We start from the raw sequence: 57,274 nt of genomic DNA, 5'->3' as shown, positions 1-57,274 counted from the left end.
CCATGGTTCAGGCCCGGCTGGGCATGACCAGGGGGTTTGCTTTCGACGTACAGGCTGTCTGCGCGGGATTCGTTTTCGCGCTCAGCAACGCAAATGCGTTGATCCTGTCCGGCCAAGCCAAACGCGTGCTGGTCATTGGTGCCGAAACCTTTTCCCGGATTATGGACTGGACCGACCGCTCGACCTGCGTTTTGTTCGGGGATGGCGCCGGCGCATTGGTACTCGAAGCGCAGGACGGCGAAGGCACCGCTGCGGATCGCGGCATACTCGCAACCGATCTGAACTCGGATGGGCGCTTCAAGGACCTGCTTTATGTCGATGGGGGTGTTTCGACCCAATCCACCGGGCATCTGCGGATGCAGGGCAATCAGGTCTTCCGACATGCCGTTGAAAAGCTTACCAAAACCGCTGAGACAGCCCTGAGCCGCGCCGGGCTGAGATGCGCTGACGTCGACTGGATTGTTCCTCATCAGGCCAATATTCGCATCATTCAGGGCACGGCCAAAAAGATGGGCCTGCCGATGGAAAACGTGGTTGTGACCGTTCAGGATCACGGCAACACCTCGGCTGCATCCATCCCATTGGCATTGTCGGTTGGCAAACAACGCGGGCAGATCAAACCCGGCGACCTGATCGTGACCGAAGCGATTGGCGGCGGTCTGGCTTGGGGCGCGGTGGTTCTGCGCTGGTAACCGGCGCAATCCAGCTTACACAGCTGCTTGCAATTCATTGATATTGACAGCGAATTTGCCATACCCATATGCTTTGACAGCAACAGGGGAAATGACATGGGCGACAATACACTGACTCGAATGGATCTGAGCGAGGCCGTCTTTCGCGAAGTCGGGCTTTCACGTAACGAAAGTGCGCAGCTGGTCGAAAGCGTTCTGAACCACATGTCCGACGCTCTGGTGCGCGGTGAGCAGGTGAAGATTTCGTCCTTCGGTACATTCAGTGTTCGCGACAAGACCGCGCGAGTCGGTCGCAACCCCAAAACCGGCGAAGAAGTTCCGATACAGCCCCGCCGCGTACTGACCTTTCGCCCGTCGCATCTTATGAAAGATCGCGTCGCCGTCGGGAATCGCAAGTAACCCAGGGTCACGCGGATATGAGCAAGTCTCCCGACGCGTTTCGCACGATCAGTGAAGTAGCGGATTGGCTTGGGGTTCAGGCCCATGTTTTGCGATTCTGGGAAAGCAGGTTCGCTCAGGTCAAACCGGTCAAACGCGCGGGCGGGCGCCGGTATTATCGCCCCAATGACATGCGTCTTCTGGGGGGCATCAAGAAACTGCTTCATGAAGACGGGACCACAATCAAGGGCGTGCAGCGAATCCTGCGCGAGCAAGGCGTCGCACATGTCGCAGCACTGTCTCCGCCTCTGGACGAACCGGGCCCTGCCCTGATTGAACCCGTTCAAGGTACTGTGGTGCCGTTCGAACCCAAACCAGCTGCAGCCACCGAACAAATCCCTATGGATCTGGACGGACCGGCCAAGCAGCCGGTGAATGAAGGTGTGCAGGCCGAAGCACTTCCCGCGGCTGTGTCAGAACAAGAACCAGAGTCTGACCTGAACACAACGCCCCTGATGGGCGGAATTGCTTCGCTGGCGTGGAAGTGCGCCGACTTTGACGACGAACTTCTGCGCCGGATTGCACCAATTGCAAAAGACCTGCGCCGTTGGCTGGATCGTGTTGAAACACAGGCGACGGGTTAGGAAAAAAGGCAGTGTTTTCCTCTTGCCCCTGCCGGGAAAATCTTTATGAACGGCCCAACGTCGGGCTATGGCGCAGCCTGGTAGCGCGTCCGTCTGGGGGACGGAAGGTCGCAGGTTCGAGTCCTGCTAGCCCGACCAAATCACACCGACGTTTATGGCACAAAGGCCAGATCCCGCTCTGGCACATGAGGGGATCGAGATGACAGGTGTTTGCGCGAACCAGCAAATCGAAGCGATGATCGCGCGCGGAGAGATTGCCGCCAACCCCGATGTTCTGCCAGCGCAAATTCAACCGGCCAGCCTTGATTTGCGTTTAGGAACAGTTGCTTACCGAGTGCGTGCCTCGTTCCTCGCGGGCGAAGGACAGACCGTTACGGATCGCTTGGCCGAGTTTGAAATGCACCGCATCGACATCTCGGACGGCGCTGTTCTGGAAAAGGGCTGCGTCTATCTGGTGCCTCTGATGGAATCGCTTGCCCTGCCCCGCGACATGACCGCCGTCGCCAATGCCAAAAGCTCGACCGGACGGCTTGACCTTCTGACCCGTACCATCACCGATGGTGGCACCGAGTTCGATCGCGTGCCTGCAGGCTACAAAGGCCCGCTGTACGCCGAGATCTGTCCACGTTCGTTTTCGGTTCTGGTCCGACCCGGTATGCGTCTAAACCAGATTCGTTTCCGTCAGGGTCAGGCCGTCTTGTCTGACGCCGAACTGACCGCCCTGCACGCCGAATCGCCGTTGGTGGACGGGCCTGCTGTGATTCATGATGGTCTTGGCTTTTCGGTCGATCTGCAACTGCCCGACACCGATCTGGTCGGCTATCGCGCCAAGCCCCATACCGGGGTAATCGATCTGGACCGAATTGGCGAATACGACCCCCAGGACTATTGGGAGGAAGTGCGCACCAAGGACGGTCGCATCATACTTGACCCCGGCGCATTCTATATCCTTGTCAGCCGCGAGGCGGTCCATATCCCGCCGATGTATGCCGCCGAAATGGCACCTTATCTGGCGATGGTTGGTGAATTCCGAGTGCATTATGCCGGGTTCTTCGATCCCGGCTTTGGCCATGCAGCCGCCGGGGGTGCCGGGTCACGTGGTGTGCTCGAGGTGCGATGCCACGAAGCGCCTTTCGTGCTGGAACACGGACAGGTGGTCGGGCGTCTTGTCTATGAGAAAATGGCTGAGATGCCCACGCAGCTATATGGTGCCGGGATTGCATCGAACTATCAGGGGCAAGGCCTGAAACTGTCCAAGCACTTCAAAGCGGCCGTCTGATCCTCAGAATTTCTTTCAACGGTGCATGCGTCGGATAACCCGCGTTTACTGCCGCAGGATCCGCGCCTGACCTGTAGCGACCTGTCCGGGTTATTATTCCTCAAACAGTTCCGACTGGTCCTCGTCCACTTCGTCCTCGCGCCCCTCGCCCAGCGGGATCGTCCCCGGTGGAGGCCGGTTTTCCAACAATCCCGCAGCCCTCAATTCCTTGAGACCCGGCAGATCGCGGGCGTTCTCCAGCCCAAAATGATCCAGAAATTCGGACGTCACCACAAATGTCACCGGACGACCCGGTGTCATGCGGCGACGGCCCAACCTGATCCACTCCATCTCTAGCAATTGATCAATCGTCCCGCGAGAGACTGATACGCCGCGAATTTCCTCAATCTCGGCGCGGGTGCAGGGCTGGTGATAGGCCACGATCGCCAATGTCTCAATCGCGGCGCGGCTGAGTTTGCGAGTCTCAACCGTTTCCTTCTGCATCAGAAAGCCCAGATCAGGGGCCGTACGGATCGCCCATGCCTCACCAACGCGTACCACGCGCACGCCGCGCCCCTCGTAACGCCTTTGAAGCAGTTCAACGGCTTGCGCGGCGTCGCTTCCATGCGGCATCCGCGCCTCAAGGTCGGCAATCGTCACCGGATCGGCGCTGGCAAACAAAACGGCCTCGACCATACGCTCCTGTTCCGCCAAGGGTGGCGCCTCGAACAGGGTGCCGGTTTCTTCTGGGGCGTCAGTCACGTGTCTGGGTCCTCTTGCGCAATTGGATCGGCGCGAATGTCTCGCTCTGCTTGATCTCCATATGTCCTTCTTTCACCAGTTCCAGCGAGGCCGCAAAAGTCGCAGCCGTCGCCGATCTGCGGCGCACCGGGTCAATATCCCAACCATCGGGCAGATAGGTTTCCATATCGGTCCACGTCCCCGCAAAACCGATCAGCGGGCGCATCCGCTCCAGTGCCTGCTCCATCGTGAACACCGCATCGCGGTCCATCACAAAGGGGCGGAATTCGTCACGGGTGCGGATACGGGCATAACCCTGCATCAGGTCCAGCAGCGTGGCAGAATAAGTCACGGTGCGAATGCGGGTGACGTCCTCGCCCTGCCCGCGTTTGAAAAAATCACGCCCCAGTTGGTCGCGGGCCATCAACCGTGCAGCGACGTCACGCATCGCCTGCAGGCGTTCAAGTTGAAACGCCAGATGCGCGGCCAGCTCTTCACCCGATGGCCCGTCGTCATCGGGGTCTGGCGGTAGCAGTAGACGGGACTTGAGAAAGGCCAGCCACGCCGCCATGACCAGATAATCGGCGGCCAGTTCAATGCGCAGCGCACGTGCCTTTTCAACAAAGGCCAGATATTGCTGCGCCAGCGCAAGAACCGAGATCTTGCGCAGATCCACTTTTTGCGTGCGTGAAAGGGTCAACAAAACATCCAACGGGCCTTCGAACCCGTCGACATCAACAATCAGCGCTTCGGCCGCAAGACGATCCGCGACCGAGACAGGGTCTTCGCTAAAAAGATTATCGTTCATATACCTGCCCGCCCATTAGGGCAGATAGTTCCGCTTCGGCGGCTTGGATGTCAAGTTCCCGCGGGCGTTTGCGCGTCGCCAGCGCCCGTTCTGCGCGGGCTTGTGCCACATCCGACATTTCTCCGGCAGTTTCCATTACAGCGGCACGTTCAGAAAAACTGCCATTGCAATGCAGGACTACATCGCAGCCCGCCTGCAAAGATTGGCGAGTGAGGTCCGTCAACGCCCCACTGAGCGCCTTCATCGAGATATCGTCGGTCATGATCAGGCCGCCAAAGCCGATATTGTCTCGGATCAGGCCCATCATGGCCGCAGAAATGGTGGCTGGCCGGGGATCGATCTGATCAAAGACCAGATGCGCCGTCATCCCCATCGGCAGGTCGTTCAAGGCGCGGAACGGCGCGAAATCGCTGTATTCCAACTCTACCAGCGGCAAATCAACGTGCGGAAGGTCATGGTGACTGTCCAGAGTGGCCCGGCCATGGCCGGGAATGTGCTTGAGAACCGGAAGAACGCCCCCGTCCAACAGGCCCTGTGCCACGGCCCTGCCGACCCTGGAAATCTGTTCGGGGTCAAAGGCATAACAGCGGTTTTTCAGAAACGCATGGGTCTCGGGCCGCGCCACATCGACCATGGGGGCACAGTTGCTGTCGATGCCCAGACCAAACAGCTCATCCGCAATCAGGCGGTACCTGAGGTACATGGCGCGTTCCGCTTGATCACCCGCCCTGATCACATGATCCAGCGGCGGCAGCCATTCGCGAGCCAAGGGTGCGCGCAAACGCTGTACGCGCCCACCTTCCTGATCAATGGTAATGGGACAGTTGCGCCCAACGGCCTCGCGGAAATCATCACACAAGGCCCGCACCTGATCGGCGCTTTCAATATTGCGGGAGAACAGGATGAACCCAAACGGGTTCATCTGGTGAAACAGGTCTCTTTCCTCCTGCGTCAGGCGCAGTCCTTCAGCATCTGTGATCGCTGCTCCGAACTTCACCTCACGGCCACCGGGATACAATCAGCGCCTTGCGCGACCAGAGCAGCGCAGAACTGGCGCGAGTCGCTCAGGTCTTCGAACCCCAGAACACGCAGGCGGTAAAAGGTCCGTCCACCACTTGAGGTTTTCTGGATAACTCGTTGTTTTCCCGACAAATAATCACCAAACTGACCATTCAATCGGTCCCACTCGGCCTGTGCCACTTGCGTGCTGTCATAAGCTCCAAGCTGCGCCAGCCGGGTTCCCTTTGCCAGTGTATCCGGATCAACATCCACCCCGACCGCAGCTTTCACCGCTGCATTGATGGCGTCTTCGGAATTCTCGCTGGGCGCGACCTGACTGCGGGTGGACCGTGCCGGACGCGTCACAGGGCGCAACGATCGGCGCACACCCGGCAACTCTGCGAAGCTCGGGTCCGGCAAGGCCGCAGCAAAATCTGCCGGGTCAATGGCGGGTTCTTCATCAGGGGTGGTCAGCGATGCCAGTTGCACACCGTCTTCGAACTCTTGCTGCGTTTCTGCTGCCGCACCCGCCAATTCCGCAACCAGCGCATCTACTGCGTTCTGGCGCAGGCGCGCGGCCTCCTGCGTGGTGATAGGTTCTTCGACAACATGCAGCGCAGGGGTCGGCTTCAGTTCTCCGGCGGGCAGATCTTCGTCTGTCAAGGACACCGGGCGCGGTGCAAGGATCAACCGGTCGGCCGGCGCCGCAGCGCTGCCTTCGGCGGCGACGGCATTCACGGCAAAGCCCTGATGATCGGCGGGTGTTCCACCCGGATTTTCCGGCTGTACACGCATCGGCCCTTCGGCGGCGCGAACAACCGGCACGCCACTGACATCGCGCATGATCAGTTGATAGCCCCAGACCCCGACACCAGCGACCAGCGCCAAGGAAGCAACAGCCCCCAGGAAATTGACTGCCCTGCCCAGACCAAACGAGCCTCGCGGCGCGTCATCTTCCTGCATATCTTCGGGAAAATCATACACATCATCAGAATGCGCTTGATTCGGGTAATGAATCTGCCCGGGGCTTTGATGCCCCGAGTAATCGTAACTCGCCATGTCCGCCTCACTGCCCGTTTCGCGCCTGAAAATAAGGCCCGCGGGTCATTTCTTGCCTACCTCATACCGGCGGTTCGGGCGATATTTTTTACCGCATCTCCTGCGCCGGAGTAACGCCAAGAATACCCAAGCCCGCTGAAATCACAACAGAAACGGCCCGGGCCAAAGCGATTTTTGACTGGCTTGTGGCAACATCGCCATCCTGGATGAAACGCAATTGCGTCTCGTCATTGCCCTTGTTCCACAACGCGTGAAAGTCGCCTGCAAGTTCATAAAGGTAAAAGGCGACCCTGTGCGGTTCATTGGTCCGGGCGGCAATCTCGACCAGCCGTGGCCATTCTGCCAGCTTCTTGGCAACAACCAGTTCCGAGGCATGATCGATCTTGCTCAGGTCAGCGTCCGCAAGGATCGCATCATCAGCCGTAATTCCAGCCTCGGCCGCACGGCGCAGCACGCTCATGACACGGGCATGTGCATACTGAACGTAGAACACGGGGTTCTCGCGGCTTTGTTCCAGCACCTTGTCAAAATCGAAATCCAACGGCGCGTCGTTCTTGCGGGTCAGCATAACAAACCGCGTCACATCCGGGCCCACCTGATCGACCACATCGCGCAGCGTGACAAAGTTCCCTGCCCGCTTGGACATCTTGAACGGCTCACCATTCTTCCACAGCTTCACCAGCTGTGTCAGCTTGATATCAAGCGGCACCTTACCGTCGGACAGTGCCGAAACAGCCGCCTTCATCCGTTTGACATAGCCGCCATGGTCGGCGCCAAACACGTCGATCAGTGCGTCAAAACCACGGGTCACCTTGTCATAGTGATAAGCAATATCCGGGGCAAAATAAGTCCAGCTGCCATCCGATTTCTTGACAGGGCGGTCGACGTCGTCGCCATGTTCGGTCGATTTGAACAGCGTCTGTTCGCGTGGCTCCCAATCCTCGGGCTTTTTGCCCTTCGGCGGCTCGAGCACGCCTTCATAGATCAGGCCCTTGTCAGTCAGCGATTGCAATGCGGCCTCAATCCGACCAGTGCCATAGAGAGATTTTTCCGAGAAGAACACATCCATCTCGACGCCCAGCGCTTTCAGGTCAGCGCGGATCAGATCCATCATCGCGTCGGTCGAGAACTCACGCACCTCTTCCAGCCAGTCACTTTCCGGCTTGTCGATCAGGCTGTCGCCGTATTTCTCTTTCAACGCCTCACCGATCGGGATCAGGTAGTCGCCAGGATAAAGACCTTCGGCAATCTCGGGGCTCAGACCATTGGCCTCGCGATAGCGTTCGTAAGCCGAGCGCGCCAGCACATCCACCTGCGCACCGCCGTCGTTGATGTAATACTCACGGGTCACGTCATGGCCCGAATAGGCCAGCAGGCTTGCCAGAGCGTCACCGAATACCGCACCCCGTGTATGACCCACGTGCAGCGGACCGGTTGGGTTGGCCGAAACATATTCAACGTTGACCTTTTGCCCATGGCCCATAGTCGAGCGGCCATAATCGGTGCCCTTCTCCAGCACAGCCGCCAGCACGCCTTGCCAGACCGACGGTGCCAGCCGCAAATTGAGAAAGCCCGGACCTGCCACATCGGCGCTGGTGATGCGGTCATCTGCCACCAGCTTCCCTGCCAATGCCTCGGCAATGTCACGCGGTTTCATCCTGGCCGGTTTTGCCAGCACCATCGCCGCATTGGTCGCCATGTCGCCATGCGCCGCATCACGCGGCGGTTCGACCGCCACGTTGTCAAAACTCAGCCCCTCGGGCAACGCGCCTTCGGACTGCATCTGTGCCAGCGCGTCCAGTACAAGGCCGCGGATCTCGGAAAACAGGTTCATTTCGGATGTCCTTTTGCTTGCCCGGCGGTTTACCATGCATCACGGCAAGGTCAATGGACGCCTATTGTTTGGACATGGTTTGCGCCCAATGTCTGCCAATGGCGCCCAGATATCCTCTGTCTGAGATTTCAAGTACCCTGCGCACTGTCCGTCGTACGGCTTCTGATCATCGCTTCCCGCCTGCGCAAGGTACCAATCAACCCGCAATAAAGGTCGCAAACATGGACCATTACCCGTTTCATTGCGGCGCAATCAGCCCGTCAGCCGGGCGTGATCCTGCAAAGCGAAGCGGTCGGTCATTCCTGCAATATAGTCCGATACGATCCGGGCCAGAGCAGTCTCGTCCGCCGCAGCTTCAATATCCTCGTGCCAGCGTGCCGGCATCTGTTTCGGATCGTTCAGGTAGATCGGGAACAGGTCTTCGACAACCGTTGCAACCTCGGCCCGCACCTTCATGACGCTGGGTGCGCGATACATCCGGGTGAACAGGAACGCCCTGATTTGTTTCAGATCCGCCCAAGTCCCGGTCGAGAATTGGATGACAGGATGCCCAAGATGGCGAATCTCTTCGACCGACTGCGCGCCCGAGGCCGCGATCAAGTCGCGCGACGTTGTGATGACGTCCGCCACCATGACCCCAAAAACCCGCCGCAGTGCTTCATGACGCCGCCGATACGGATCAAGACCGGGGTATTTCGCATCCACATCCGCATAACACGCCCCCACGATCGGAAGGTGGCGCAGATCATCATCTTCAAACAACCCCGCACGCAACCCATCCAGAAGGTCGTGATTGTTGTAAGCAATGTCATCAGACAAGGCCGCCACCTGCGCCTCGGCACTTGCATGGGTATGAAGTTCAAGGTCAAAGCCCTGGTTGCATTCCGCCAGGGCCCAGGGCAATTCGCCAACAACCGGGCCGTTATGCTTGGCGATACCCTCCAGGCACTCCCAGGTCAGATTGCATCCGTCAAACCCGGCATAATGCCGCTCCAACTTGGTTACGATCCGAATGGCCTGAGCGTTGTGATCAAACCCCCCGTAAGGCGCCATCAGCGCGTGGAGGGCGTCCTCACCCGTATGACCAAAGGGGGTATGACCCAGGTCGTGCGCCAGGGCTACAGCTTCGGTGAGTTCAGGATTCAGGCCCAACGCCCCTGAAATGGTTCGCGCGACCTGAGCGACTTCGATGGAATGGGTCAGCCGTGTTCGATAGCTGTCACCTTCGTGCTCGACAAAGACTTGCGTCTTGTGCTTGAGCCGTCGAAACGCACTGGCATGAATGATCCGGTCGCGATCGCGCTGAAAGCTTGACCGGAAGCTGCTTTCTTCCTCTGGAACCAGCCGCCCCCTTGCGCGGTCTGGGTCCGAAGCAAAACCTGCTCTGTCCAAAGGCCTTGTCCTTGTCGCCTGTCTTTTGGTTTCATATATTGTAGGACGCTTGGGAAATAAACCTTTGGAGACCGGCATGAATCTGCCCCCATCAGTCACCGAACGCGCCTACGACCGCCTTGCCGAAATCGGTGCCGCGGAACAGGGGCAAGCCCTGCGTGTCGCAGTGGAGGGCGGTGGATGTTCCGGTTTTCAATATGAAATCGCTCTGGACACGCCAAAGGCCGATGATCTCATCCTTGAAGGCAAGGGGCAGAAAGTCATCGTCGACCCTGTCTCTCTGCCCTTTCTTGAAAACGCTGTGATCGATTTCACTCAGGAGCTTATCGGTGCACGGTTTGTGATCGACAATCCCAACGCCACCTCGTCCTGTGGCTGCGGCACGTCGTTTTCAATGTAACCGGTGGGGGCTTTGCCCCCACACCCCCAGGATATTTTCAGCCAGATGAAGCAGGGATCCACTCTCTGACCATAACGACCAAAGAGCTTCACCTGGCGCGGTCATCGGCGTCCCCGCCTGTACCGCCCTTTCAAGTATCGAGAAAATGGTTAAGGATCCGTTTCTTCATCTGGCTAAAAATATCCCGGAGCGCGAGGCAGAGCCTCGCTAGTCCGATCTCCGACTTGCCGCTGGGCCCGTTCTGAGCGATAGGTTGCCACAAGGCTTCGGAGGATCGCGCATGAAAATCGCCACATACAACATCAATGGCATCAAGGCGCGAACCGAGGCGCTGCCCCGCTGGCTGGACGATGCCCAACCCGACGTTGTTCTTCTTCAGGAAATCAAATCCGTCGACGAAAACTTCCCCCGCGAGATGTTTGAAGATCGCGGGTACAACGTGGAAACACACGGGCAAAAAAGCTTCAATGGTGTCGCGATCCTGTCGAAGCTTCCGCTGGAGGATGTATCACGCGGCCTTCCCGGAGATGACAATGATGAACAGGCACGCTGGATCGAGGCGACCGTCGTGGGCAAAAAGGCCCTGCGACTCTGTGGGCTGTATCTGCCCAACGGGAATCCGGCACCCGGACCGAAATACGATTACAAGCTGGCCTGGATGGAACGGCTTTTCGACCGCGCGCAGGCCCTGATGAAGTCAGAGGAGCCGGCCCTGATGGCCGGAGACTATAACATCATCCCACAGGCCGAGGATGCCAAACGCCCCGATGCCTGGCGGGAAGACGCGTTGTTCCGCCCGGAAAGCCGGGCCGCCTTTCGAAAGATCCTGAACCTTGGCTTTACCGAGGCCTTCCGTGCGACAACGCAGGGTCCCGACCACTATTCTTTCTGGGATTACCAGGCTGGCGCTTGGAACCGGAATGACGGAATTCGGATTGATCATTTCCTGCTAACGCCACAAGCGGCCGACCTCATGCGGAATTGCCAGATTGATGCCGCTGTTCGGGGGCACGAAAAGCCATCCGATCACGTTCCTGTCTGGATTGACCTGGATCTTTGAGGCCCTAGGCAGCCGTGACGTCGTGACTGTAGATCCACTCATAGCGTTGTGACAACCGGGCACCAACGACCCGCAGCACACATTGCGCAGCCATACGGGCTGGACCGCGCAGATGAAAGTTCCGCGCATTTGACCCGGCCGCCGCGACAACGCGCTGCGCCCTTGGCTTGCGGGTTGTTTCATAGGCCGCCAGTGCGTTGGTGATACCCGATCGTTCGTCAAACGCGCGCGCCAGCACCCAGGCGTCCTCGAGCGCCAGACATGCCCCTTGCGCCATGAATGGCAACGTCGGATGGGCCGCGTCCCCCAGCAGTGCCAACCGACCATTCTGCCAGTTTTGCGCGACGGGCCGCAGAAACAATGCCCACAGATGCACTTCCGTGACTTTCGACAGAATGTCGCGCACGGGGCCGCCGAAATCCGCGAAGCGCTTGCGCAGCTCTTCAGGGTCGCCCGTCTGACGCCATCCTTCTTCCCGCCAGTCCGAGCGCTCTTCGACCGCAACAATGTTCATCATGCTTTCGTCACGCAACGGATAGGTCACCACATGCCGCCCCGGCCCCATCGTCAGGGATGCGGAAACCGGATCATGACCGGGCTGCCAGGGGATGGTGGCGCGCCAGGCCACCTGATGCGTGAACTCCGGCACCTCTGCCCCGTTCAAAGCCGGGCGGAGCATACTGCGGCCGCCATCGGCCGCAATGGCGCATTCAGCGCGAATTCGCTCGCCTGACGCCAAGACCACCTCTGCCTCGTTGGGATGCTTTTGCACATGCAAAACTCTGGCGCCCAACCGGATATCCACGCCTGCCGCACAAGCCGCGTCATGAAGAAGGTTCAGAAGGTCGGCACGGTGATAGTAATAGGTCGGACCAGCTGAGGGGCCCGGCAGTTGACTGACCACGCGCCCTTTTCGGTAATCGCGCAAGACCGTTCCATGGGACTTCTGCCCGACGGAAAGACCCGTGACACCAAGGGCATGAAGAACGCGCATCCCGTTCTCACTGATCTGCAAACCAGCACCGACTTCGGTCAGGGCCGGGGCTTGCTCCAGAAGCGTGACATGCGCCCCACGGTGTTGCAGCGCCAGTGCCGAGGCCAGCCCGCCGATTCCGCCGCCGATTACACAGAATTTCAATCCGTCTATCTTCATGACACCCGCATAACGCAAAAACGCCGGAGCCACAGGCCCCGGCGCTTGGATTTCTTACACATACCCGGCGATTAATCGTCGCGGTGGACCTTCTCGCGACGCTCGTGGCGCTCTTGCGCTTCAAGTGTCATGGTTGCAATCGGTCGCGCGTCCAAACGTTTCAGCGAGATCGGATCGCCCGTCATTTCGCAATACCCGTATTCGCCATCATCAATCCGGCGCAGGGCTGAGTCGATCTTGGCGACCAGCTTTCGCTGACGATCACGGGTCCGAAGTTCCAGCGCACGGTCTGTTTCTTCGCTGGCGCGGTCCGCGACGTCCGGAATGTTACGGGTGTTGTCTTGCAGCCCTTCGATGGTGTCGCGGCTACCAGCCAGTAACTCTGTCTTCCAATCCAGCAGCTTGCGGCGAAAATACTCAAGCTGACGATCATTCATGAAAGGCTCATCTTCGGCCGGACGGTAATCTTCCGGCAGAAAAACTTCCTGCTTCATATTTGCTCCCTCGGTATGGCCAGTAACGTCGTTCGAGGCTGTTTCAGCTGACATTTGGCTCTCCCTTCTGCGCAGCGTTTAGCCGACGGGCGGTGGAATGTCACTACACAAACGTTGCGCAACAGTGCACCCCCGCGGATTTGTCTAACTATGAGACAAACATCAACAAAACCTTGTATTTCTATGAAATTTGACAGGCTTTTTTGGGGCGAGAGGTACAACGTCCGGGAAAGGTCTACATCGGAATCAAGCAAAAGGGCTTGGAGTTGCAGCACAATTCCCGCCGGGCGACGCAGGGACGCGGGTTGTAAAAAACCTTGCCGCTCTGTAACCCGGAAACCACAAGCTGCCCGTCCAACGCAATATACGCACGAGAGGCCCATGACCGCACGTTTCCAAGGTACAGCCGAATATGTCGCCACCGACGATCTGACCATTGCCGTGAACGCCGCTGTCACGCTTGAGCGCCCCCTGTTAGTGAAGGGCGAACCCGGTACCGGCAAGACCGAGTTGGCCAGACAGGTAGCCGGTGCGCTGGGGCTGAAAATGATCGAGTGGAATGTGAAATCCACCACCCGCGCGCAGCAGGGTCTTTACGAATATGATGCCGTCAGCCGCCTGCGTGACAGCCAACTGGGCGAAGAGCGTGTCCATGATGTGTCGAACTATATCCGCAAGGGCAAGTTGTGGCAGGCCTTCGACGCCAACGAAAAGGTTGTTCTGCTGATCGACGAAATCGACAAAGCGGATATCGAGTTCCCCAATGACCTGTTGCAGGAACTCGATAAGATGGAGTTCCATGTCTATGAAACGGGCGAGACGGTCAGGGCCAAGCACCGCCCTATCGTCATCATAACCTCGAACAACGAAAAAGAGCTGCCCGACGCCTTCCTGCGCCGCTGTTTCTTCCACTATATCCGCTTTCCGGATGAGGCGACGATGCGCCGGATCGTTGATGTGCATCACCCCGGCATCAAGGACGCACTTCTGACTGCCGCACTGACGCAATTCTATGAAATCCGCGAGACGCAAGGGCTCAAGAAAAAGCCCTCGACCTCAGAGGTGCTGGACTGGCTGAAGCTGTTGCTGGCCGAAGACCTGACGGCGGAAGACCTCAGGCGTGACGGGGCCAGCGCGCTGCCGAAGCTGCATGGCGCTTTGCTGAAAAATGAACAGGATGTGCATTTGTTCGAACGTCTTGCATTCATGGCACGTGGCAAACGCTAGCCTGCGTGTGAACAATCTGTGATCACGGCTTGCCATTGGGTATCCCGGGTGTCAGCATCGAAATACCTGACGCAACCGCGTTGCAAAGAAGCAGTATTGGGGTCATCACTTGGCGAACGCTCTGACAATCCGGACCCTGCGGGCCGAGGACAAAGATCAGTGGGCCGAAATGTGGCGGGATTATCTGGCGTTTTATGAAACCACCCTGCCTGAAAACGTGTATGAAACAACCTTTTCCAGATTGGTCGGCGACGACCCGCAGGATTTTTCCTGTTTTGTCGCGGAACAGGATGGTGTTTTGGTCGGACTGACGCATTACCTGTTTCATCGCCACGCCTGGAAAGTGGAAAAGGTCTGTTATCTGCAAGACCTGTTCGCCCGACCTGAAACCCGAGGAACGGGCGTCGGTCGCGCCTTGATTCAGGCGGTTTATGAAGAGGCGGATCGCCAGGGCGCCCCATCCGTTTACTGGCTGACGCAAGAATTCAACACCACGGCACGCCACCTTTATGATCGCATCGGCACCCTGACACCGTTCATCAAGTACGCCCGCCCATGATGCGTTTGGGCGCCCTTTTTCTGGCGCTGGTTGTCGCTGGCTGCACATCTGTCGAGACAATCGAACTCGGGAACGATGTCCCATATGTCGAAGTGGCGTTGCCGCCGGCCAAGTCTTTTGCGGCACCGCGTCCCTCTCCACCGGCACGGTCCAATACGAACATCGCGTCGGATTTCCTGTCCCTGCATTTCGAACTCGAAAGCGGGGCCGCCCTGCCCGTTTTCACCCGGTTCGAAACGCCGATCACCGTTCGCCTGACCGGATCGCCGACACAAAGTATGCAGCAGGATTTGACCCGGCTGCTGAACCGCCTGAAGCGCGAGGCGGGTATCAACATCCGACAAATCAACGACGGGCAGACCAATATCACGATCGAAGCGGTCAGCCAGAAGGACATTCTGCAAATTCTGCCAAACGCGGCCTGTTTCGTGGTGCCAAACGCGTCCAGCCTGGCTGAGTATCAGCGCGACCGCCGCAAACCCAAAAGCAGTTGGGTTGAGCTGCGCCAGCGCGAAAGATTGGGGATTTTTATCCCCTACGACGTCAGCCCGCAGGAAATGCGCGATTGTCTGCACGAAGAACTGGCACAGGCCCTCGGTCCTCTGAACGACCTCTATCATCTGCCGGATTCGGTGTTCAACGACGACAATATTCATACGGTCTTGACCGGGTTCGACATGCTGATCCTGCGCGCGGCTTATGCGCCCGAACTGCACACCGGCATGACCCGCGATCAGGTCGCTGCCGTTATCCCCGGAATTCTCAGCCGTCTGAATCCACGCGGCGACCGACTAGCTGCGCAACCCCCCACAAATACCCCCCGAGAGTGGATCAACGCGATCCAGAAATCACTGGGACCGGGGCCGGGTTCCCCCCGACAGATGCGCGCCGCGCAAAAGGCAGCCCGCATCGGGCAGCAACAGGGATGGACGGATCACCGCCGCGCCTATCCCCACTACCTGATGGGCCGGATGGAGCAGTTTCGTGATCCGGCAGAAGCCCAGCGGCAGTTCAAGATCGCGCAACAATTTCTTCGCGCGACGCCCGGAACCGAGGTTCATCAGGCTTATGTCTCAACCCAGACCGCAGCCTTTGCGCTTGCGCAGGATCGCGGGCCCGAGGTCCTGCCCGAACTGGATCAGGCCATCGACGTGATGACCCGCGCGGAAAACGCTTCGCTGCTGGCAACCTTGCTGCTGTTGAAATCCGAGGCCTTGAAACAGGCCGGTCAATTGCAGCAGGCACGTGCCGTCAGGCTGGACAGCCTTGGATGGGCGCGATACGGGTTCGGTTCGGATTTGGTGGCTCAATCTCTGGCTCAAAACAGTGGCCGACGCCCCGCTGACAGCACGAAAGACGGATGAAACGCATATGTTGCTAGTACTGGGAATGGCGATACTGGGTGCAATCCTGGGCGCTTTGACCGCAAAAAAACGCAATGGAAACGGCGCCGACATGGCGCAGTATGCCGCCGGATATGGGATCGCTTTTGCGCTTGTGGGGCTGGTGATCTCGCTGGTTCTGCTTCGCATGGTGGCGTGACGCGATGTTCCTGCCCTTTTTCGAAAACCTCCGCAAAGCGGGCATCCCGGTATCGCTCCGGGAGTATCTGACTTTTCTGGAAGGCATGAAAAAGGGTCTGGTCACCTATGATATTGAAGCGTTCTACTACCTTGCCCGCGTGTCGATGGTGAAGGACGAGCGCAATATCGACAAGTTCGACCGCGCCTTTGCCGCCAGCTTTGAGGGCTTGGGCGAGATCAGTTTCGATCAGGTGTTGGAAGCTGTCGATATCCCCGCCGATTGGCTCGCCAAGATGGCCGAGAAACACCTGTCGGACGAGGAGAAAGCCGAAATCGAAGCGCTAGGCGGTTTCGACAAGCTGATGGAAACACTGCGCGAACGACTCAAGGAACAACAAGGCCGCCACCAGGGCGGCAACAAGTGGATCGGCACCGCCGGAACCTCTCCGTTCGGGGCCTATGGGTACAACCCTGAAGGCGTCCGTATTGGTCAGAAAGAAAGCCGCCACCAGCGTGCGGTCAAGGTCTGGGACAAGCGGGAATTCAGGAACCTGGACGACACGGTTGAACTGGGCACCCGCAACATCAAGGTCGCCCTGAAACGCCTGCGCCGCTGGGCGCGGGAGGGAGCAGCCGAAGAGCTGGATCTGGACGGCACCATCCGCGCCACGGCCGAGCATGGCTATCTGGATGTCAAAACCCGGCCGGAGCGTCACAACGCGGTGAAGGTGCTGTTGTTTCTGGACGTCGGCGGCTCGATGGACCCGCACATCAAGGTGGTTGAAGAGCTGTTTTCCGCTGCAAGAACCGAGTTCAAGCATCTGGAATATTACTACTTTCACAATTGCCTGTATGAAGGGGTCTGGCGCGACAATCGCCGCCGCTGGAACCAACAGACCCCGACCCACGAAGTGCTGCGCACCTATGGATCCGACTACAAGTGCATCTTTGTCGGCGACGCCTCGATGAGCCCCTATGAAATCGCCTATCCCGGCGGTGCCAATGAACATTGGAACCAGGAAGCCGGGCAAGTCTGGCTGCAACGCGCGCGCGAACAGTGGGCGTCAAACCTGTGGATCAACCCGGTGCCCGAGAAATACTGGGAATATACCCATTCCATCAGCATGATCCGCGACATCTTTGAAGATCGCATGGTGCCCATGACACTGGCTGGTCTGGAAAAGGGAATGCGCGAGCTGACGCGGTGAAACACACCATCAGGTATTCCTGCTGATTAATACCTTGACCTCAAGCAGGGTTGAGCTTTCACAGTAACCCGGTTGCCGTTTGAAAACCTGAGGAGCTGACTGTGCATCTGCTGACAATCCTGGATCACCCAAAGCCGAACTCCTTTACGGCCGCCGCTGTCGCGAAACTCTGCGAAGGCGCAAAGGCGGCTGGCCATACCACCGAGGTTGCGGATTTGCATGCAGAAGGGTTCGATCCACGCTGGTCAATGGCGGATATAGAAGGCGAAGCAGGCACGGGCGCACCGCAAGACATACTTGCGGAACAAACACGGATTGCGCGCGCCGATGCAATCTGCCTGGCCTTTCCATTGTTCTGGTGGGGAATGCCTTCGATGATGAAAGGCTGGGTCGACCGCGTGTGGATGTGGGACTGGGCCTACGATCAGTTGGACGACCCGGAAAAGTCCCTCCAGAGGTCGCGAACAGGATTACTGTTGGTGCCAGCCGGTGCGCGTTCTGACGAAATGGAAGCCAAAGGATACACCGACGCGCTTGAGACACTCTGGACCAAAGGCACGTTCGGGTATTTCGGGTTTTCACCCCGGAAACTCGAGCTGTTGCATGGCGCGACCGGATCAGCCCCGCGGCGACAGGCGCTTTTGGAACGTTGCTATGAAATTGGACGTACGCTTCCGCAACCTGAAAGCGATCCATGAACACGGTCGCGCTCTGCAGCCTCACTTTGAAATGCGGCTGGATTGTGAGAAGCTTCTATTTTCCATTTGCTCTTGGGGTGTTGAAAACCCATATCTAGCCCATGCTGCGTCTGACCCCTATCCTGCTGGCCATTGCCTATGGAATTGTGATGTACCGGATTTCCGTCTGGCGCACCCATCGGGAACTGGACGCAAAGTCGACCGAACTTGTTGACCCGGCCCTCAAGCGCATGACCGACCGGCTGGCTGCCGCGCTCGAGATCGAGCGGGTTCCGGTTTATATCTATGAGATCGACCCGGTGAACGGGCTGGCCGCACCGGACGGGCGGATATTCATCACGCGGGGATTTTACCGCAAGTTCCGCAACGGCGAGGTTTCGGCTGAGGAAATGGCCAGTGTAATCGCGCATGAGTTGGGCCATGTAGCACTAGGTCACGCGCGGCGGCGGATGATCGATTTTTCGGGGCAGAATGCGATGCGCACGGCGCTGATCATGGTCCTGAACCGGTTCATCCCTTTTGTCGGAGCGATGATTGCCAACGCGTTGACCGCACTGATCGCCTCGCGCCTGTCGCGGGGGGATGAGTATGAAGCGGATGAATATGCGGCCGCCTTGCTGACAAAAGCCGGTATCGGAATCGGTCCGCAGAAATCACTGTTTCACAAGCTGGAAGAGTTGACACAGCAACGCGCCGGGGTGGTCCCGGCATGGCTGATGAGCCATCCCAAGACAGATGAACGTGTTGCGGCGCTGGAAAAGCTTGAACAGCGTTGGGCACAGCGGTGATGCCTGTGCTGCGAGAGGCCAGCCTCTCGCGCTCTCCGGGATATTTATGGCCAGATGAAGCTGGACCCCACTCAGGTGGCGAGTGCCTTGCCCAATCGCGGAAGCCGTGCTTTTTTCATGAGCGCGCGGAGCGTCCATTGTTCGGCTGAGAGGCGATTGGCTTCGGCAAGGACCTGAGTGGCAAGTGTACTCATGCCCTCTGGATTGGATTGCCAGAAGCCGTACAGCAGGCTGTCGGGGTCTTGCCGGTCAAGCCCTTCATCAATCAGGGTATTTCTGGGGAAATCCTTGGCATTAACCGTGACAATCAGATCAGCGGAAGCGGCTATTGCTGTGGCCAGCACGTGGACATCCGCGGCGTCCGGCAGCCACAGGCGGTTTTGAAGACCCTCGTTCGCTGGACGTTCGGCATCCGGCCAGGCCGCTTGCACCAGCGCGATCTCGGCGCGCGCCTGCGCTTCACCCGTCGGGCCCAGCTTGCGGGCGGCGCGGGCCCATTCTTCGAGGATGCGGGCGGACCAGATCGGGGTGAAATGCCCCAATCGCGCGGCGCCCAACAGCATCTCGCGCATGACCGTTGGATAGAGGACACAAGTGTCGAGAACAGCCTTCATAGGCGGTAGAACACCGCTTTGAGGTAGCCGCTTTCCGCCAGTTGCGGCAGTTGAGGATGATCCGGCCCGGCAAATCCGGTGTGGATCAGTTGCGCCTGTCGGCCCGCGCGGCCAATCCCGCGGGAGGAGGCATCGCGGAACCGCCCCAGATCGGCGGCATGAGAACACGAGCACAGCCCCAGATAGCCGCCGGATTTGACCAGAGGTGCGGCAAGCCGCGCGATACGCTCATAAGCGCGCAATCCCGCATCCAGTGCTTGTTTTGACGGGGCAAAGGCAGGTGGGTCACAGATGACCACGTCAAACGCCGCACCCTCGTCCCCCAATTGGGTCAACACATCGAACGCGTCGCCCTGCCGTATCTGGAACCTGTCGGCAAGGCCCGAAGCCTCGGCGCCTTTGGTGGCCAGTTCCAGCGCGGCAGCAGACCCATCGACGGACAGGGCTTGTCTGGCACCTGCGGCCAGCATCGCCAGGCCAAAGCCGCCGACATGGCTGAACACGTCCAGCACCTGCGCTCCGGGATGTACCAGCCGTGCGGCAAAGGCATGGTTGGGGCGTTGATCGTAAAACAGGCCGGTTTTCTGACCTCCGGTCAGGTCGGCCATATACGTGGCACCATTCATTGGCACAGGCAGGGGTGCGTCGGGTACGGTGCCGTGCAAAGTCTGGTTCTCATCGTCGAGCCCTTCCAGCCCGCGCGTGCGGCCCGAGGCGTTTTTTAGCACCGTCGTCACGCCCGCGACCTTGATCAGCGCTTCGGTGAGCGTATCCAGATGCATCTCGGCCCAGGCCGCGTTGGGCTGAATGACACAGCTATCGCCAAACCTGTCGATGATCACACCGGGAAAGCCATCGGCCTCGGCATGGGCCAGACGGTAGAAAGGCGCATCAAACAAGCGTTCACGCAGTGCAAGGGCGCGGCTAAGGCGGGTTTCGAACCAAGTATTGTCCAATTGTGCGGTGGTATCACGATCCAGCACCCTGCACATGATTTTTGAGTCAGGGTTGACCGCCACCAGCGCAAGCGCCGCGCGGTTGTCATCCTCGAGAATCGCCAGAGCGCCTGCGGGGATCTTGCGCGTGCGGCGGTCGGTGACAATGTCATTTGCATAGACCCAGGGGAAGCCATGGCGCAGCCCGCGCGCGTTGGCTTTGGGTTTCAGGCGGATACGGGGGCGGTCGGCAGATTGGTTCATGGCGCCCTCTTAGTCGCGAATGTGCCGATGGAAAAGCCCTAGCGGTTCCGAGAGCGCCAGCCACCACGTCGTTTCGGGGTTTGGGCCGCCTGAAGGCCCTCGGACAGAACCTGAGTCATGGGATGGTCCGGGCTGTGCAGCGCGTATGCCGCATGCAACTCGGTCAGCGCCGTGTTCTGGTCACGCTCTTCGGGCAGGCTGAGCGCCCAGTCCAGAAATATGCTGCGGCATTCCGGCAAGGTGATGCCTTCGATGCGATAGGCTTCCTGGATCAGACCTTTGTGGTCATTGGGATCAGTGCTGCGTGCCATTTTCGCCCTCTTGGATCACGCTGCCGATCAGGTCGGCCGCGGTTGTGTAACTCTTCTGTAATGCCCGTTGCAGTGCATCGACCTGTTCAAACCCGGTGGCACGGCACAGGAAATCCACACCTCCTTCACCGATCTGCTCCGCCTCGATGACCTTGCCCGAGAGAAGCCGGGCCGCACATTGCACCGACCAGCATAGGCTGTAGCAGTCTTTCAGGGATTGCGCCTGCGCGACATCCAGCAACCCGGCAGCGACGGCTCCATCGAGGCCCGAGGACACATCGCGTGCCGTAGTCCCTGCCAGCAAGGCACCGGTTTCGGCCATCAGTTCGATATCCATCAGGCGGCCGGGCCCGTTTTTGGCATCCCAGGTCCCGGCGGGTGCCTTGGCTGCGGCCAGACGCGTTCGCATCTCGGCGACTTCGCGCAAGACATTGTCCCGCTCGCGTGGGCGCGACAGAAACCCGGCGCGGAACGCTTCGATATCATTTGCCAAACCGGCATCACCCGCAACGACATGAGCACGGGTCAGGGCCAGATGTTCCCACACCCAGGCCTCATTCTGCTGATAATTGGTAAAGCTGGCCCAACTGGTGGCGACTGGTCCCTGATTGCCGGACGGGCGCAGTCGCATGTCGACCTCATACAGCCGCCCCTGTGACATCGGGGCCGAAAGTGCCGTGATCAGCGCCTGCGTGAACCGCGCATAATAGGTGCGCGTGGCCAAAGGACGCGGACCATCGGACATGTCCTGATCCTGCGGATCATAGATCACAATCATGTCCAGATCGGATTGCGAATTGATCCGTCCTGCGCCCAGCGACCCCATGCCCAACACCGCCGCTCCGCGCCCCGGGGCGGGCCCGTGTTTGCGGGCGAAATTCTCGGCAACATATGGCAGGATGGCGGCAATCACCGATTGTGCAAGTTCTGTATATTGCCGGCCTGCCTGTGCCCCGTCGATCAGACCCCGCAAGTGGTGGACACCGACCCGGAAATGCCATTCCTTGCACCAGCGCCGTGCAAGGTCGAGCCGGGTTTCATAGTCAGGCTCTTCCGCCAGCGCACGGTCCAGTTCGATTTGCAATGCCTTCTGCCCCGGCCAATCGGCAAAGAAACTGCCGCCGATCACCGCGTCGAAAACCGAGGCATTGCGCGACAGATGCGAGGCCAGAGCATGAGATGTGCCAACGATATCGACCAGCAGGTCGATCAGTTGCGGATTGGCCTCGAACAAGGAAAACAGCTGAACCCCGGCGGGAAGGCCAGACAGAAACCCATCCAGTGCCATCAACGCCTCATCCGGTTTGGCGGTCTTGGCAAGACGCGACAGCAACTCGGGCCGCAACCTTTCGAATATCCGCGACCCGCGCTGGGACCTTAAGGCCGGATAGGTCGTCCACCGGGCCAGAACACTCTGGTCAAATTCTACATCCTGCGCCGCCACAGGTGCAGGACCGGGCCCGGGCGCAAAAAATCCTTCGGTCAGTTCGTGCACTTCGGTCAGGCGGTTCTTCACGTCCTGTTTCAGTTCATCACTTTCGATCCCCATCAGACAGGCGATACGTTCAATGCCTTCAGGTGATTTCGGCACCTTATGCGTCTGTGCATCATGAACCATCTGAATGCGGTGTTCGACTTCGCGATGTGCCCGGTAATGATCGGTCAGTTTGTCCGCGACATCCTGCGGCACCCAGCCTTTTGACGCCAACGCCGCCAACCCCGGAACCGTTCCGCGCACCCGTAAATCCGGATCGCGACCACCTGCGATCAGCTGACGGGTCTGAGTGAAGAACTCGATCTCGCGAATACCGCCCTGCCCCAGCTTCATGTCGTGGCCGGGAATCGACAAGGCACCGCCCGTACCTTTGTTTTCGCGAATCCGCAGACGCATATCATGCGCGTCCTGAATGGCGGCAAAATCCAGATGGCGACGCCAGACAAAGGGGCGCAATGTGTCCAGAAACCGCTGCCCCGCAGCCAAGTCTCCGGCACACGGACGGGCCTTGATATACGCCGCGCGCTCCCACGTGCGGCCGAGGCTTTCGTAGTACCGTTCAGCGGCCTCCATCGCCATGCAGACCGGTGTTACGGCAGGATCTGGCCTCAGCCTCAGATCGGTACGGAAAACATAGCCATCGGCAGTCTTGTCGCTGAGCGTCGCGCAGAAGTTCCGCGTTGCCCGCACCATGCCCTGCCGGGCCTCGTAGAAGTCATCGGGGTCAAACCGCGTCTCATCAAACAGCACAATCAAATCGATATCCGAGCTGTAGTTCAGCTCATGCGCGCCCATCTTGCCCATGGCCAGAATGACCATCCCGGCGGCAGTTTCGATATCGTCCTCGGTCATACCCGGCAGTTTGTTGCGCCGGATCAACGTCGCAATCTCGGCCTTGGCCGCAGTATCCGCGGCCAGTGCCCCGAAATCGGTCAGTGCCGCGGTGACTTTTTCAAGCGGCCAGGCACCTGCAATGTCGGCAAGCGCGGTCAACAGCGCCACCCGCCGCTTGGCCTGCCGCAAGCCGGATTTCAGCTGATCCGTCGGCAGCTTACGCGCATCCGCCATGACTTCAGACAGTGCCTGATCCGGGCGCAATAAGGCATCAGGCAGCCATTCCCTTTCACGCTCGATCAAGCCTTTCAGATATGGGCTGGACCCGGCGGTTCCCGCCACCAGCTCTCCCATCTCCTGCGACAGATCAGGTATCAGAGCGCGGGTTTCATCGCCCAGAGACGGATCAAACGCACGCGGAAGGCGGGTAATGGCAAGAGCGTCAGTCATGCGCGCACCCTGCGCATTGCGGCGCGTAATCGTCAATGGGGCATTCTGATCAGGTTACCTGAACCGGCGTATCCTGACTGAAGCTGTTGATCCAAACGTCGTTTCTTCTTTCCCACAAAGATGAAATCAGCATTGCCTCGCGCCGATCTGCGCCCGGGCGCAGGTAGTCGGCACGGTAGGACAACAAGACGATATCCGGGGTCAGAATGCGTAACCGGGCATCACTCAGATCAAACTCGGCCATCGTTGGCGCATCTGCAAATTGCCCGACGTGATCGTCCCGATTGGCAAAACCCGTGGGATAAACGCCCAGAAAATCCGCGCTCAGCAAGGCGCGGTCGGCGCTTGCATCGCCTTCAACCAGCGCCACCCAGACCTGCGTTTCCAGTTCAAGAATGTCCTTTAGTGCAGGGGCAGCTTTGTTGTCCGTCATATCCATACCCAGAACCTGCGAGCCAGATCCTGAAACGTCAACCGGATTGCTTAATGTAAATCTTTTTCACATTACCCCTTGCACCCAACCAAACGATACCCCATCTATGCAATGTGAATAGAGTTTACATCAACCCTGGAGAGCTCAAATGACCGCATTGTCCGACCCCGCCGTCCCCGCGAATCCGGGATGGCTTTATCGAACCGAGGCCTGGCTGGATGACAAAGGCAAAGGGGCCTGGATCGCCGCCATGGTTCTTGGATTTATCTTCTTCTGGCCCGTTGGACTTGCCCTGCTGGCCTATATGATCTGGAGCAAACGCATGTTCAGCAAATCCTGCAACCGCCGCAAATCCTGGCACAGCCACATGAGTGCAATGAAGCCCTCGGGCAACAGCGCCTTTGACGCCTACAAAGCAGATACACTGGCCCGCCTGGAACGCGAACAACAGGATTTCGAAGCATTCCTGCGCCGCCTGCGTGACGCCAAGGACAAGGCCGAATTCGACCAATTCATGGATGAACGCGCCCGCGAGAACCATGACGAAGACGGCAAGGGCGAGCCCGCCTGATTGACCTTGCCCTGCCCCGGTGTTTCGGGACAGGGTGCCCCTACCCCAGTTTTTCGGACCTATCGAATGAACCATCTGCCCAACCCGGACACCCAACCCGATTTCTATCGTTCCGTGACAACCAAACGCTTTGTCGCCTGGCTGTTCGATATCGCCTTCATTTCGCTGCTTTGCACGGTGGCAATCCTCTTTACTGCGTTTCTGGGTCTGTTTTTCCTGGCCCTGATCTACGCCGTTGTCAGTTTCGTCTACCGGGTGGTGACCATCGCCAACGGCTCAGCCACGCTGGGAATGCGCTTTATGGGGATCGAGCTGCGTGACGCGTTCGGAGAACGAATGGACTTGGGCAAGGCGCTTGCCCACACTGCCGGCTATTTTGTCAGCATGGCCTTTCCCGTGGTCCAGATCATCTCGGTCATCATGATGATGACCAGCGCCCGTGGCCAGGGTCTGACCGACAGTTTTCTGGGCACCGTGATGATCAACCAACGGGCCTGACGCAAGGTTGCGTGAAACACTTGGCGGTCTCGGGAACGGTTGCTATCATCCCTCCCGAGGTTGGATGGGGATTTCATGCGACATACGCTGCCAATTGCGCCACAATTCTATGTCACGGCACCGCAGCCCTGCCCTTATCTTGGCGGCAGGATGGAACGTAAACTGTTCACCGCCCTGCAAGGCGAAGGGGCTGAACAGCTGAACAACTCCCTGTCTCAACAAGGATTTCGCCGGTCTCAGAATGTACTCTACCGTCCTTCGTGTACGGATTGCGCAGCCTGCCTGTCGGCCCGGATCGATGTTTCAGCCTTCAGGCCGACCAAAAGCCAGAAGCGCGCAGCAAGGCGGAATGGTTACCTGGAACGCCGCGCAACCTCGCCATGGGCCACGGATGAGCAATACGAGCTGTTCCGCCGTTATCTTGATACCCGTCACGCCGATGGCGGCATGGCTGACATGGATGTTTTCGAATTCGCCGCGATGATCGAGGAAACACCGATCCGCAGCCGCGTTGTGGAATATGCCGATCCTGAAACGGGCGAGTTGATCGCCGTCAGCCTGACCGATGTGCTCGATGACGGGCTAAGTATGGTCTATTCCTTCTACGACCCGGAACAGCCGCAGAACTCACTCGGCACCTACATGATCCTCGACCATATCGACATCGCACGTGAGGCGGGCCTGCCCTATATCTATCTGGGGTACTGGGTCCCCGGCAGCCCCAAGATGGGCTACAAAGCCAAGTTTTCAGGGCTCGAGGCCTATATTCAGGGGGGCTGGCAAAAAATCAGTGATCCGGATGCCTATACCGGCACATCGCATCACCCCTTGTCGGCGCCGCCAATCGCCGAACAGGTCGCCAATATCCAGCTCCCTGACCGGCACCCGACCAAAGGCTGACCGCGCGATGAAACAAAGCCTGCATGCCGTCACCCTTGTGGTGCCGGATTACGACGACGCCATCTTGTTTTATACAAAGACGCTCAGCTTCCAACTTATCAAGGACATAGACCTCGGCAATGGCAAGCGCTGGGTTCTGGTCGCGCCTCCCGGTTCGGATAGCGGCTGTCTTCTTCTGGCAAAGGCTGACGGACCCGAACAAACCGCCGCCATAGGCAACCAGACCGGCGGGCGCGTTGGGTTCTTCCTGCAAACCGATGACTTTTATCGTGACCACGCAGATATGCGCGCCGGGGATGTCCATTTCGAAGAAGACCCACGCCACGAACCCTATGGCATCGTCGCTGTCTGGCGTGATCCCTTCGGCAATCGCTGGGACCTGATCCAGTTCACCTGATCCGCATCTTCATCTGGCTATAAGTATCCCGGGGATGAATTGGCCGCAGGCCAAGAAGGGGCTGGCCCCTTGCCCGAAATAAACAGAAAAGGGGGCCAGCCGGCCCCCTTTGCAATATTCTCTTCCGGATCGGATCAGTTTGGCATCAGGTCCGGAACGATCGTGACAATCGTCGGGAAGAACCACAAGATCGCGATCCCCATCACCTGGATCAGAACAAACGGAACGATCCCGCGATAAATATGACCTGTTGTGACCTCTTTCGGCGCAACCCCTCGAAGGTAGAACAACGCAAACCCGAAAGGTGGCGTCAGGAACGACGTCTGAAGGTTCACCGCCACCATGATCGTGACCCATTTCGGATCGAACGAGCCGCCATAGATCACCGGGCCCACGATGGGGATCACGATGTAGATGATCTCGAGGAAATCCAGCACGAACCCCAGAATGAACAGCACCAGCATCACGATCAGGAAAACCGTGAACTCGTTGTCAAAGCTCTTCAGGAATTGCTGGATATAATGCTCCCCTCCGAATGAAATCACCACGAGGTTCAGCAACTGCGATCCGATCAGGATGGTGAACACCATCGAGGTCACTTTGGCTGTCTCACGCACCACCGGGGTCAAAACACCGCTGGAATAGAGCACCCAGCATCCGTACAGCAGCCCGAACAGGGCGTACAGATAGGCCGCATAAGCAATGATGAAGGCGATCCAGGTTTCCACCGTCACACTGCCTTGATTGATACGCAGGTCAAAGTTGACCCCCATCAGCAGTGCAATGACAACGGCGAAGGTCGACCAGATGACCACTTTGCCCGAACGGCCCTGATCCTGCAGCTTGCGATAGGCCGCCAGCATGATCGCGCCACCCGCGCCCAGCGCAGCCGCCGGTGTCGGATTGGTGACACCTCCCAGGATCGAGCCCAGCACCGCGATGATAAGAACAAGCGGCGGGAAGACCACGCGGATCAGATCGTTTGTGGCACAGCGGGCCGCAGCCTCTTTGCAACCATACATGGCCAGCGCGAACGGCAGGGCGAGCAACACGAAAGTCACGCCAGAGGATGTGGTAGGCGATATCATCAGGATATCGACCAATGCCATCAGCAACAGCCCGATCGCGCCAAGGATCAGCGGCTGCGGTGACCGCGACGGTGCGATACCACGGCCCAGAACCAGGGTCAGCCCCAGCAGAACAAGGGTAACCGCCACACCGGTGCCGATCGGCGCCGCATCGGCAATCCTTTTTTGCTGTTCGGTCGCCAGTTCCTCTTCTGTCAGGCGATGCGCTTCGGTTGCGCCGCCAGCGGCATCAATTGCCTCCTGCTCGGCAACAGCCTGATCCCAGGCAACCTGCCCGTGCAGATCGATCATCGACGCCTTGCACTCTGCCGACACGTTGGTCCTCAGCGACGCACCCTCGCCGATGTCCGAAAAGGCCGAGACAGAGATATTCTGGCTTCCGATCACACCAACATTGCCCAAAAGGATCGCGCCGACGATCAGGGCAACCGGCGCGCCCAGCAACCATGTCAGGCCTTCTGACCGCGTTATGGGTTCCCCGGAGCCACCGGACACAGCCACAGCAGGCGCTTTGTGCGGGTTCAGCAGCGCATAGCCAAAGGCGTAGAGCGCGTAGAGCAGCGCCAGCATGATCCCCGGCAGCAGCGCAGCCTGGAACAATGTTCCGACCGAGACAACCGCAGGCTCACCCAGATAGGTCAGCGCGTCGGTACAACCGGCTTCAACAGCCCGGGTTTCCTGCGCTGTCGAATACAGATCCCCCGCCAATGTGCCCAGCAGGACGATCACGATCGACGGTGGAATGATTTGCCCCAAGGTGCCCGATGCCGCGATCACACCGGTCGCCAGTTCCGGCGAATAGTTGTTGCGCAACATGGTTGGAAGCGCCAGCAGGCCCATCGTCACAACGGTCGCGCCAACGATACCGGTCGAAGCCGCAAGGAACGCCCCCACAACCACAATCGACACGGCCAGACCACCCGGAAGCGGGCCAAAAACGCGCGCCATCGTCGTCAGAAGATCGTTGGCAATCTTTGAACGTTCCAGCGTGATGCCCATCAGAACAAACATGAGCACGGCCAGAAGGGTCTCGATGGATTGACCGGCCAGAACCCGCTCGTTCATGCGGTTCACGATGAACGACACGTTCCGGTCCAGCGCGGTCTCCCAGCCCGAGGCAAAAACCGGTTCGGCGAGCCTTGGCAAATCCGGGTATCGGAACACCGATATGGTGTCCGGCTTGATTCCGGAATTCACAAGGTCCCGATAACTTTGCGATCCAACGTCAATCGCCTGGTGGATCAGCAACCCCGCACTGTCCAGCGCGGCGATGATGCCAAAGGATATAATCCCTGCCCCGCCGATGGCAAAAGCCACCGGAAAGCCGGAAAGAATGCCCCCGAAAAGGCAAAAGAATACGATAATGAGGCCTATCTCGACGCCATCAAGTCCGAATAGCATTGTCTTTGTCTCCGCCCTTAATGCGCGCCTTCATAGGCTTCTTCACCCTCACCAAGGCTGTCCTTGTCGAGGTATTTTCCAACGCTGTCCGGTCCTTCCACGTATTCCAGATATGACCGGTACAAAAACGCGATGGCGTGCAGGAACACCATGGCCGCAAAAGCCACCAGAAGGATCTTGAACAGGAAGTAGGCATTGAACCCGTTAGGGCTGAACCCGATGGTTTCCACGTTCCAGCGCAAGGCACGGGACTTGGCTACCAGACGGTCCAGCGCGTCACTGGCCGAAGGGTTCGGCACGATCAGGTGACGCCACAGGAAGAACCAGCCGTACATCCAGGTCAGCACCGCCATTGGCATCATGAACAGTAACGCACCGCACATATCGACCACGCGCTTGGCGCGGTGGCTGATACCGGCATAGATCAGATCAACGCGCACATGCCCGCCCTGCACAAATGTGTATGTACAGCACAGACAGACGACCATGGCGTTATACAGTTTCAGCTCTTCCGCGAACCAGCTGATATCCATCTGGAACGGTATTCCCAGACCGAAGGACATATCGGGACGGGTAAAGACCCGTTGCATGAATACGATGACAATCTGCTGGATTACCATCAGCAGACCCGCCCAGGCAAAGAACCGCCCGGTGGTGTTTGCAAACCCTTCCAGGCCACGCACGATGGCCCACATAAAGTTTCTGTAATACAACCCGACGGCTGTCAGAACCAGAAAGAAGGTGAACACCACAAAGAAGAATTCGACCGAACCGCCGTAGTAGACAAAGCGCATGATCGACGCCTTGTCAGACCAGTCCAGCCAGAGCTGCGGATGCGTGATCGCATATCCGAAATTATAGAAGGCTTCGGCAATGTTCTGAATGAACCAGACCAGTCCATTCCACAGGGCGCCGAAGAACGAGATACCGTTTTCGTCCTGCATGTTGTCCCCAGGTCGTCTCAGTTGCGCGCAGGCCTATTGTGGCTTGCCCAAGTCCTTTCACGCAACGGGAAAGGTTTCCCCGCAAGGTGCGGGGAAACCGTTTTTCCTTTGATCAGGAAGGATTAGCCGCGAACACGGTCACGCTGTGCGGTGTAGACACCCGACGACAGGTTGTTCCATGCCGACGAAGCCGCCATCGACGGCATTGCGCTGTCGTGGATCTTCTTGAACAGCTCATCGCCCATGTTCTCGTCCAGAACTTCCTGGCTGGCCTTGCCGAACGCATCCCAGACACTGTCAGGGAATTCCAGGACCTTGACACCACCGGCCTGCAGGCGCTGCAGCGCTGCACCGTTGTTGGCCAGGAATTGCGCCAGGTTCCACTGGTGTGCTTCTGCGGCAGCAATCTCGATGATCTTCTGCTGGGCCGGTGTCAGTTCATTGAACACGTCGCGGTTGGTTGCCAGCGACAGACCTGCGCCCGGCTCGTGGAAGCCCGCGGTGTAGTAGGTCTTGGTGATTTCCTGGAAGCCCGCCTTTTCGTCGGCCCAGGGTCCGATCCACTCGGTTCCGTCAATCGCGCCAGACGACAGCGCTTGATACACTTCGGAACCGGGGATGTTCTGAACAGACGCGCCCAGTTTGCCCAGTGCTTTGCCGCCCAGACCGGGCATACGGAACTTCAGACCATTGAAGTCTTCGGGGCTGTTGATTTCTTTCGAGAACCAGCCGCCCGCCTGCGCACCGGTGTTACCGGCCAGGAAAGACTTCAGGCCAAAGATTTCGCCCAGCTCATCATGCAGCTCCATACCGCCGTCATGATAGTACCAGTTCACCAGTTCCTGTGCGGTCATGCCGAAGGGCACGGCCGTAAAGAAGGCGTAACCTGGGTGCTGACCCACAAAGTAATAGTCAGCGGCGTGATACATGTCGGCCTGACCGGACGACACCGCGTCAAACACCTCGAACGCGCCAACCAATTCGCCTGCCGCTTTGATTTCAACATTCAGGCTGCCATCCGACATGGCGTTGATGCTGTCGGCACAACGCTGCGCGCTGTCAAACACGCCAGCCAGACCACGACCCCACGAGGTCACCATGGTCAGTGTGCGCTGTCCCTGTGCATAGGCCGGAGCCGCCAGAGCGGTTGCTGCAGCTGCCGAACCGCCCAGCGCGGATTTTTTCAGAAATGAACGACGATCCATATGAGTGTTCCTCCCCTTCATAGTCACGATCCGGCAGAACCGGACCTGTCGCATTCAGTGCGCGTCAGCCTAATGTGAGCGAAGCGAAAGGGAATACCTACTACTGCGTAGAGAATCGATTTCTTTTGGGGATGCGGTGAAATTTCCGAACGAAAACTCCAACAAAAACGGCCCAAATACCGGAATTTCACAGACCAACGCCAATCTTTTTGCATTTTTGCCGCCGCTTGCGTATCGATTCGTCCATGCAAAGACTTCGACATCTGGTCTCGCTGACCTATGCGCAGAAACTGTCGCTGGTGGCCGCAATCCCGCTGGTTGTGGCCGTGGCCGCAATCGCTGTGCTTGTCGCATATGAGGCACGTGCGACCGCCGAGCGCGAGATCGAAGCCCTGGAGCGCAGCCTGATAGAAGCCAAGAAAGAAGAACTGCGCAACTACGTGACGCAGGCGCGCAATGGTTTTGCCTATATCTATGGCCGCGCTGAACCGGATGACGAGGTATCAAAGAACCTTGTCTCGCAGATACTCTCGGCAATGATCTATGGGCAGGACGGGTTCTTTTTTGTTTACGACTATGATGGCAACAATCTGGTCAGCCCCCGTCAGACACAATTTATCAACCGCAACTGGGAAGGTCTGACCGACAGCGATGGCACGCCCATCGTTGACGAGTTCATTCGCCTCGCCCGTCAGGGGGCCGGGTGGCACAGCTTCATGTGGGAAAAACCCTCGACCGGGGATGAGGCGCAGATGATCGCCTATGTCGTCGGGTTGCAGGACTGGCGCTGGGTCGTGGGTACCGGGGTCTTCATTGACGACATTGTCGCCACGGTCGCCAACGCAAGGGCCGAGGTCGAGGCTCGTGTACAGCGCACCTTCATGTATATCGGCGCCATTGTTGTTGCCGCCGTTCTGATTGTCTTTGCCTCGGGCATGTTGCTGAACATTCGCGAGCGGCGGTTGGCGGATGCCAAGCTGAAGGAACTGACGCAACGTGTCTTCGACGCGCAGGAAGAAGAACGCGGCCGGGTTGCCCGCGAACTGCATGATGGCATCAGCCAGATCCTTGTGGGTGTACGCTATGCGCTGGACAATGCGCGCCGCCGTCTGTTGCGCGGCGATGATGCGGGTGCGCGCGATCCGCTGGACAAAGGCATCGACCATCTTCGCACCGCCATCACCGAGGTGCGCCGCATCAGCCGCGACCTGCGCCCCGGCGTGCTGGACGACCTTGGTCTCGGACCTGCGTTGAAGGCTCTGACCGACGATTTTCGCGAACGAACCGGGATCGAGACCGAATTTTCCACCGTCGTTTTCCGAAACCGGCTGGATCAGGACAGCAAGATCGCGCTTTATCGCATCGCACAAGAGGCGCTGACAAATATCGAACGCCACGCGGATGCCTCTTATGTTACAATTGACCTGCGTGGCCACAAGAAAGGCGCAACCATGCGGATCACCGACAATGGCCGTGGGTTGCGCGCAGAATCCGGGACCCCGACCACAGGCATCGGCCTGCGCAACATGCAGGAACGAATTGAACAACTTGACGGATCGCTGCGTATTCTGTCATCACGCGGACCGCGCGGCGGAACGGTGATCGAGGCCAGTCTGCCGCTGAGCCACCTGTTGCCACCGCAGGAAGACGCAACTCCGAACCGAAAGGCCGGTACATGAGCGCCAAAAACATCCGAGTTCTTATTGTCGACGATCATCCCATGGTGGCCGAGGGCATTCAGTCGATCCTTGAAAGCTACGACGATATCGAAGTGGTTGGAACACTCGGCAGCGGTCAGGCCGCGGTGGATCAGGCGGTTGGCCTCGCCCCGGATGTCATCCTGATGGACCTGAACATGCCTGGCCTCGGCGGACTCAGCGCCACGGAAATCATTCTGGAACGCCTGCCCGATACGCGCATCCTGATCCTGTCGATGCATGACAGCCCCGAATACATTTCGACCGCGCTCAGCCACGGCGCAAAAGGCTATGTTCTCAAAGATGTCCCAACCGAAGAGATCAAGCAGGCCATCGATGCGGTCATGCGGGGTGAGCAGTATCTGTGCACCGGTGCCAGTGGGTCCCTGAAACCCAAAGGCGACAACGCACGCGAGGCGCTGACAGGGCGCGAGCAAACAATTCTGCTGGAACTGGCGCAGGGCAAATCAAACAAAGAGGTTGCGCAAAAGCTGGATATCTCGGTGCGCACGGTTGAAACGCATCGCAAGAACATCAAGCGCAAACTGGGAATTTCCTCGACTGCCGGGCTGACCCGCTACGCGCTGGAACATGGCATGCTGCAAGGCACCGGGGTCGGCTTCTGATCGATGCGCGGTCGCAGCCCAGTGCTGCCTTACCCAACTAGAGGAGGCTTGCCGCAGGCATAGCGATAACAGGCGGGAGCGTTCACGCCCGGGGTCTGATATCCTGACCAAAGAACACAAGTGTTCCGTCTTCATCCAGAATGTGAAACTCACGCTGCAAATAAGGTTGGTCGAACGGAGGCCGAACGCGCCCCTCGGGCAGATCGGCCAACCCAGCCCGCAAATTTTCATAAAAGCCGTCGATATCGTCTACATCAATATAAAACGACTGGTCGTCGCCCAACGCCTTGCCATCCTCTCGCGGTGGGCATTCCAACAACCGAATGGCGACCGGGCCAAGTGACAAAAATGCGTAATTGTCCTGCTTGAAGCTACAGGTAAATCCTAGTCGCTTACAGTAGAAATCAATCTGGTTCTGCAAGGATGAACACAGCACAAATGGGGTAAGTTGCAAAATCTTGGGCATCTGAAGCTCCGAACAGGAAATAGTTTCAGTTTACCCGTGATGATCTGTTAATCCAGCAACTGATCCCTTCGCAAACCCGCACGCTCGTAATGGTGCGGCAACACGCGTCCATAAAGCTGCTGCGTCCGCTCGATCCCGCCGCACATGCCTTCGGCCTCGACAAATGAAAAGATCCCCACATACCGCCGCCGTGTGCCCTTGACCGGGGCGACTCTGTGCAGGGAATAGCGGCCTTTGAATATCTGTAGGTCCCCAGGTTGCAGGTCCAGCCGATGAACGCGCGCCTTGTTTCCGTCCAGAACCGACGCGACCTGATCGAAATTTTCATCCTCGGCTGTGCGCAGATTGGGTGCGTATTCGAATGCACCGCCCTGCTCGCCATTCTGGATCGCCAGTGTCACGGTGTAGTTGTTGGTGTCGAAATGCCAGGGAAAGCCCCGCCCCTCCTCCACGACATTGATGATCACGTCTGCCAATGGATCATCGTAACGAAAGAAGCGGTCCTCAGGCTCATCCAGCGCATCCCGAATGAAAGGAAGAAATCCGCTAAACTCGTAAATCCTGCGCAAAGGACCGGAATGCGCAAAATTGTCGGCAGGAACAAACGCGTTCGAACGGTCATAGAACCGTCTGATCGGATGGGCGGCGTCGAACCGTGGGTCGTCTTTGGTGAAATAGGCATTTGTGCGATTGAAAGACCGGTGTGCATTGGGTGCCACCTCATCTGCCTCCTGCACCAACAGCTCGATCCCTTGCGCGTGTGCGAAACCCGGTAGAACCGCACATCCGTCCTGTTCCAACTCGCGCCGCAAATCCCCGATCAATCGCCTGTAAGCTGGCGAATCCGGGCGATCGATCGGATACTGCCCCAGATCTACCAGGTCCTGTAACATGCTCTGCCTCCCTCGTTTGCGCACACAAGGTCAGCGTGACCCAGACAAAACGCCGGATCATGCCAGTTTCAGACATCGGCCTGCCGCATTCAGACCTTCATAAATGTCCCGCCCTCAGGAGAACGCCCACCCTTTTCCCGGAAATTCCGGGCATGCGGCAATCTGCGCAACAAAATTTCGCAAAATACCGCCATTGAGATAGAAAATTGGTAGATTTGCCTGTTGACGCTCCTCCCCCCCGACCATAATGTCCCCTGCAAGCAAAAAGGAGCCTCTGGCGATGAGAACGCTAGTCGTAATCGTAGGAACCACGCGCATGGGCCGGTAACGGTAAACCATAATCGAACCCATGCGCCTCCGAAAATTCGGGGGCTTTTTTTTGTCAAACGCAAGACACATGTCGCGAACGGAGCAAAGCAGATGACACGTGAGATGACCGGCGCAAAGATGGTGGTTCAGGCCCTCAAGGATCAGGGCGTGGACACGGTATTCGGATACCCCGGTGGCGCCGTCCTACCGATCTATGACGAGATCTTTCTGCAAAACGACATTCGCCACATTCTGGTGCGTCACGAACAGGGTGCAATCCACGCCGCCGAAGGCTATGCGCGGTCGACCGGCAAGCCTGGTGTTGCGCTTGTAACCTCTGGTCCCGGTGCCACAAACGCCGTTACCGGCCTGACCGATGCGTTGCTGGATTCGATCCCGATTGTGGTTCTGACCGGGCAGGTCCCGACCTTCATGATCGGATCGGATGCCTTTCAGGAGGCCGACACCGTTGGCATCACCCGCCCCTGCACCAAACACAACTGGCTGGTAAAGGACACGAATTCGCTGGCCGAGACGCTGCACGAGGCCTTCCATGTGGCCAAGTCGGGCCGTCCCGGCCCGGTTCTGATCGACATTCCCAAGGATGTGCAGTTTGCCACGGGTGAATACAACAGTCCTAAACCTTCGACCTCGCATTACCAGCCAGTGCTGAAAGGCGATCTGGAGGAAATCAACGAGCTTGTTGCAGCAATGGAAAAAGCCAAGAAGCCGGTTTTCTATACGGGCGGTGGCGTCATCAACTCTGGCCCCGCAGCCAGCCAGTTGCTGCGCGAGTTGGTGGATTCCACGGGCTTCCCGATCACCTCAACCCTGATGGGTCTGGGTGCCTATCCGGCGTCGGGCGAAAACTGGTTGGGGATGCTGGGGATGCATGGCCTTTACGAGGCGAACCTTGCGATGCATGGCTGTGACCTGATGATCAACATCGGCGCACGGTTCGACGACCGGATCACCGGGCGCATCGACGCGTTCTCTCCAAAGTCGAAGAAAGCCCATATCGATATTGATCCGTCTTCGATCAACAAGGTCATCCGTGTGGACATCCCGATTGTCGGCGACGTGGCGCATGTACTGGAAGACATTCTGAAGGTGTGGAAGTCACGCGGGCGCAAGACCGATGCGGCAGCCGTCAAGAAATGGCAGGCGCAGATCTCCGAGTGGCGCAAAATCAACTGTCTGTCCTACACCAACAGCGAAAAGTCGATCAAACCGCAATACGCGCTGCAACGTCTTGAAGAGCTCACGAAAAAGCATGATCGCTATATCACGACCGAGGTTGGGCAACATCAGATGTGGGCGGCACAATATCTTGGGTTCGAAGATCCCAACCGCTGGATGACATCGGGCGGGTTGGGCACGATGGGCTACGGCTTCCCCGCCTCCATCGGTGTGCAGATGGCTCATCCTGACGCGCTGGTAATCAACGTCGCCGGTGAAGCCTCTTGGCTCATGAACATGCAGGAAATGGGCACGGCCGTTCAGTACCGCCTGCCCGTCAAGCAGTTCATCCTGAACAACGAGCGTCTGGGCATGGTCCGGCAGTGGCAGGAACTGCTGCATGGCGAGCGCTATTCGCACAGCTGGTCCGAAGCCCTGCCCGATTTCGTGAAACTCGCCGAGGCGTTTGGCGCCAAAGGTATCCTGTGTTCCGACCCCGCCGATCTGGACGACGCGATCATGGAGATGATCAACTACGACGGCCCGGTCATCTTCGACTGTTTGGTCGAGAAGCACGAGAACTGCTTTCCCATGATCCCGTCGGGCAAGGCACATAACGAGATGCTTTTGGGCGAGGCCGAGACGCAGGGCGTGATCGACAGCAAAGGTTCGGTTCTGGTCTGATACCGTCCGAGGATTACCGCCGGGCGACCGTTGCGCCCGGCAAACACAGGATGATGAAAGGGACATAAATGTCTGCCCTACATATCAAAAAAGGCTCCAACCGCCATTCGGCCTATAACCTACGGCCTACTTTTTCGGACGTGCAGGAACGCCACACCATTGCCGTGCTGGTCGAGAACGAACCCGGTGTCCTGGCCCGTGTGATCGGCCTGTTCTCGGGGCGGGGTTACAACATCGAAAGCCTGACCGTGGCCGAGGTGGATCACACAGGACACCTGAGCCGCATCACCATTGTCACCACCGGCACACCGCAGGTGATCGAACAGATCAAGGCGCAGCTGGGGCGGATCGTGACTGTCCATGACGTGCATGACCTGACGGTCGAAGGCCCTTCGGTTGAACGCGAACTGGCCATCATCAAGGTCGTGGGTGAAGGCGACAAACGCGTCGAGGCGCTGCGCCTGGCTGACATCTTCCGTGCCAATGTGGTCGACAGCACCCTGAACTCTTTCATCTTCGAGATCACCGGTGCGCCGGACAAGATCGACGCTTTTGCTGACCTGATGCGCCCGTTGGGCCTGATGGAAATCGCCCGCACCGGCGTGGCGGCCCTGCTGCGCGGCGACTGAACAATATACCCGCCTTGGGGCTTTTCCTGCATCCAAGGCGGGAGCACATCTTTGAGTTGGTGGGCATTTGCAAAATCAACCCACACGTCCTTCTATGCGCTAAATTTGCCATAGGGTAAGCTTTTCCGGGTAAAGATTAGGCATTTTCAGATAAAGCCTATTGCCATTGCGCTTTATGGCATTAGCCTCAACGCGCAACGCGACGTGGGGATACGTTGCTTGGGGTCAACCTGTACGATTTTTCAATGCGCGCCGGGGCTTGGTTCCAGTGCTGCGATGGTTTTTCAGGAAACTTAGCAAGGCGTGGGCATCCATGACCGACGACATTCGCAGCCCGGCTGAACTTCGCGCTATGTTTGGCGCGAATCTGCGGCAACTGGCACGAAGGTATCGGTCGGTCTCGGCACTGTGCCGCAAGCTTGGCGTGAATCGGACGCAGTTCAACAGGTATCTTTCGGGCGAAAGTGTTCCACGGCCGGATGTTTTGGATCGCATCTGCCGGTTTTTCGACGTGGATGCGCGCATCCTCCTGAAGCCCCTGGACGAAATTGAAAAGATCGAGGACCACCCCGCAGCGGCGGCCTTGACTGAGTTTCTGGGATCAGGTGTGGACATGATCGCCAGAACTGCGTTTTCTCCGGGGTTTTATGCCGTGATCGAAAGCGTCTCGGCCTCGCACCGCATGACCTTGCTGCACGCCCGACCACTGGCCCAATGCACATTGATACGCGGATATGTCTCGCGCGCCGCGATGCCCGAAGCAACGCCGCAGGCGCGCGAAATACAAGGGATCGTCGCCTGCACCGGCAGTTCCGTCTATATGCTGACCTCTCAGCGAGCGGGTCAGAACAGCCGCGTTTATATGATTTCACCCGATCCCACGGGAACAGCGGTTCAGTGGCGCGGCACGGTCATAAGCCCGGCCGCCCCTGAGGCACCGGAACCCGTGGTTCTGAAATATCTCGGGCACGATGCAACGGCGATTTTCGCCGCTGCGCGCTTGTCGACCAACAATCCGGCACAGTATCCCTGAGCGGTTTTCTCAGGACGATGTGCCCTCCCCTTCGACTTGGGTGATTTGCCTATACAGGTGCCAACTGGCATGGCCTAACAGTGGCAGAACCACCAAAAGGCCCAGAAACCAGGGCACCATGGCCAGGAACGTCAGAACAGCGATGATTACCCCCCAGGCAAGCATCACCGGAAAATTCCCGGACACATAGGTAAAACTTGCAATCATTGCCGTGACAAAATCCAGTTCGCGATCCAGCAGCAGTGGGATCGACAATACGGTGATCATATAGAGAACGGTTGCGAATACCGCCCCAACCACCGTGCCCACAGCCAGCATTGTCAGGCCATTCGCCGTCAGAAAGACCTCAAGCGAGGATGACACGTTAGTCATCGTGGCCAGCCCAAGGAACAGGGCAAAGATCATGTGCCCCAGGAAAAACCAGAACAGAAACACCACGACGATGATGGCGCAAATCGACGGCAATTGCCGGCGGCTTTGTTGCAGCACGACACCAAAGATTGCACCAAGATCCAGCGGTTCGCCCTGTTCCAGCCGGTGCGACACCTCGTAAAGGCCAACAGCGGCAAACGGGCCGATCAGTGGAAAGCCGATAGCTGCCAGAACCAGCCAGAAGGTTGTACCAGTCTGGATGGTGACCCATGCCATCGCCCATCCCGCAAGCACGTAGAACCCGGCAAAGATCAACCCGAACTGCGGCGCGCGCCGAAAGTCGGCCCAGGCGCGCTTCAACGCTGTGCGCAGCATGGCTGTATCTACCGGACGCATGTCCGGAACGCCAAATGGCTTTTCCATTTAGTCTCCTCCCTGATCGGCGTTATGACATCGCCGGCCTCTTGTTAGGCCAGTCGGTTTCGGTGTGATACGCCGCCCCGACCGACAGTAATTTCTGATCCGATCCTTTTGGTCCAAACAGTTGAAAGCCCATGGGCAGGCCCTGCACACCAAACCCGGCGGGCGCGGCCAGACAAGGCAAGCCAATCAGGCTGACCGGTACCGTGACATGCATCCAGCGATGATATGTATCCATTGCGCGGTCCGCGATCCGGGTGGGGTATGGCGTTTCGATCCCAAACGGCCAAACCTGTGCGGATGGCAGGACCAGGGCATCAAACTGCTCGAACAGTTCCGCCGCGCGCCGGAACCATTCTGACCGAATTACGCTGGCGTGATGCACGTCCATGGCACTCATCGTCAGACCCCGGTCCAGCTCCCACTGGGCTGTGTCTTTCAGATGGTCCCGTCGTTCAGCCAAAGGTTCCAGCCCTGCGGCGACAGTCCAGGACCGCAGGGTGATCCAACTGGTCCATAACCGTTCGGCATCGAAAGGCGGGGCGACATGTTCAACACGCGCGCCCCGCGCTTCGAACACCTTCAACGCATCCCGGCACAGCTCAAGGATTCCGGCTTCAACTGGAAAGGCCCCGCCCCAATCGCCCAGCCAGCCAATGCGCAGCCCGTTCAGATCTGCTGCGACCACTGGGGAAACCGGTGTATATTCTCCGACCAATGGCAGGCGCGGATCGGGCCCCGAGATCACGTCGAGCAGGATACCCAAATCTTCGGGACTGCGCGCCATCGGCCCCAGCGTGGACAGTTGATGCAGGAAACTGTCACCCACAGGATCAGACGGCACCCTGCCCCAGCTTGGGCGAAAGCCGTAGACGTTGTTCCAGGCCGCCGGGTTGCGCAGGCTGCCCATCATGTCAGACCCGTCGGCCAATGCCACCATACCCGTTGCCAAAGCCACTGCCGCACCACCGGATGAGCCACCGCAGGTGAAACTGGCATCATACGGGTTGCGCGTCGCACCATAGACCGGGTTGAACGTGTGCGAACCCAGCCCGAACTCCGGCGTATTGGTCTTGCCGATCAGGATGGCGCCCGCGGCCCGCATCCTAGCGGCAATCAGATCATCCCTGTCAGGGACGACATCCCTGAAAACAGGCGATCCATGCGAAGAGACAATACCTGCCACATTGACCAAATCCTTGACGGCAATTGGCAGTCCGTGCAGCGGGCCAGTGACAGGGCCGCTGTCGCGGGTCTGCGCTTCGGCCATCAGCTCGCCCTTGTCCCGCAGCGCCACGATGGCGTTCACGTCACCGTTGACTTTGGCAGTGCGATCCAGCGTGGCCCGCATGACTTCTGTGGCCGAAACCTGCCGGGTAGCCAGTTGGTTCAGAAGCTCTGTGGCAGATATCCGGGTCAGGTCCATAACACGCCAGTCTGTTGTTGGTCTTCGACAGCCTAGCGAGCGGTTCACCTCATTTAAACCCACTGTTTAGATGTATCTTTTCTTGTCTTACTAACAACAGCATCACAGTGCTTTGCGGTGCAATGGCAGGTTGCTGTCCCGGCCCAGCCAATACCGTAGGCAAACGGCAATGGCCGCGCTACTCAACACCAGCCAGACCCCACCCCACAGCATCGCGGTGCCGCCGAATTCCTCGGCCAGTAGGAACGCGTCCGAGCGCGCGCCGGACCGTCGGATGGTGTCATCAAAGATATCAAACGGGACATAGATCATGCTGGTCAGCCCGATGACGCGCAGCACCAGATCACTGACCTCGTGGCTCATGAACCACGCTGTCGCAATCATTGCGGCCCCGGCGCCTGCGCAAAACAGCAAGGCGAAAGCATCGCGTATGTACAGCAGTGCGATCAGACACATGATTGCGCCGAAAACAGCCAAAACAGCCCGGTCAGCATTTGTTTTCAAGGCGATGATCAAAAACGCCATGCCAAACACAAGCGAGCCGAGATAGCCGGCGGACAGGCTGAGAAACCTGTTGCCGCCCCGGCCGATCACCATCCCTCCTTGCTGGGGTGAGATCGTGAAACTCTCGACCGAACCGCCAGTCAGTAGGATTGTCACGGCATGAGACAGCTCATGCAGAAAGACGACCAGAATTTTCAGCGGAACAACAAACGGCGTGTTCCAGAGCGCAAAGACCAGACCGGTGATCAGGATTAGCTGCCAGTGCCCTTTCAGCAGGTCCGGAAAGGAACGCTGGCGTGTCACCTTAGCTGTCGCCCTGCGCCTCGGATCGGCTTTTGCCTGCCACGTTCAGGGCCAAGGTTGCCGCCATGAATCCGTCCAGATCCCCGTCCAGAACCCCTTTGGTATCCGAGGTTTCGTGATTGGTTCGCAGGTCCTTGACCATCTGATAGGGCTGCAAGACGTAAGACCGGATCTGGTTGCCCCAGCCCGCATCGCCCTTAGCCTCGTGCGCCGCGTTGATATCCGCGTTGCGGCGATCCAGTTCCTGCTGGTACAGGCGCGATTTCAGGGCTTTCATGGCAATATCACGGTTCTGGTGCTGCGACTTTTCCGAGCTGGTCACAACAATCCCGGTCGGGATGTGCGTGATCCGAACAGCCGAGTCGGTGGTGTTCACGTGCTGGCCACCAGCCCCCGAAGACCGGTAGGTGTCGATGCGGATATCGGCCGGGTTCACCTCGATCTCGATATTGTCGTCGACCACCGGATAGACCCAGACCGAGCTGAAAGACGTGTGGCGTTTTGCTGCCGAGTCATAGGGCGAGATCCGCACCAGCCGGTGTACGCCGCTTTCCGATTTCAGCCAGCCATAGGCGTTGTGACCGGAAATCTTGTAGGCTGCGGATTTGATCCCCGCTTCTTCGCCCGGTGTCTCGGATTGCAGCTCGACAGTGTAACCCTTTTTCTCGGCCCAGCGCACATACATGCGCGCCAGCATCGACGCCCAGTCGCAGCTTTCGGTTCCCCCCGCGCCCGAGTTGATTTCGAGGAACGTATCATTGCTGTCGGCCTCACCGTCCAGCAGCGCCTCAAGCTCTTTTTTGGCGGCTCTGGCTTTCAGCGTCTTGATCGCCGCTTCGGCATCCTGAACGACTTCTTGGTCTTCCTCCATCTCGCCCAACTCGATCAGTTCGATATTGTCGTTGAGGTCGGTCTTGATGGATTCATACGTCTCGATTGCATCGACCAGCATCTGCCGCTCGCGCATCAGTTTCTGCGCGTTTTCAGGGTTATCCCAAAGGTTGGGGTCTTCGACGCGCGCGTTGAATTCCTCAAGGCGATGCGGCGCGGTTTCATAGTCCATACGCTGCGCCAGCAGCTCCAGCGACTTTTTGATATCCGCCACGATGTTCTGGGTTTCGGCGCGCATGGTCTTGTCCCAACTTGCTCAATCAGGCCTGCGTGATAGCAAGAGGTGCGAGACACCACAAGACAGGCTGGATGCTGAAACAGCTATCGTGCTTTCAATCAGAAAGATGCGCAATCGCCCGAATTTCCACCAGCGCCCCTTCCCGTCGCAATCCCGCAACTTCAACTGCGGTCCAGGCCGGGTAAGGCGCGGTCAGAACCTCAAGGCGCACGCGATCGAACAGGTCGAAATGATCTCGCATTTCAACGTGGTAGGTCGTCATCTCGACCACTGCATCCAATCCAAGGCTGGCTTCCTTCAAGACCTCTGCAATCTTTGCAAAGGCGTTTCGGAATTGTTCTTCCGGATCGCTTGGCATGGAGCCGTCCGCCCCGCTACCGGTCATGCCGGTGAGAAAAACATGCTGACCCGAGAGGACGCCCGGAGAAATGCGCAACTGTCCGGGTGCCCCCAGCAAAGAGTGCGGAATCAGCGGAGTTTTAGCCAATTGGAATGCGCCTTGTCAGTAAAGCCCACCGGTGCTCAGATCCCCTTGGGAAGCTTTCGGTCCAACGGTCACGGTCTCGCCCGTTGACGTCTGGACCTGAACCCCCGCGCGCTGCACCTCTTCAAACAATGGCAGGTCCGATCCGATGGCAAAACCACCATCATAGACACGGTCGATGAAACCATCGACACCGTCGCGGAAGAATTCGGCCACGACATAGTCACCGGTGGCATCATCGGGCAGACGGGCCCCGCTGAAACGGTCGATCTTGATGAAATGGCCGCCTTCGGGCACTTCGAACGGACCGCCGCCATATTTCTCGACCGCTTTTTCCATGAAGCTCTGGAACACAGGGCCGCACAGCGTGCCGCCATAGGCCCCACGTCCCATCGGACGCGGTCGATCATAACCGATGTAGCAACCGGCCACGATATTCGACGTAAAGCCGATGAACCACGCGTCCTTCGAGTCGTTGGTGGTTCCGGTTTTGCCCGCTGTTGGCACGGGCAGATTCACAACGCTGGATGCCGTCCCGCGGTCGACCACGCCCTTCATCATCGATGTCAGCTGGTAGGCGGTGATCGCATCCATGACCTGTGCGCGATCCGTGACAAGCGTCGGCGATTCATCTGGTTCCAGCCAGGTCGAGTTACAATCCAGACATTGGCGGTCATCGTGGCGATAGATGGTTTTCCCGAACCGGTCCTGAATGCGATCGACCAGAGTGGGTTCCACACGCTGGCCGCCGTTTGCAAACATCGCATAGGCCGCGACCATCTTGTAAAGCGTGGTTTCCTCGGCCCCCAGCGAGTTGGCCAAGAATGCGCCCATCCGGTCATAGACACCGAACCGTTCCGCATAGCCCGCAACGACAGGCATTGTAACTTCCTGCGCCAGACGGATGGTCATCAGGTTCCGCGACTGTTCGATCCCTGTGCGCAAAGGAGTTGGACCGTAGAATTTGTTGGAAGAGTTCTTGGGGCGCCACAGCCCCTGCGGCGTGTTCACTTCGATCGGCGCATCGACGACGATGGTCGCGGGGCTGTATCCGCTGTCCAGCGCAGCAGCATAGACAAATGGCTTGAACGACGATCCCGGCTGGCGCTGTGCCTGTGTGGCCCGGTTGAACACGGTGTCCTGATACGAGAACCCGCCCTGCATCGCCAGAACGCGACCCGAGTTCACATCCATCGCGACAAAGGCACCCTGCACCTCTGGCACCTGGCGGGCTGACCATTGCCCATCTTCACCCGCAACAACAAGAATGACATCGCCGCGCTTGAAGTTGGCCGCAAAATCACCCTGCATCCATTTGATGTCCGCGCGCGGGATTATACCATCGGCAGGACCTTCTTCGACACCAACGGTTATTTGCTGGTCGGTCACGCCCAGTACCACGGCGGGATACCACCGGGTTGGCAGAATGACGTCGCGCGGAACTTCCACGGCCGCCAGCGCCTCGCGCCATTGCGCCTCATCCGCTAGTTTTTCTTCCGGGATCACGTCACCTGTTCCGCGCCATTTGCCACGGGAGCGGTCATATTTCTCGAGCGCCTCGCGCAGGGCACGTGCGGCCTCAACCTGCATTTCCTCATCCACCGATGCACGCACGGTGAAGCCGCCGGTAAAGAACTCGCCCTCACCAAAATCTTCGCTCAGCTGGCGACGGATTTCGTCGGTGAAATAGTCGCGGGGCGGCAGGGCTGTACGGAAACTTTCAAAATCTCCGTTCTGGACCGAGCGCAGTGGCAATTCGACCTCAGCCTCATAAGTCGCCTGATCGATGTAACCGTTCTGCTGCATCTCGCGTAACACGTAATTGCGCCGGGCCAGAAGGCGCTCTTTTTGCCAAACGGGGTGGTAATCTGACGGCGCTTTGGGCATGGCAGCCAGCATGGCGGCCTCATGCGGGGCAAGTTCCTGCAGGGTCTTGTTGAAATAGGTCTGCGCGGCGGCAGTCACACCGTAAGAGTTCTGGCCCAGAAAGATCTCGTTCATATAAAGTTCGAGGATCTGTTCCTTGTCCAATGTATCCTCAAGCCGGGTCGCAAGAATGATTTCCTTGATCTTACGCTCGGCCCGGCGGTCACCGGACAGCAGAAAATTCTTCATGACCTGCTGCGTAATAGTCGACGCACCGCGAACGGTTTCGCCCTTGGTCCGCACCGCCTCGACCCCGGCGGCAATGATGCCACGCGGGTCATAGCCCTGATGGTTGTAGAAATTCTTGTCTTCCGCCGAAATAAACGCCTGCTTCACCAGATCCGGGATTTCCTCGGACGGGGTAAACAGGCGGCGTTCCTGCGCGAATTCATCGATCAGCTTGCCTTCACCCGAATAGATCCGGCTGATCGTGGGTGGCTTGTACTGTGCCAGCGACTCGTGGCTGGGCAGATCGCGCCCATACATCCAGAACACCGCACCGATCACCAGCGCGGCCATGAAAATACCCAATGTCACGAGGCTGAAAATCGCCCCGAAAATCGAAAGAATGAACCGGATCACGTTACTGCCTTTTTCTCGCGGTGCCGCCTATATAGTGATGCGCCGCCCAAGGGTCAAAACACCGAGCGTATTCTAGCCGTTTTGCGCCGCAAGGTCACTGGCCAATAAGGGATTTGCGGATCACATCCTGCTGGCGCCAATCTTCAAGCCCCCGATGAATTCCCAGCGCCATTCTCGCCCGCCAATCAGGATCATTGAGGTTCTTCAGGTCTCTGGGGCTGGACAGAAACCCAAGCTCGACCAGAACCGACGGGATGTCCGCCGCCTTGAGCACTGAAAAAGACGCGGTACGCAAGGGTTTGCCGTTCATCGGCCCCCCTTGTTGTGCCAGACCGTTTGCAATGGCCTTGGCCAGCGCGCTTGTGCGTGGCATCGTTTCCTGACGGGCCATGTCCAGCAGAACATCCGTGATCTGATCATCTGCCCCGTTCAGATCGACACCGGAAATCAAATCCCCGCGGTCGTGCCGTTCCGCCAGCTTCGCACTGGCCACATCGGAGGCATCGTTGGACAGGGTATAAACCACCGCACCATGCGCCCGCCCTTCGGACAGGGAATCAGCGTGCAGCGAAATGAACAGGTCCGCACCGGCCCGGTGCGCCAGCGCAATTCGGCGCTCCAGCGAGACGAACTGATCGTCGACCCGTGTCAAAACCACCTCGTACCCGCCTGATCTTAGAAGGATTTCGCGCAGCTCACGCGCGAAAGTCAGCATCAGGGTTTTTTCATCAATCGCGTCAGTCTCGGCCCCCGGATCAATGCCTCCGTGGCCCGGATCCAGCATGACACGCAAGGGTCGGTCGGCACTGCGCACCGCGGCTTGCGGCACATCCGCCGGTTCCGGCAAGTCCCAGCCCGGGTTTCGCGGCGCACCTGCCGAGGCGTTGAAAGCATCGAAATCCGTCCCCTTGAGGTCGAGCGACAGCAATGCGGCCCCCGAATCCTCTGCCACCGACAATTCTGCCTTCGTCACTGCCATCGGCGCACCCAGTTCCAGCACCAGACGTGACCAACCCGGAACATATGCGCCAAACTGCACACCGCTGATGCGATCGGATTGCAGGAAATCTTCGCGGGTCAGCCCGGCCCAATCCACTTCGTTGAAGTCCAGAACCATACGGTAGGGATCCTGCAAGGTGAAAATCCTGTAGGGAACGCCCTGACTGAGGGCGATGTCCACCCGAACACCGGTACGCCCGACATCCGTAATACGGCTCTGGTCAGGCTGGACACGCGCCAACGCGCTGAAATCCTGCGCAATGGCACCACCAGCCAACGCCCAGAACAGCGCAATGCTAAAGAAGATCCTGCTCATGGCCTCAAGTTTTCCCGAGATCGTTTGTCGGTCACCCTATACCACAAGGGGCGGTTTGTGAACGGCTCAGGCCCGTTCCGTGACAGCACCGCGCCGGATCATAAACAGGCGCAAACGCTCAAGCCCTTCCTGAATGTCATCCGTCGCGCGCGCATAGGAAAAACGCAATGTGGTATGGCCGCGCTGCGGGTCAAAATCCAGCCCGGGTGTCACAGCCACACCGGCCTGTTCCAGAATCTCGGCCGCAAATGCGCGGCTGTCATCGGTCAGATCAGACACATCGGCATAGACATAAAACGCCCCGTCGGGCGGCGCGATGTTCGAAAACCCGGCCTTGGGCAGCCCGTCCAGCATCAGCGCGCGATTGCGGCGGTACACGTCCAGATTGGCTTGCAATTCGTTGTCGCAATCCATCGCAGCCAGCGCCGCGACCTGACTGGCGTGGGGGGCGCAGATGAACATGTTCTGAGCGATCCGTTCGACCACGCGCACCTGATCCTCGGGCACCACCATCCAGCCTACGCGCCATCCGGTCATCGAAAAGTACTTCGAGAACGAGTTGATCACATAGCATTCATCTGTCAGTTCCAGCGCCGTCACGGCCTTGGCTTCGTATTCCAGCCCGTGGTAAATCTCGTCACTGATGAACGACGCGCCCTGCCCATGAGCCGCCTCGATCAGGGCACCCATGGCGGCGCGATCCAACATCGTACCGGTCGGGTTTGCGGGTGAAGCCACCATCAGCCCTTTCAGGTCCATCCCCTGAATATCCGCTGCGACAGGCTGCAACCTGTTTTCCGGCGCGGTCGGCAGGTCGACCGGGACCAGACCCAGCGCCTTCAGGATCTGGCGATAGGACGGATAGCCGGGCGCCCCGATACCGACACGGTCGCCACTGTCGAACAAAGCGGTAAAGGTCAGCAGGAATCCGCCGGACGAGCCAGGAGTGATCACCACCCGCTCGGGGTTCAGGTCGACATTGTACCAATCGCCGTAAAGCCGGGCGATCCGCTGCCTCAGGGCGGGCAGACCCAGGGCAACCGTATAGCCCAGCGGGCCTTGCTCCATCGCCGCGGCCAAAGCTTCGGTCGCACCCTTTGGCGCGCCGGTTCCGGGCTGGCCGACTTCCATGTGGATCACGTGGCGACCTGCCTCTTCGGCCTTGCGTGCCGCCTCCATCACATCCATCACGATGAAGGGATCGACCCCGGACCGGGTTGAGTTTCTCATGCCCATCTCCCATGTTGCAGTCATGGCTTTTGAGCGCGTATCCCGGTTGGCGTCAATCCCGGCCCTGATGGTTGCCGTTGTCGTCTGGCTGGCGGCAGCGGTTCAATCGCACGCGCAAAGCCTGATCCGCGACCCTGATATCGAACATGGCCTGCGTGAACTGGCCTTTCCGGTGTTGCGGGCTGCGGGGCTGAACACGAACCGGGTTCAGATTCTGGTCGTAAACGACAACACGTTCAATGCATTCGTCATCGACTACAACGCGATTTATGTGAACTACGGGCTGATTCTGACCGTCGAAAGCCCCGAGATGTTGCAGGCTGTCATCGCCCACGAGGCCGCACATATCTCGAATGGTCATCTGGCACGACGGGCTGAGAACCTGAAAGCGGCGCAGCGCAACGCCAGCCTCGGCACGGCTTTGGCCCTGCTGGCAGCTGCGGCAGGTGGGGGCGAGGCCGCCATCGGGATCGCTGCTGGCACCCAAGGCGCAGCAATTCGCGGTTTTCTGGGTCACACCCGCGCGGAAGAGGCATCCGCTGACCGCAGCGCCGCAAGTTACCTGCGATGGGCCGAAATCTCACCCAGCGGGATGGTGGAACTGCATCGGAAGTTCGCCGGTCAGGAACTGCTGAGTGTCGCCAATCAGGACCCCTATATGCGCTCACACCCAACAAGCCGTGATCGTCTGCGCGCCGCCGAGGCGTTCCTGGACGAGTTTGGCGACCGCGCCGTTCCAAACCCCAATTCGGATTACTGGTTTGCGCGGGTTAAAGGCAAGCTGTCGGCCTTTCTGCGGTCACCCAGCTGGACCTTGCGGCGTGCCGGTGAAGAACCCTATCGCGACATCCGCCTGATGCGAGAGGCTTCGGCCTATCATCAGAACCGCGATCTGTCCCGCGCCCGTGCCGCGATAGACGCGGCACTTGCCGAACGTCCTGATGACCCGTTCTATTACGACCTAAAGGGGCAAATCCTGTTGGAAAACAGAAGGGTAAGCGAGGCTGTTAAAGCCTATGCAAGCGCTGTTGAAAAGGCCCCGAACAATGCGTTGATCCTTGCGGGCTATGGGCGCGCCCTGCTGGCGCAAGGGGAAACAAAACAGGCATTGAATGCATTGGAACAGGCGCGTGCGCGCGACTTTCGTAACGCACGCCTGATGCAGGACCTGGGTGTGGCTTACGCGCAGGTCGGAAATAACGGTATGGCTTCGACCGTGACGGCAGAGCGTTACGCGCTGCAAGGTCGGATGGAGGATGCCGGAATTCACGCGAAACGGGCCGTGGCGCAATTGCCCGAAGGCTCTCCGGGTTGGCAAAGGGCACAAGACGTGCTGATTGCCTCAGAACGACTCAAGAAAGACAAAAGGAAACGGAAATGATCCTCAGACATGCTGCACCTGCCCTTCTGGGGCTTTCCATGGCGGCGACCTCAGCACAGGCGCTGGACCTGAACGCGATGAATGATGCCGAAAAGGCAGAGTTTGGCGCTCAGGTACGCGAATACCTGCTGGAAAACCCCGAAGTCATTATCGAGGCAATCAATATCCTCGAACAGCGAAACGCAGTGGCCGAAGCGGCCGCCGACAAAGAACTGGTCGCCGCCAATGCGGAAGAACTGTTCGACGATGGCTATAGCTGGGTCGGCGGCAACCCGGACGGCGATATTACACTGGTCGAGTTTATGGACTACCGCTGCGGCTATTGCCGCCGCGCGGTGCCCGAAGTGGCAAACCTGCTGGCCAGCGATGGCAACATTCGCTTTGTGATCAAAGAACTGCCAATTCTGGGCGACGCATCTGTTTTGTCCTCGCGCTTTGCGGTGGCAACTAAGCAAGTGGCGGGCAATGACGCCTATAAACAGGTTCACGATGCGCTGATGGAATTCGGCGGTGAACCCTCAGAAGTAACTCTTCGCCGCATCTCTGACGGGCTGGGTCTGGACAGTGACGCGATCATCGCCGCGATGGACAGCGACAGCGTCACGGATGAGATCAGCCGCACCCGTGCCCTGGCGCAACGGATGCAGATTTCGGGCACGCCCTCATTCGTGCTGGGAACCGAGTTGCTGCGCGGCTATCTGCCCGCCGATCAGATGCAGCAGATTGCAGATGGCGTTCGCGCAGAACAGGGTTGATAGGTATTGGGGGCGGCACAGCTGCCCCCAGACAAAAAGGCGGACTGATCACTGACCTCAGCCGTCTGCCGGTTCCACGGCCCGTTGATAGAGATGCCACGTGGTATGGCCAAGGATCGGCAAGGTAAAGATCAAGCCCATAAACGCCGGAACCATCGACAATAACATTGTGACCGAGATGATCGCTGCCCAGCCGAGCATGACCACAGGGCTTTCCGAGACGACGCGTAAAGACGTCAACATGGCTGAAACAAAATTTGTTTCCCGGTCCAGAAGCATAGGCATGGCGACGACAGTGACCGAAAACAGGACAGCCGACAGGAACGCCCCGACACAGGTGCCGATTGCAAGGAATGTCCACCCCTGCGGAGTGAACAAGATGATGTTCAAGAATCCGTCAAAATCCGAAAAGGATGAATTCTGCAGGATGATCGCAAGCCAAAGCCGGACCTGATAAACCCAAACCCAGAAAATGAACAGCGTGACAAAGGCCATCCAGCCCATTTCGCGCTTGCGTTGATCGGCCATGACAGTGAGGATTTCATACCAGCCAAAACTCTCGCCCTTCTGTAACCGCCGGGACATCTCATAAAGTCCTGCAGCGGCGAAAGGCGCGACCAGAGGAAATCCGACAATCGCAGGAATGATCATCCAGATTTTGCCAAGCCAGACCAAGCTCCAGACCATCAGGATTCCGAAAGCCGCATAGAAAAGCCCGAAGAAACCGCTCATGAAGGGGCGCGCCAGAAAATCGGAAAACCCAGCTTTCAGCGACGCCTTTATGTCATCCGAAGTAACCCGATTGACCTTGGGCATGGCCTGCTGGTGTGGCGTCAGGTTCTCAGGTGGCGTAGGGCCTGCGGTCTTGGATGTCATGACACACTCCTCCCAAAGCATGGGTCCGCGCGGGTCTGTTTACCAACAGAACCAGCGGCGAAACAGGCATCGTTCAGTCACGAAACAAGTTTGCAACAGCTCAGGCATCAGGGCAAGGGATGAGTAAGGTCGCTATGCCTGCCTTACCGACACAGCCAACCCCACACTACTCTGCGGCTTCCGCAGCCGCATCCAGTTCCGCGGCTTTCTTTTCGACCTGTTCCACGATGTGGTCGATCATCTGATCGTTGGACATCTTGTGGCTGGCCTTGCCTGCCAGATAGACCATCCCGGACCCGGCCCCGCCACCGGTAAACCCGACATCGGTCATCAACGCCTCGCCCGGCCCGTTGACCACGCAGCCGATGATCGACAGGCTCATCGGTGTCTTGATGTGTTCCAGACGGCGTTCCAGCGCCTCGACGGTCTTGATGACGTCAAACCCCTGCCGTGCGCAGGACGGGCATGAGATGATGTTGACGCCCCGGTGGCGCAGACCAAGGGACTTGAGGATTTCAAAGCCAACCTTCACCTCTTCCACCGGATCGGCAGACAGGCTGACGCGGATCGTGTCGCCGATCCCCATCCACAGCAGGTTGCCCAACCCGATGGCAGATTTGATGGTGCCGGACACCAGTCCGCCCGCCTCGGTGATACCCAGATGGATGGGCGCATCAGTGGCTTCGGCTATGCCCTGATATGCGGCGGCGGACAGGAAAACGTCGCTGGCCTTCACACTGATTTTGAACTCATGAAAATCATTGTCCTGAAGGATGCGGATATGTTCCAACCCGCTTTGGACCATCGCTTCGGGGCACGGCTCGCCATATTTCTCAAGCAGGTGCTTTTCCAGACTGCCCGCATTCACGCCGATCCGGATCGAGCAATTGTGGTCGCGCGCGGCCTGAATGACTTCTTTCACCCGGCGTTCATCGCCGATGTTGCCGGGATTGATGCGCAGACAGGCAGCGCCTGCCTCGGCCGCCTCGATACCACGGCGATAGTGAAAATGGATGTCCGCAACGATGGGCACCGGGCTTTCGCGCACGATCTCTTTCAATGCCTTAGCCGACGCCTCATCGGGGACTGAAACGCGCACGATATCCGCGCCAGCCTCCGCCGCGGCCTGAACCTGCGCCACTGTTGCCGCCACATCGGTGGTCAGGGTGTTGGTCATGGTCTGAACGGCGATCGGGGCATCGCCCCCGACAGGGACGTTGCCGACCATGATTTGACGGGATTTACGACGATAAATGTCGCGCCAAGGGCGCACGTGATTAAGGGACATAAGGACGGATCCGCGTCTGCCTGAGTTGCGACAGTAGATAGTCCGGCAAAGGGGTTACCGCAATGGCAAGATCACTCGGCGGGCGCTTCTGTCGCCGCGGTTTGCAGTTCAGCCACCAGCTGCTTGAGCGCGCTGTTCTGATCCGCTTCAAGATCGGCAACGGCATAAACTTCCGAAACTGCGTCTTTCGAGAGGATCACCCCTTTGGCAACCGTGCCGGGTGCCCCTGCCGGGCCATAGTGCTCGCCGTTCATCGAGAAATAAACCGATCCCGACGCCCCTGCCCGCAACAGCGGCGGTTCTTCTGTCAGCGGAACCTCAAAGACACTGCCTTGCTCGACCGTCCCAAGCGTCCCTTCGAAAATGACACTGCCATCTGCCGCCGTTACCCGCATCCAAGATGGATCGACAGCAACGATTTTCAGCGTGGTATCAACCTGTTCCACGACCTGAGGCAAAGCTGGTCGTTCAACCGTGTGCACTTCGGCAACTTCGAACTGCGGCAGGCTTGGCGGGCGGAAGGTTCCGACATCGCGCGGGTCAAGGGTCGAAATCGGCGCATCGCGGGCAACCAGAACCGGAACATCCAAGGCCTGCGGACGATAGAGACGGTCCAGTGCCTCGGTATTCGCCGCAGCAACCACATCATCGACAACGCCGCCGCGCACGGCATCCAGCGGATCAAGGTCGGACAGCACCACAGGCGCTTGTTCAACCGGGCTGACCTGCACCTGCTGGATCTTGTTCAGAACGGCCCACCCGCCATAGCCGATGCCGCCAATTACCGCCAACAGCACCAGCGACGAGCCGATGGCGCGCGGTTCAATCTGACTGACCAGAGATTCCTTGCCCGGAATGTACGGCGTATTGGGCGAGATGAAGGGATCGCGTCCCATTGGCCCACGCGCAGGAAGCGCACCGGTCGGCTTTCGCACCACCGAAGCCTCGGCCGACATGCCATGCGCGACCGAAAAACCGCTTTCCGCGCAGAAAGTCGAGAATGTTTCATCCGGGTTCATTCCCAGATAACGCGCATAAGAACGCACATACCCGGCGATAAAGCCGGGCGTGTCAAAGGCATCGGGATCCGCGTTTTCGATGGCAGCAATGTAGTTGGCTTTGATCCTCAACTCGCGCTGAACATCCAACAGGGATTTGCCCATGGTTGCGCGTTCGCCGCGCATCTTGTCACCAAGGCGTACCTCGTAGTCATCAAACCCTTTGGGTCTGACATCTACGTCCTCATCAGATTCGCGCTGTGATCTGCGCCCAATCATTCCTGCTGCCCCATTCTGCCTGTCGCGTGTTTCGCGTTAGCGGCGAATCATCCCCAAAACGATTCGTCTGCCAATTTTGTTAGCGTAAGCTTAACACGCGGCAAATACGTTGCACACTTTGGCGTGAGGTTAACCGGCAAGTTCGGCGCGATTTAGCGCACAATGTGACCAAAGTTCGTCCATCGCCTGTACCAGACGGTTCATTTCGTCAGGTCCATGCACCGGAGAAGGGGTAAAGCGCAGACGCTCGGTTCCGCGCGGAACGGTCGGGAAATTGATCGGTTGCACATAAATGCCGTAATCATCCAACAGCATATCGCTGAGCTTCTTGGTATGGACCGGGTTTCCGACGATCACGGGCACGATATGGCTTCCGTGGTCGATCAGCGGCAGTCCCATCCCCTTCAACCGCAGCTTGAGGATTTTGGCCTGCGTCTGATGCTGCTCGCGCAGTTCAGGTGCAGTTTTCAGGTAGGCAACAGATGCGGCAGCCCCGGCCGCAACCGCAGGTGGCAGGGACGTGGTAAAGATAAAGCCCGGTGCGTATGACCGCACGGCGTCGCACATCTTGGCGCTGGCCGCGATATAGCCGCCCATCACGCCATAGGCTTTTGCCAGCGTGCCGTTAATGATGTCGATCCGGTGGGCAAGGTTATCGCGCTCGGTCACACCGCCGCCGCGCGGGCCATACATGCCCACGGCATGCACTTCATCAATATAGGTCAGCGCGCCGAATTCATCTGCCAGATCACAGATTTCTTCGATTGGACCAAAATCGCCATCCATTGAATAAACCGACTCGAATACGATCAGTTTGGGCGCGGCGGGGTCATCCGCCTCAAGCAGTTCGCGCAGATGCGCCACGTCATTGTGCCGGAAGATGCGCTTAGCTCCGCCATTCCGGCGTACGCCTTCGATCATCGAGGCATGGTTCAGCGCGTCAGAATAGATGATCAGGCCAGGGAACAGTTTGGGCAGCGTGCTGAGCGTTGCGTCATTGGCGATATAGGCGCTGGTAAAAAGCAGCGCGGCTTCCTTGCCGTGCAGATCGGCCAGTTCAGCCTCAAGCCTTTTGTGATAAACTGTGGTGCCCGAGATATTGCGTGTACCGCCCGAACCTGCACCGGCTGCATCAACGGCTTCGTGCATTGCATTAAGAACGACCGGGTTTTGCCCCATGCCCAGATAATCGTTGCCGCACCATACGGTGATATTCTGCTGTGACCCGTCCGGACGCGTGCGCACCGCATGGGGGAAATGTCCATTGCGACGTTCGATATCGATAAAGGTCCGGTAACGACCTTCATCATGCAGCCTGGCAATCGCTGAATCGAGCTGAGCAGTATAGTCCAAAGGACCCTCCTTGAACGCCCGTATCCGGTTTCCCACTGGGCGAAATTTTCGCCACATCCTACAGCTTACCCTGTTTCGGTGGCTTTGTGTTCCCTTATTCAGCTGGTTACAGCCGAAAAGGTGAACCCAACTTTGATTTGCATCAAATATAAGTTTGCACCCCGTCCGACAAGTAAAGTTACGGCCATCGGACGCGTGGAAACGACGCAGGGCTCGCCGCCCTACCCAAGCTTACACTGCCGGGCCGCAATCCGTGTCAACACCTCTGGACGGCGCCGACAACGCTGCTAGGGTTCGCAGGAACAAAAAAACAGGCAGGAGCCCCCCATGTCGCTAGACGCCGTGCTGAACCGGATTGACGAAGATTTGCAAACCTCGATCGACCGCCTGATGGAACTGCTGCGCATCCCGTCGATTTCGACCGACCCCGCATACAAGGCCGAGGTCAGCCGCGCCGCAGACTGGCTGGTTGCCGATCTGAACAGTATCGGAATTGCGGCTGAGAAACGGGAAACACCGGGCCACCCAATGGTTGTCGGTCACGTGGGTGAGGAGGCGACTGCGCCGCATTTCCTGTTTTACGGCCACTACGATGTGCAGCCGGTCGATCCGCTGAACCTGTGGAACCGGGATCCGTTCGATCCCGCCATTGAGGACACCGAAACCGGTCCGGTCATCCGCGGACGCGGAGCATCAGACGACAAGGGTCAGCTGATGACTTTTGTCGAAGCCTGCCGCGCCTGGAAGGCCGTGCACGGATCCTTGCCCTGCCGCATCACTTTCTTTTTCGAGGGCGAAGAAGAATCAGGCTCGCCCTCACTGGTTCCTTTCCTCAAGGAAAATGCCGCCGAACTCAAAGCGGATCTGGCGCTGGTCTGCGATACATCCATGGTGTCACGCGGCGTTCCGTCAATTGCGGCGCAGTTGAGGGGCATGCTGAAGGACGAGTTTACCATTGTGGGGCCGCGCATCGACCTGCATTCCGGCCACTATGGCGGCCCGGGCCTGAATCCTCTGCGCGAACTGTCGAAAATCGTGACCTCTTTTTATGACGACGAAACCGGACGGGTCGCGGTCGACGGATTCTACGAAGGTGTGCATGAAGTACCCGAAGACCAGTTGCGCCAATGGCAGAATTGCGGCTTCGACGAAGCGGATTATCTGAATTCGGTCGGCTACACCCAACCGCATGGCGAAAAGGGGTACTCCACCTTGGAGCAACAATGGGCACGACCGACGCTCGAAGTGAACGGTCTGTGGGGCGGTTATAACGGTGCGGGCTCCAAAACCGTTATTCCGTCCAAGGCCCATTGCAAAATCACCTGCCGCCTTGTTGGTGACATGGACCCGGACGCGCTGCGCGCCAAAATCCGCAAACATGTCGAGGATCGGCTGTCCCCGGACGCCAAAGTGGTCTGGGACAACGACATGGAAGGTTCTCCCGCGTCGGTCATGAATATCACCCGCCCCGAATTTGAAGCCGCGCGCGGCGCGCTGTCGGATGAGTGGGACCGCGAGGCAGTGTTCACCGGCATGGGGGGATCAATCCCTGTTGTCGGCTATTTCAACACCGTTCTGGGGCTCGACTCGATGCTGGTTGGCTATGCAAACGAAGATGATGCCATCCATTCGCCGAACGAGAAATATGACGTGAAAAGCTTCCACAAGGGCATCCGGTCATGGGTGCGCATTCTGGATGCTTTGAACACATAGTTTTTTTTGCGAGGCTCTGCCTCGCGCTCCGGGATATATGCAGCCAGATGAATAATGGATCCCTGCTTCATCTGGCCCAAAATATCCCGGGGGAGGCGCGCGGCACGCGCGGCTGGGGCAGGGTCACCCAACCGGCCGGGGCAAATACGCCGGTCTTACATATGGATCA

General features: G+C 58.5%; 55 protein-coding genes and 1 tRNA gene (1 of these 56 cut by a window edge). 26 read left to right on the top strand and 30 right to left on the bottom strand.

Annotated elements, in window-relative coordinates; translation table 11 throughout:
• The 5 genes from ACR0DY_RS00280 to ACR0DY_RS00260 all read left to right on the top strand — a co-directional run.
• A protein-coding gene (locus tag ACR0DY_RS00280; protein ID WP_480480534.1) for a beta-ketoacyl-ACP synthase III crosses the window boundary here: on the top strand, positions 1-692 show its 3' portion. The gene continues 280 nt to the left of window position 1, outside the view; only the last 692 of its 972 coding nucleotides appear in the window; its start codon lies off the left edge, out of view; the stop codon is at positions 690-692.
• Between the two features lie 96 nt (positions 693-788).
• Positions 789-1,091 (top strand): integration host factor subunit alpha, encoded by a 303-nt coding sequence (gene ihfA / locus ACR0DY_RS00275; RefSeq protein WP_209503673.1) that lies wholly within the window; start codon positions 789-791, stop codon positions 1,089-1,091.
• A 17-nt stretch (positions 1,092-1,108) separates the two neighbouring features.
• Positions 1,109-1,714 carry a MerR family transcriptional regulator gene (locus ACR0DY_RS00270; protein ID WP_480480532.1) on the top strand — a complete coding sequence of 202 codons (606 nt, stop codon included), beginning with the start codon at positions 1,109-1,111 and terminating at the stop codon, positions 1,712-1,714.
• Positions 1,715-1,775: 61 nt separating this feature from the next.
• Positions 1,776-1,852, top strand: a tRNA-Pro gene (locus ACR0DY_RS00265).
• A gap of 61 nt (positions 1,853-1,913) precedes the next feature.
• Positions 1,914-2,993: a 2'-deoxycytidine 5'-triphosphate deaminase gene (locus tag ACR0DY_RS00260; RefSeq protein WP_480480530.1), complete on the top strand. Its 1,080-nt coding sequence runs from the start codon at positions 1,914-1,916 to the stop codon at positions 2,991-2,993.
• 93 nt (positions 2,994-3,086) lie between these two features.
• Here ACR0DY_RS00260 and scpB read toward each other — a convergent pair whose 3' ends face one another.
• From scpB to ACR0DY_RS00230, 6 genes are all read right to left on the bottom strand, one after another.
• The gene (scpB, locus tag ACR0DY_RS00255) at positions 3,087-3,734 is read right to left on the bottom strand and encodes an SMC-Scp complex subunit ScpB (RefSeq protein ID WP_480480528.1); all 648 of its coding nucleotides are present in this window, start codon (positions 3,732-3,734) and stop codon (positions 3,087-3,089) included.
• Positions 3,727-4,521 (bottom strand): segregation and condensation protein A, encoded by a 795-nt coding sequence (locus ACR0DY_RS00250; RefSeq protein WP_480480526.1) that lies wholly within the window; start codon positions 4,519-4,521, stop codon positions 3,727-3,729. Before ACR0DY_RS00250 ends, scpB begins: the two co-directional genes overlap by 8 nt.
• On the bottom strand, positions 4,511-5,518 hold the full coding sequence (nagZ, locus tag ACR0DY_RS00245) for a beta-N-acetylhexosaminidase (RefSeq protein ID WP_480480524.1): 1,008 nt from the start codon (positions 5,516-5,518) through the stop codon (positions 4,511-4,513). Before nagZ ends, ACR0DY_RS00250 begins: the two co-directional genes overlap by 11 nt.
• Positions 5,515-6,579: an SPOR domain-containing protein gene (locus ACR0DY_RS00240; RefSeq protein WP_480480522.1), complete on the bottom strand. Its 1,065-nt coding sequence runs from the start codon at positions 6,577-6,579 to the stop codon at positions 5,515-5,517. The genes nagZ and ACR0DY_RS00240 overlap by 4 nt, the downstream gene beginning before the upstream one ends.
• A gap of 88 nt (positions 6,580-6,667) precedes the next feature.
• Positions 6,668-8,413 (bottom strand): arginine--tRNA ligase, encoded by a 1,746-nt coding sequence (gene argS / locus ACR0DY_RS00235; RefSeq protein ID WP_480545463.1) that lies wholly within the window; start codon positions 8,411-8,413, stop codon positions 6,668-6,670.
• A gap of 252 nt (positions 8,414-8,665) precedes the next feature.
• Entirely contained in the window at positions 8,666-9,805 is a 1,140-nt protein-coding gene (locus tag ACR0DY_RS00230; protein WP_480545461.1) for a deoxyguanosinetriphosphate triphosphohydrolase, read from the bottom strand.
• 76 nt (positions 9,806-9,881) lie between these two features.
• Between ACR0DY_RS00230 and ACR0DY_RS00225 the strand changes: the two genes are divergently transcribed.
• Both ACR0DY_RS00225 and xth read left to right on the top strand, forming a co-directional pair.
• Entirely contained in the window at positions 9,882-10,205 is a 324-nt protein-coding gene (locus ACR0DY_RS00225) for a HesB/IscA family protein (RefSeq protein ID WP_480504835.1), read from the top strand.
• Between the two features lie 280 nt (positions 10,206-10,485).
• Positions 10,486-11,265 (top strand): exodeoxyribonuclease III, encoded by a 780-nt coding sequence (gene xth, locus ACR0DY_RS00220; RefSeq protein ID WP_480504834.1) that lies wholly within the window; start codon positions 10,486-10,488, stop codon positions 11,263-11,265.
• A 4-nt stretch (positions 11,266-11,269) separates the two neighbouring features.
• On the opposite strand, the gene ACR0DY_RS00215 is transcribed toward xth, so the two are convergent.
• Entirely contained in the window at positions 11,270-12,418 is a 1,149-nt protein-coding gene (locus tag ACR0DY_RS00215) for an FAD-dependent monooxygenase (protein ID WP_480545459.1), read from the bottom strand.
• A 71-nt stretch (positions 12,419-12,489) separates the two neighbouring features.
• The gene (gene dksA / locus ACR0DY_RS00210; protein ID WP_209504868.1) at positions 12,490-12,912 is read right to left on the bottom strand and encodes an RNA polymerase-binding protein DksA; all 423 of its coding nucleotides are present in this window, start codon (positions 12,910-12,912) and stop codon (positions 12,490-12,492) included.
• 381 nt (positions 12,913-13,293) lie between these two features.
• Between dksA and ACR0DY_RS00205 the strand changes: the two genes are divergently transcribed.
• From ACR0DY_RS00205 to ACR0DY_RS00175, 7 genes are all read left to right on the top strand, one after another.
• Positions 13,294-14,139 carry an AAA family ATPase gene (locus ACR0DY_RS00205; RefSeq protein ID WP_480480510.1) on the top strand — a complete coding sequence of 282 codons (846 nt, stop codon included), beginning with the start codon at positions 13,294-13,296 and terminating at the stop codon, positions 14,137-14,139.
• A 109-nt stretch (positions 14,140-14,248) separates the two neighbouring features.
• A complete protein-coding gene (locus tag ACR0DY_RS00200; protein ID WP_480480508.1) occupies positions 14,249-14,698 on the top strand; it encodes an N-acetyltransferase family protein in 450 nt (149 codons plus the stop codon).
• Positions 14,695-16,062, top strand: coding sequence for a DUF2927 domain-containing protein (locus tag ACR0DY_RS00195; RefSeq protein WP_480545457.1), 1,368 nt, complete (start codon positions 14,695-14,697; stop codon positions 16,060-16,062). Before ACR0DY_RS00200 ends, ACR0DY_RS00195 begins: the two co-directional genes overlap by 4 nt.
• Before the next feature lie 7 nt (positions 16,063-16,069).
• Positions 16,070-16,240, top strand: a complete 171-nt coding sequence (locus tag ACR0DY_RS00190) for a hypothetical protein (protein WP_209503658.1) — start codon at positions 16,070-16,072, stop codon at positions 16,238-16,240.
• 4 nt (positions 16,241-16,244) lie between these two features.
• On the top strand, positions 16,245-17,429 hold the full coding sequence (locus ACR0DY_RS00185; protein ID WP_480480504.1) for a vWA domain-containing protein: 1,185 nt from the start codon (positions 16,245-16,247) through the stop codon (positions 17,427-17,429).
• A gap of 101 nt (positions 17,430-17,530) precedes the next feature.
• Positions 17,531-18,127: an NAD(P)H-dependent oxidoreductase gene (locus ACR0DY_RS00180; RefSeq protein WP_480480502.1), complete on the top strand. Its 597-nt coding sequence runs from the start codon at positions 17,531-17,533 to the stop codon at positions 18,125-18,127.
• 101 nt (positions 18,128-18,228) lie between these two features.
• Complete coding sequence (locus ACR0DY_RS00175) at positions 18,229-18,915, top strand: M48 family metallopeptidase (RefSeq protein WP_209503655.1); 687 nt, start codon at positions 18,229-18,231, stop codon at positions 18,913-18,915.
• A gap of 71 nt (positions 18,916-18,986) precedes the next feature.
• Here the strand turns inward: ACR0DY_RS00175 and ACR0DY_RS00170 are convergent, their stop codons facing one another.
• From ACR0DY_RS00170 to ACR0DY_RS00150, 5 genes are read right to left on the bottom strand one after another with little or no spacing between them, the layout of a single operon-like run.
• Complete coding sequence (locus ACR0DY_RS00170; RefSeq protein WP_480897657.1) at positions 18,987-19,529, bottom strand: RSP_2648 family PIN domain-containing protein; 543 nt, start codon at positions 19,527-19,529, stop codon at positions 18,987-18,989.
• Positions 19,526-20,728: an RSP_2647 family RNA methyltransferase gene (locus ACR0DY_RS00165; protein WP_480897656.1), complete on the bottom strand. Its 1,203-nt coding sequence runs from the start codon at positions 20,726-20,728 to the stop codon at positions 19,526-19,528. The genes ACR0DY_RS00170 and ACR0DY_RS00165 overlap by 4 nt, the downstream gene beginning before the upstream one ends.
• A gap of 38 nt (positions 20,729-20,766) precedes the next feature.
• Positions 20,767-21,039, bottom strand: coding sequence for a hypothetical protein (locus ACR0DY_RS00160; protein ID WP_480504821.1), 273 nt, complete (start codon positions 21,037-21,039; stop codon positions 20,767-20,769).
• Positions 21,023-23,818: a [protein-PII] uridylyltransferase family protein gene (locus ACR0DY_RS00155; RefSeq protein ID WP_480545451.1), complete on the bottom strand. Its 2,796-nt coding sequence runs from the start codon at positions 23,816-23,818 to the stop codon at positions 21,023-21,025. The genes ACR0DY_RS00160 and ACR0DY_RS00155 overlap by 17 nt, the downstream gene beginning before the upstream one ends.
• Positions 23,819-23,867: 49 nt before the next feature.
• Positions 23,868-24,251, bottom strand: a complete 384-nt coding sequence (locus ACR0DY_RS00150) for a DUF4440 domain-containing protein (protein ID WP_480545449.1) — start codon at positions 24,249-24,251, stop codon at positions 23,868-23,870.
• 148 nt (positions 24,252-24,399) lie between these two features.
• Here ACR0DY_RS00150 and ACR0DY_RS00145 point away from each other — a divergent pair, with 148 nt between their 5' ends.
• The 4 genes from ACR0DY_RS00145 (at position 24,400) to ACR0DY_RS00130 (ending at position 26,617) form a co-directional block, all read left to right on the top strand.
• Positions 24,400-24,822, top strand: a complete 423-nt coding sequence (locus ACR0DY_RS00145) for a DUF2852 domain-containing protein (RefSeq protein WP_209503649.1) — start codon at positions 24,400-24,402, stop codon at positions 24,820-24,822.
• Between the two features lie 66 nt (positions 24,823-24,888).
• Complete coding sequence (locus tag ACR0DY_RS00140) at positions 24,889-25,320, top strand: RDD family protein (protein WP_209596678.1); 432 nt, start codon at positions 24,889-24,891, stop codon at positions 25,318-25,320.
• Between the two features lie 75 nt (positions 25,321-25,395).
• Positions 25,396-26,220, top strand: coding sequence for an arginyltransferase (locus tag ACR0DY_RS00135; RefSeq protein WP_480480490.1), 825 nt, complete (start codon positions 25,396-25,398; stop codon positions 26,218-26,220).
• 7 nt (positions 26,221-26,227) lie between these two features.
• Positions 26,228-26,617, top strand: a complete 390-nt coding sequence (locus ACR0DY_RS00130; protein WP_480480488.1) for a VOC family protein — start codon at positions 26,228-26,230, stop codon at positions 26,615-26,617.
• A 134-nt stretch (positions 26,618-26,751) separates the two neighbouring features.
• Here the strand turns inward: ACR0DY_RS00130 and ACR0DY_RS00125 are convergent, their stop codons facing one another.
• From ACR0DY_RS00125 to ACR0DY_RS00115, 3 genes are all read right to left on the bottom strand, one after another.
• Positions 26,752-29,106 (bottom strand): TRAP transporter large permease, encoded by a 2,355-nt coding sequence (locus tag ACR0DY_RS00125; protein WP_480545446.1) that lies wholly within the window; start codon positions 29,104-29,106, stop codon positions 26,752-26,754.
• A 17-nt stretch (positions 29,107-29,123) separates the two neighbouring features.
• Positions 29,124-30,050, bottom strand: coding sequence for a TRAP transporter small permease subunit (locus ACR0DY_RS00120; RefSeq protein WP_267363848.1), 927 nt, complete (start codon positions 30,048-30,050; stop codon positions 29,124-29,126).
• 122 nt (positions 30,051-30,172) lie between these two features.
• Positions 30,173-31,255, bottom strand: coding sequence for a TRAP transporter substrate-binding protein (locus ACR0DY_RS00115; RefSeq protein WP_267363846.1), 1,083 nt, complete (start codon positions 31,253-31,255; stop codon positions 30,173-30,175).
• Between the two features lie 245 nt (positions 31,256-31,500).
• Between ACR0DY_RS00115 and ACR0DY_RS00110 the strand changes: the two genes are divergently transcribed.
• Both ACR0DY_RS00110 and ACR0DY_RS00105 read left to right on the top strand, forming a co-directional pair.
• The gene (locus tag ACR0DY_RS00110) at positions 31,501-32,934 is read left to right on the top strand and encodes a cache domain-containing protein (RefSeq protein WP_209503642.1); all 1,434 of its coding nucleotides are present in this window, start codon (positions 31,501-31,503) and stop codon (positions 32,932-32,934) included.
• Positions 32,931-33,578, top strand: a complete 648-nt coding sequence (locus tag ACR0DY_RS00105; protein WP_267363844.1) for a response regulator transcription factor — start codon at positions 32,931-32,933, stop codon at positions 33,576-33,578. The genes ACR0DY_RS00110 and ACR0DY_RS00105 overlap by 4 nt, the downstream gene beginning before the upstream one ends.
• 82 nt (positions 33,579-33,660) lie before the next feature.
• Here the strand turns inward: ACR0DY_RS00105 and ACR0DY_RS00100 are convergent, their stop codons facing one another.
• Positions 33,661-34,044: a bleomycin resistance protein gene (locus ACR0DY_RS00100; protein WP_209596686.1), complete on the bottom strand. Its 384-nt coding sequence runs from the start codon at positions 34,042-34,044 to the stop codon at positions 33,661-33,663.
• A gap of 47 nt (positions 34,045-34,091) precedes the next feature.
• Entirely contained in the window at positions 34,092-34,937 is an 846-nt protein-coding gene (locus tag ACR0DY_RS00095; protein ID WP_480480482.1) for a HalD/BesD family halogenase, read from the bottom strand.
• A 420-nt stretch (positions 34,938-35,357) separates the two neighbouring features.
• Here ACR0DY_RS00095 and ACR0DY_RS00090 point away from each other — a divergent pair, with 420 nt between their 5' ends.
• From ACR0DY_RS00090 to ACR0DY_RS00080, 3 genes are all read left to right on the top strand, one after another.
• A complete protein-coding gene (locus ACR0DY_RS00090; RefSeq protein ID WP_480480480.1) occupies positions 35,358-37,109 on the top strand; it encodes an acetolactate synthase 3 large subunit in 1,752 nt (583 codons plus the stop codon).
• A 68-nt stretch (positions 37,110-37,177) separates the two neighbouring features.
• On the top strand, positions 37,178-37,738 hold the full coding sequence (gene ilvN / locus ACR0DY_RS00085) for an acetolactate synthase small subunit (RefSeq protein ID WP_209503637.1): 561 nt from the start codon (positions 37,178-37,180) through the stop codon (positions 37,736-37,738).
• A 313-nt stretch (positions 37,739-38,051) separates the two neighbouring features.
• A complete protein-coding gene (locus ACR0DY_RS00080) occupies positions 38,052-38,771 on the top strand; it encodes a helix-turn-helix domain-containing protein (protein WP_480480478.1) in 720 nt (239 codons plus the stop codon).
• A gap of 9 nt (positions 38,772-38,780) precedes the next feature.
• Here the strand turns inward: ACR0DY_RS00080 and ACR0DY_RS00075 are convergent, their stop codons facing one another.
• From ACR0DY_RS00075 to ACR0DY_RS00040, 8 genes are all read right to left on the bottom strand, one after another.
• On the bottom strand, positions 38,781-39,566 hold the full coding sequence (locus tag ACR0DY_RS00075) for a DUF2189 domain-containing protein (protein ID WP_480485340.1): 786 nt from the start codon (positions 39,564-39,566) through the stop codon (positions 38,781-38,783).
• 22 nt (positions 39,567-39,588) lie between these two features.
• Positions 39,589-40,989 (bottom strand): amidase, encoded by a 1,401-nt coding sequence (locus ACR0DY_RS00070; protein ID WP_480480474.1) that lies wholly within the window; start codon positions 40,987-40,989, stop codon positions 39,589-39,591.
• Positions 40,990-41,091: 102 nt separating this feature from the next.
• Entirely contained in the window at positions 41,092-41,796 is a 705-nt protein-coding gene (locus ACR0DY_RS00065) for a M50 family metallopeptidase (protein ID WP_480480472.1), read from the bottom strand.
• A 1-nt stretch (position 41,797) separates the two neighbouring features.
• Positions 41,798-42,925: a peptide chain release factor 2 gene (gene prfB, locus ACR0DY_RS00060; protein WP_267364019.1), complete on the bottom strand. Its 1,128-nt coding sequence runs from the start codon at positions 42,923-42,925 to the stop codon at positions 41,798-41,800.
• Positions 42,926-43,019: 94 nt separating this feature from the next.
• Complete coding sequence (locus tag ACR0DY_RS00055; protein ID WP_480545805.1) at positions 43,020-43,361, bottom strand: RidA family protein; 342 nt, start codon at positions 43,359-43,361, stop codon at positions 43,020-43,022.
• Between the two features lie 66 nt (positions 43,362-43,427).
• Positions 43,428-45,917 (bottom strand): penicillin-binding protein 1A, encoded by a 2,490-nt coding sequence (locus ACR0DY_RS00050; protein WP_480545443.1) that lies wholly within the window; start codon positions 45,915-45,917, stop codon positions 43,428-43,430.
• Between the two features lie 94 nt (positions 45,918-46,011).
• Positions 46,012-47,232 (bottom strand): N-acetylmuramoyl-L-alanine amidase, encoded by a 1,221-nt coding sequence (locus ACR0DY_RS00045; protein WP_480545441.1) that lies wholly within the window; start codon positions 47,230-47,232, stop codon positions 46,012-46,014.
• Between the two features lie 66 nt (positions 47,233-47,298).
• Positions 47,299-48,462, bottom strand: coding sequence for a pyridoxal phosphate-dependent aminotransferase (locus tag ACR0DY_RS00040; protein WP_480545439.1), 1,164 nt, complete (start codon positions 48,460-48,462; stop codon positions 47,299-47,301).
• Between ACR0DY_RS00040 and ACR0DY_RS00035 the strand changes: the two genes are divergently transcribed.
• Together ACR0DY_RS00035 and ACR0DY_RS00030 are read left to right on the top strand one after the other, a co-directional pair.
• Positions 48,461-49,843, top strand: coding sequence for a M48 family metalloprotease (locus ACR0DY_RS00035; RefSeq protein WP_480480464.1), 1,383 nt, complete (start codon positions 48,461-48,463; stop codon positions 49,841-49,843). The genes ACR0DY_RS00040 and ACR0DY_RS00035 overlap by 2 nt on opposite strands.
• Positions 49,840-50,598, top strand: a complete 759-nt coding sequence (locus ACR0DY_RS00030; RefSeq protein WP_480480462.1) for a DsbA family protein — start codon at positions 49,840-49,842, stop codon at positions 50,596-50,598. The genes ACR0DY_RS00035 and ACR0DY_RS00030 overlap by 4 nt, the downstream gene beginning before the upstream one ends.
• A 57-nt stretch (positions 50,599-50,655) precedes the next feature.
• Here the strand turns inward: ACR0DY_RS00030 and ACR0DY_RS00025 are convergent, their stop codons facing one another.
• From ACR0DY_RS00025 to hemA, 4 genes are all read right to left on the bottom strand, one after another.
• On the bottom strand, positions 50,656-51,474 hold the full coding sequence (locus ACR0DY_RS00025; RefSeq protein WP_480480460.1) for a DUF2189 domain-containing protein: 819 nt from the start codon (positions 51,472-51,474) through the stop codon (positions 50,656-50,658).
• A gap of 166 nt (positions 51,475-51,640) precedes the next feature.
• Entirely contained in the window at positions 51,641-52,762 is a 1,122-nt protein-coding gene (gene ispG, locus ACR0DY_RS00020) for a flavodoxin-dependent (E)-4-hydroxy-3-methylbut-2-enyl-diphosphate synthase (protein WP_480545435.1), read from the bottom strand.
• A gap of 71 nt (positions 52,763-52,833) precedes the next feature.
• Positions 52,834-54,039, bottom strand: coding sequence for a helix-turn-helix domain-containing protein (locus tag ACR0DY_RS00015; protein WP_267364006.1), 1,206 nt, complete (start codon positions 54,037-54,039; stop codon positions 52,834-52,836).
• 129 nt (positions 54,040-54,168) lie between these two features.
• Entirely contained in the window at positions 54,169-55,392 is a 1,224-nt protein-coding gene (hemA, locus tag ACR0DY_RS00010; protein WP_267364005.1) for a 5-aminolevulinate synthase, read from the bottom strand.
• A gap of 327 nt (positions 55,393-55,719) precedes the next feature.
• Here hemA and ACR0DY_RS00005 point away from each other — a divergent pair, with 327 nt between their 5' ends.
• A complete protein-coding gene (locus ACR0DY_RS00005) occupies positions 55,720-57,105 on the top strand; it encodes a M20/M25/M40 family metallo-hydrolase (RefSeq protein ID WP_480545433.1) in 1,386 nt (461 codons plus the stop codon).
• The last annotated feature ends 169 nt before the right edge of the window (positions 57,106-57,274 follow it).

Source organism: Ruegeria sp. O6 (assembly GCF_056535045.1).
This window is presented reverse-complemented; position numbering and strand designations above follow the sequence as displayed.

Coding starts and splice junctions, on each gene's coding strand:
- ihfA (WP_209503673.1), top strand. CDS start 789: ATGGGCGACAATACACTGACTCGAATGGATCTGAGCGAGGCCGTCTTT.
- ACR0DY_RS00270 (WP_480480532.1), top strand. CDS start 1,109: ATGAGCAAGTCTCCCGACGCGTTTCGCACGATCAGTGAAGTAGCGGAT.
- ACR0DY_RS00260 (WP_480480530.1), top strand. CDS start 1,914: ATGACAGGTGTTTGCGCGAACCAGCAAATCGAAGCGATGATCGCGCGC.
- ACR0DY_RS00250 (WP_480480526.1), bottom strand. CDS start 4,521: ATGAACGATAATCTTTTTAGCGAAGACCCTGTCTCGGTCGCGGATCGT.
- ACR0DY_RS00240 (WP_480480522.1), bottom strand. CDS start 6,579: ATGGCGAGTTACGATTACTCGGGGCATCAAAGCCCCGGGCAGATTCAT.
- argS (WP_480545463.1), bottom strand. CDS start 8,413: ATGAACCTGTTTTCCGAGATCCGCGGCCTTGTACTGGACGCGCTGGCA.
- ACR0DY_RS00225 (WP_480504835.1), top strand. CDS start 9,882: ATGAATCTGCCCCCATCAGTCACCGAACGCGCCTACGACCGCCTTGCC.
- xth (WP_480504834.1), top strand. CDS start 10,486: ATGAAAATCGCCACATACAACATCAATGGCATCAAGGCGCGAACCGAG.
- ACR0DY_RS00215 (WP_480545459.1), bottom strand. CDS start 12,418: ATGAAGATAGACGGATTGAAATTCTGTGTAATCGGCGGCGGAATCGGC.
- dksA (WP_209504868.1), bottom strand. CDS start 12,912: ATGAAGCAGGAAGTTTTTCTGCCGGAAGATTACCGTCCGGCCGAAGAT.
- ACR0DY_RS00205 (WP_480480510.1), top strand. CDS start 13,294: ATGACCGCACGTTTCCAAGGTACAGCCGAATATGTCGCCACCGACGAT.
- ACR0DY_RS00195 (WP_480545457.1), top strand. CDS start 14,695: ATGATGCGTTTGGGCGCCCTTTTTCTGGCGCTGGTTGTCGCTGGCTGC.
- ACR0DY_RS00190 (WP_209503658.1), top strand. CDS start 16,070: ATGTTGCTAGTACTGGGAATGGCGATACTGGGTGCAATCCTGGGCGCT.
- ACR0DY_RS00185 (WP_480480504.1), top strand. CDS start 16,245: ATGTTCCTGCCCTTTTTCGAAAACCTCCGCAAAGCGGGCATCCCGGTA.
- ACR0DY_RS00175 (WP_209503655.1), top strand. CDS start 18,229: ATGCTGCGTCTGACCCCTATCCTGCTGGCCATTGCCTATGGAATTGTG.
- ACR0DY_RS00170 (WP_480897657.1), bottom strand. CDS start 19,529: ATGAAGGCTGTTCTCGACACTTGTGTCCTCTATCCAACGGTCATGCGC.
- ACR0DY_RS00165 (WP_480897656.1), bottom strand. CDS start 20,728: ATGAACCAATCTGCCGACCGCCCCCGTATCCGCCTGAAACCCAAAGCC.
- ACR0DY_RS00160 (WP_480504821.1), bottom strand. CDS start 21,039: ATGGCACGCAGCACTGATCCCAATGACCACAAAGGTCTGATCCAGGAA.
- ACR0DY_RS00155 (WP_480545451.1), bottom strand. CDS start 23,818: ATGACTGACGCTCTTGCCATTACCCGCCTTCCGCGTGCGTTTGATCCG.
- ACR0DY_RS00150 (WP_480545449.1), bottom strand. CDS start 24,251: ATGACGGACAACAAAGCTGCCCCTGCACTAAAGGACATTCTTGAACTG.
- ACR0DY_RS00145 (WP_209503649.1), top strand. CDS start 24,400: ATGACCGCATTGTCCGACCCCGCCGTCCCCGCGAATCCGGGATGGCTT.
- ACR0DY_RS00140 (WP_209596678.1), top strand. CDS start 24,889: ATGAACCATCTGCCCAACCCGGACACCCAACCCGATTTCTATCGTTCC.
- ACR0DY_RS00135 (WP_480480490.1), top strand. CDS start 25,396: ATGCGACATACGCTGCCAATTGCGCCACAATTCTATGTCACGGCACCG.
- ACR0DY_RS00130 (WP_480480488.1), top strand. CDS start 26,228: ATGAAACAAAGCCTGCATGCCGTCACCCTTGTGGTGCCGGATTACGAC.
- ACR0DY_RS00125 (WP_480545446.1), bottom strand. CDS start 29,106: ATGCTATTCGGACTTGATGGCGTCGAGATAGGCCTCATTATCGTATTC.
- ACR0DY_RS00120 (WP_267363848.1), bottom strand. CDS start 30,050: ATGCAGGACGAAAACGGTATCTCGTTCTTCGGCGCCCTGTGGAATGGA.
- ACR0DY_RS00115 (WP_267363846.1), bottom strand. CDS start 31,255: ATGGATCGTCGTTCATTTCTGAAAAAATCCGCGCTGGGCGGTTCGGCA.
- ACR0DY_RS00110 (WP_209503642.1), top strand. CDS start 31,501: ATGCAAAGACTTCGACATCTGGTCTCGCTGACCTATGCGCAGAAACTG.
- ACR0DY_RS00105 (WP_267363844.1), top strand. CDS start 32,931: ATGAGCGCCAAAAACATCCGAGTTCTTATTGTCGACGATCATCCCATG.
- ACR0DY_RS00100 (WP_209596686.1), bottom strand. CDS start 34,044: ATGCCCAAGATTTTGCAACTTACCCCATTTGTGCTGTGTTCATCCTTG.
- ACR0DY_RS00095 (WP_480480482.1), bottom strand. CDS start 34,937: ATGTTACAGGACCTGGTAGATCTGGGGCAGTATCCGATCGATCGCCCG.
- ACR0DY_RS00090 (WP_480480480.1), top strand. CDS start 35,358: ATGACACGTGAGATGACCGGCGCAAAGATGGTGGTTCAGGCCCTCAAG.
- ilvN (WP_209503637.1), top strand. CDS start 37,178: ATGTCTGCCCTACATATCAAAAAAGGCTCCAACCGCCATTCGGCCTAT.
- ACR0DY_RS00080 (WP_480480478.1), top strand. CDS start 38,052: ATGACCGACGACATTCGCAGCCCGGCTGAACTTCGCGCTATGTTTGGC.
- ACR0DY_RS00075 (WP_480485340.1), bottom strand. CDS start 39,566: ATGGAAAAGCCATTTGGCGTTCCGGACATGCGTCCGGTAGATACAGCC.
- ACR0DY_RS00070 (WP_480480474.1), bottom strand. CDS start 40,989: ATGGACCTGACCCGGATATCTGCCACAGAGCTTCTGAACCAACTGGCT.
- prfB (WP_267364019.1), bottom strand. CDS start 42,925: ATGCGCGCCGAAACCCAGAACATCGTGGCGGATATCAAAAAGTCGCTG.
- ACR0DY_RS00045 (WP_480545441.1), bottom strand. CDS start 47,232: ATGAGCAGGATCTTCTTTAGCATTGCGCTGTTCTGGGCGTTGGCTGGT.
- ACR0DY_RS00035 (WP_480480464.1), top strand. CDS start 48,461: ATGCCCATCTCCCATGTTGCAGTCATGGCTTTTGAGCGCGTATCCCGG.
- ACR0DY_RS00040 (WP_480545439.1), bottom strand. CDS start 48,462: ATGAGAAACTCAACCCGGTCCGGGGTCGATCCCTTCATCGTGATGGAT.
- ACR0DY_RS00030 (WP_480480462.1), top strand. CDS start 49,840: ATGATCCTCAGACATGCTGCACCTGCCCTTCTGGGGCTTTCCATGGCG.
- ACR0DY_RS00025 (WP_480480460.1), bottom strand. CDS start 51,474: ATGACATCCAAGACCGCAGGCCCTACGCCACCTGAGAACCTGACGCCA.
- ispG (WP_480545435.1), bottom strand. CDS start 52,762: ATGTCCCTTAATCACGTGCGCCCTTGGCGCGACATTTATCGTCGTAAA.
- ACR0DY_RS00015 (WP_267364006.1), bottom strand. CDS start 54,039: ATGATTGGGCGCAGATCACAGCGCGAATCTGATGAGGACGTAGATGTC.
- ACR0DY_RS00005 (WP_480545433.1), top strand. CDS start 55,720: ATGTCGCTAGACGCCGTGCTGAACCGGATTGACGAAGATTTGCAAACC.